We start from the raw sequence: 42,915 nt of genomic DNA, 5'->3' as shown, positions 1-42,915 counted from the left end.
ACCGGGCGACTAAACCCGATCACTGAATTGGCAGTGACGGACCGCAGACTAGCCATCGATTCCAGCAGGCACAAGGCGGCAGGGATTGTCTAGGAAACGTCCTGCAATTTAAAGGGACACGCCTTGCTGGCCCTTTAAAAACCATGACCAAATGCCACCAACCCCTCATTTGAAATGCAGACAAATGTGGGAGGGGGCTTGCTCCCGATGGCGGTGTGTCAGTCACAGATGTGTTCACTGACACTCCCTCATCGGGAGCAAGCCCCCTCCCACAGGGTTCTCCAGTGTTGGTAAGTATGGGCTTACCGCCGACCCGCCCGCGTACTCACATCCACCCACACTGCCAGCACCAGAATGCTGCCTTTCACAATCATCTGCCAATAGCTGTCCACGTCTAGCATCGACATGCCGTTATCCAGGCTGGTAATCACCAAGGCCCCGAGCAACGCGCCGTATACCGTGCCCGAGCCGCCGCGCATCGAGGTGCCGCCAATAAAGCAGGCGGCGATGGCGTCGAGTTCGCCCATGTTGCCCGCCGACGGTGACCCGGCAGCGAGGCGGGCGGTGTTGACCAGGCCGGCGAGGGCGCACATCACGCCCATGATGCCGAAGATCCACAGTTTCACCGCCTGCACATTGATGCCCGACAGCCGTGTGGCTTCCATATTGCTGCCCACCGCGTACACCCGTCGACCAAAAACGGTCTGGCTGGTGACGTAGCTGAACACGCCGAGCAGCACCAGCAACAGCAGCACCGGCACCGGGATGCCGTCGTAGCTGTTGAGGGTGGTGACAAACCCGGCGAGCACCGCGCCGATCAGCACCACACGCAGCCCGTCACGCACCAGCGAGTGCGCGGCCAGGCCATGCAGCGCGCGGTTACGCCGTTGTTTCCAGGTCAGAAAAAGCGTCAGCGCGAACAGCACTACACCCAGCCCTGCGCCCACCGTGTGAGGCAAGTAGCCCTGGCCCACATACACCAGCGATGGCGACACCGGCGCGATGGTGGTGCCGCCGGTAATCCCCAGCAGAATCCCGCGAAATGCCAGCATGCCGCCCAGGCCGACGATAAACGAGGGGATGCGCAGGTAAGCGGTCATATAGCCGTTGGCCAGGCCGATCATCAGGCCGCACAGCGCCACCAGGCTGAGGTTGGCCAGCAGCGGCACGTGATAGACCACGTCGAGGATCGCCGCCAGCCCGCCCAGCAGCCCGAGCAACGAGCCCACCGACAAATCGATCTCGCCGCTGATGATCACCAGCACCATGCCGCACGCCAATATTCCGGTGATCGACATCTGCCGCAGCAGGTTGGACAGGTTGCGCGGGGTGAGGAAGCCGCCCTCGGTCTGCCAGCTGAAAAACAGCCAGATAAACGCCACGGCGATCACCAGCGCGAGCATTTTGTAGCGGGTGAAAAGGTGTTTGACCTGATTCATCTACAGGGTCTTCCGAAGGTTATTAGGTTGGCTGAGCGCCGCGGCGAGCACCTGTTCCTGGGTCAGGCCGGCATTGACGAAATCGCCCCGCAGCTGGCCGTCGCCCATCACCAGCACGCGGTTGGATACCCCCAGTACCTCGGCCAGTTCCGAGGAGACCATGATGATCGACACGCCTTCGGCCGCCAGCGCGCCCATCAGCTTGTAGATCTCGTACTTGGCGCCCACATCCACACCCCGCGTGGGTTCATCGAGGATCAGCACCTTGGGCTTGGCCATCAGCATTTTCGCCAGCACGGCCTTCTGCTGGTTGCCGCCGGAGAGGCTGGTGATAGGCAGGAACGGGCTGGCGGTCTTGAGGTGCATACGCGCGATTTGCTGGTCGATGCTGCCCAGTTCGGCCTCGGCGTCGATGCGGGTCAGGTGCGCATAGGTATCAAGTACCGCCAGGGTGATGTTATGGCCCACACCCAGGTCGGGGATGATGCCCTGGCGCTTGCGGTCCTCGGGCACCATGCACAGCCCGGCGCGGATCGACTTGAGCGGCGTGCGCGTGTCGATCAGCTGCCCGTCCAGCCACACCTCGGCGCTGTAGCGGCCGGGGTAGGCGCCGAAGAGTGCCGACACCAGCTCGGTGCGCCCGGCACCTACCAGCCCCGCAATGCCGAGGATTTCGCCGCGTTTGAGCACGAAGGAAATATCGTCGACACGCTTGCGCTTGGGGTTGTCGACGTCGTAGCAGGTGACATGGCGCGCTTCGAAAATCACCTCGCCCACTGCATGGGGTTCGGTGGGGTAGAGGTTGCTCATCTCGCGGCCGACCATCTGCGTGATGATCCGGGGGATGTCCATGTCAGCCATGGCTGTGGTCGCGATATGCTTGCCGTCGCGAATCACCGCGATGGTGTCGCACACCGCTGCCACTTCATCGAGCTTGTGGGAGATGTACACGCAGGCCACGCCCTTGGCCTTGAGGTCTCGGATAATGTCCAGCAGCACCTCGATTTCCGAACGGGTCAATGCCGAAGAAGGCTCATCAAGAATCAACAGGCGCGCCTGCTTGTTGAGGGCCTTGGCGATTTCCACCAGTTGCTGATAGCCGCCGCCGTACTGCGACACCGGCAGCGCCACATTCATGTCCGGCACCTTCAGCTCGCGCATCAAGGCTTCGGCACGGTGCAGCATCGCCGGGTAGTTCATGCGCCCGCCGGGCAGGGTCAGCTCGTGGCCCATGAAGATGTTTTCGGCCACCGACAGGTCCGGCACCAGGGTCAGTTCCTGGTGGATGATAACGATGCCGGCCGCCTCGGTTTCGCTGATGGACTGGGCTTTGAGCGGCTGCCCATCCCAAAGGATTTCACCCTCCCAGGTGCCATGGGGGTAGACCGCCGACAGCACCTTCATCAAGGTGGACTTACCGGCACCGTTCTCGCCGCACAGGCCGACGCATTCCCCGGGACGTACCTTGATGTCGATGCCATTCAACGCGTTGACACCGCCAAAGCTTTTGACGATGCCGTTCATTTGCAGCAGGTAGTGCGACATGGCGATGGCTCACACAAAAGGCCGATAAAACACGCTCACTGTAGGAGCGAGCTTGCTCGCGAAAATCGCGCAGGCGACGCGGGCCTGCCTGGCAGCGCTGCGTTATCGTTGGCGCTTTTCGCAGGCAAGCCAGCTCCTACAGGCCGATCTGCTCTTTGGTATAGAACCCGTCCTTTTCCAACAGGTCGATGTTGGCCTTGGTCAATGGCGTCGGGGTGAGCAGGATGGTGTCGACCTTCTTGCTGCCATTGTCGTATTGCGAGCTGTAGGTGGGTTTTTCGTTGCGCGCCAGCTGCACCGAGAGCTTGGCGGCTTCGGTGGCGATCAACTTGAGCGGCTTGTAGACGGTCATGGTCTGGGTGCCGTCGATCACGCGCTTGACCGCCGCGAGGTCGGCGTCCTGGCCGGAGATCGGCACCTTGCCCGCCAGCTTCTGCGCAGCCAGGGCCTGGATTGCGCCGCCGGCGGTGGCGTCGTTGGACGCGACGATGGCGTCGATCTTGTTGTCATTACGGGTCAGGGCGTTTTCGACAATGCTCAAGGCTTCGGTAGGGTTCCACTCCTTGACCCACTGCTGGCCGACAACCTTGATATCGCCCTTGTCGATGGCCGGTTGCAGGACCTTCATCTGGCCTTCGCGCAGCACCTTGGCGTTGTTGTCGGTGGGTGCGCCACCGAGCAGGAAGTAGTTGCCCTTGGGCGCCGCCTGCAGCACACCGTTGGCCTGCATCTCGCCGACTTTTTCGTTATCGAAGGAAATATACGCGTCGATATCCGCGTTGAGGATCAGGCGGTCATAAGACACCACCTTGATCCCGGCCTTCTTGGCTTCGGCCACGGCATTGGTCAACACGGTGGCATTGAAGGGCACAATGACGATCACATCGACGCCCCGGGAGATCAGGTTTTCGATCTGGGAAATCTGCTTCTGCTCGTTGGCATCGGCGGACTGCACGAACACCTTGGCGTCGAGTTTTTCCGCCGCCGCAACAAAGTAATCGCGGTCGCGGGACCAGCGCTCCAGGCGCAGGTCATCGATGGAGAAACCGATCTTCGGATGAGCAGAATCGGCCATCACCGGCAAGGCAAGCAGGGCCAGGGCGCTGGCGAGCAGGGTGCGTTTGAATGATTTCATGGTGGTGCGTCCCTTTATTGTTGTTGGAAAGACACAAGGTGATGCGGGTAGAACTGTAGAGCGTCCCTTGACGCTCTGTGCATAGATTTGTCGTGCAAATGTCACCGATAGATAAACCGATTCACAACCCCCTCCAGCATCTCCTGCCGACCACTCACCGCCTGCGGGTTCAGCTCCTGGGCAAACGCGTGCTCAGCCAGGGACTGCAGGCTGAACTCACCCGCCAGCACCGCCTGGCCCAACGGCTGCTGCCAACCGGCATAACGCTGGTCCTTGAACTGCTGCAAGCGGTCGTCCTGCACCATCGCCGCCGCACGCTCCAGGGCCAGGGCCAGCACATCCATGGCCGCCACATGCCCGTGGAACAGGTCCACCTCGTCCAGGCTCTGGCGCCGGACCTTGGAGTCGAAGTTGTAGCCGCCGTTCTTGAAGCCCCCGGCCTTGAGGATTTCATAGGTGGCCAGGGTCATTTCCTCGACGCTGTTGGGGAACTGGTCGGTGTCCCAGCCGTTCTGCGGGTCACCGCGGTTGGCGTCGATGCTGCCGAAGATCCCCAATGACACGGCGGTGGCGATCTCATGATGAAAACTGTGCCCGGCCAATGTCGCGTGGTTGGCCTCGATGTTCACTTTGATTTCTTTCTCCAGGCCGTACTCATGCAGGAAGCCGAACACCGTGGCGCTGTCGTAATCGTACTGGTGCTTGGTGGGCTCCTGGGGCTTGGGTTCAATCAACAGGTCGCCGGTAAAGCCGATCTTGTGCTTGTGCTCCACCACCATGCGCATAAAGCGCCCAAGCTGCTCGCGCTCGCGCTTGAGGTCGGTGTTGAGCAGGGTTTCATACCCTTCACGACCACCCCACAGCACATAGTTGGCACCCTTGAGCCGCAGCGTGGCGTTCATCGCACTGAACACCTGGGCGGCAGCGAAGGCGAACACTTCCGGGTCCGGATTACTCGCGGCCCCGGCGGCAAAACGCGGGTTGCTGAAGCAGTTGGCGGTGCCCCACAGCAGCTTGATGCCGGTCTGTTCCTGATGACGCTCCAGGTGATCGACCATCTGCGCAAAGTGGTTGCGGTACTCCTTGAGCGAGCTGCCCTCCGGCGCCACGTCGGTGTCGTGGAAACTGTAGTAGTCGATACCCAGCTTGGAAAAAAACTCAAAGGCCGCCTCCGCCTTGCCGATCGCCAGCTCCATCGGATCGCCACTGCGCTGCCATGGGCGTTTGAACGTGCCCATGCCAAACATATCCGCCCCTGGCCACACAAAGGTGTGCCAGTAACAGGCGGCCATGCGCAGGTGTTCGCGCATGGTTTTGCCGAGGATGAGTTTGTTGGCGTCGTAATGGCGAAAGGCGAGGGGGGATTCGCTGGCAGGGCCTTCGAAGCGAACCTTGTCGACACCGGGAAAGTACGGCATGGCGGTTTCCTTATTGTTCTTGGCGGTGCCTGGATACTAGCAACGGCACCTGGGGTGCTGATTATGAAAATCACCAAGGTGTAGTGCGATTTTGAGTAGGGCGTTCAGAACGGCTCAGGGAGTACGTGATTTAGGGAAACGTCTGACTTTACGGTGGGGATATGCCTCTTCAAAGTTTAGGGGTGTCAGCTAAGACCACCAATAAGGAAAACATCATGAACGCATCGCACTTTTCGCTATATACCAATGAAGTGACGCCTGACTTACTCAATCAATTAAATAAATCACCCTTTACGGAGCAGCAGTTATCCAACTTCAATGAGCGCGCTTTGCAGCTCGTTAAGGATCAGCAGGCTTATTGCAACGCTCACCCGCCTATTGCTATTTACCGAATTGCCGCCGAAGGCAGTCAGACCCGTAACGGTGGTGTCATCAAGAAAACCGCTTCGGGGCTTGAGTTTAGATTGGCCGACGGCTCGCAAGTACGTGCGGCACACAAGGGTGATTACGTGGAATATGCCGACGGCACTCAAGCGCCTATCGTGACAGGATCGGGCGAAGATAATGGCCATCTCGCGCTGGTAGGCAGTTATCTCAGCAATGGCGACCAGATTATTAATACGCCTCAAGACTCGTCAATTTTGATTGAACGTCAGGGCGTTCCATTGGCAAAAGATTTTCTACCGTCTATGAAATAGCAGGGGCGCAATGTCCTGTTGGAAATATGCCGGGACGTCCGGAACAGATTAAGGAAAAAACAATGAGCGTAGGTTATTTCATTGGCCTGGGTGATAAAACCACCTGCGGCGGGGAAGTGCTGGACGGAGATAACAGAATCAACATACATGGCCTTCTTCATGCGTGCGAAGGTGACCGAGTTACCTGTGGCAAGGATGGGCAAACCTATAGGATCGTCGGTGGCATTTCATTCATGAACAGCCATGGCCGGCTTATGGCCGGTACGTTGGATAGCTACAGTGACTGTCCCTGTAAAGCCGAGCTGGTGCCTTCGGTGTTTTCAGCCAAGTATCACAGCAGAGGTGGCTCGGTGGTGAGTGCCAACAGGCAAGCCGCGGAGCCGGTCCGGCCAACGACTCACTGGGCAGCGCCGTCTCAAAACGCTTACACCCCGACAAGCCATTCGGCGCCGCCCGCATTTAACAACCTCTCGAGCCAGGAACCAGGTTTTTATATCGTGCCCAAAAGCATGACTCGCGAAGCGTTGGAGGCCACGCTGTTTCCAATTCGTGATCCGGCGGTGATGCGCAAGTTTCAATCACTGAACCCCAATACAAGTCACGTCAAAGCCGGCTCGATGATCGTGCTCAGCGATCCGAACAACACCTCCTGCACCTATCAGGAAGCGCAACTGATGCAGGCCGCTCGGCAGGTCGATGCCTCCCTGGATGCCTTGACGCCAGACGAGGCCGACTTCCTGTTTCGCCACGGCGCCGAAATCGCAGGTTTCATCGGCCATACCTCAACCTGGCTCGGCGTGAGTGCGGTGGTGATGGAGAAGCACCTGAGTAATCTGCGCGACACACTCCAGGCGATGGAGCGCCTGCATCAGGAAAGCTATCGGCAGCACGGCCACCTTAAATCGCCGCAGTTCTTTGCTGATCGTCAGCGGCTGATGAACCAGCTGGACGCCCATTTGCTCAACTCCACGCGCCTGCGCGGCCAGACAACTTTGGGCGATCACCCGAAGTTGAAAACGGCCCTGGGTATTTCCAGCCGCAGCCTGGTGCATCACTGGGACAAGGCGGGCGGGCCGGGTCAGATTCCGGGGTATGCCGCTCATGTGGATGCGGTTAGTCGTGCCACGAAGTATATGAAGGCAGGTGGTTATATCGGTATTGGTCTTGGGGGCGTGTCTTCGCTGTTGGCTATACAGCAGGTGTGTAATGCGAATTCTGGAGCTGCATGTGAGAGGGTCAAGTTCACTGAAGGGGGGAAGTTCGCAGGCGCTACATTTTTTGGTGTAGGAGCAGGAGCGTTAGCCGGTGCGACAGGCGGCTCAGTCTGCTTGGCACTGGGTGTTACGACGGGAATAGGGGGAGTGGTCTGCGTCGCGGCTTTAGTAGGAGCCGGCGCATGGGCAGGTACGACCTATGGTGGTCAAGGTGGTGAATACGTGGGTGAAAAGATCTACGAGGCTATACAACCATGACTAACATGGATACTTGGCCTCCTTGGGTTGCGATTATCTTTGCCGGAGGCCCTATTCTGCTTGCAGCTGCTGGCCTTGCTTTTAGCCTTTACCTTACTCATTGTCATCTGGAAGCCATGAAGGAGGCTCTAAAAAATAGTCGTTATATGTACATATGGGGGACAAGTTTGGGGAGGCGCGGTTTGATTTGGTCTCTCTTGGAAATGTCGAAAATCGCCGGAATGGTGGTTTGGCCAAGGGCCTCTATCATTATGGGAGAGGTTGATCCAGTCGACATCGAGAAGTTTCCTCCCTACCTGAAGCGACTTTTAGTTATCGATTTGGCAATGATGATAGTTGCCTGTATTTGGATGGGTGTCGTGGTTGTACTGCTTAGATTTAGGTGACCTCAAAGCGGGCCTCATATGAGGCCCGCTGTCCTGATCAGGCAAACCTGCGCGTACTCGTTACTGGCAATCCAGCAGGTGTGTAAAGGAGCCTCTGGGGAGGATTGCAGGAGGATCAAGTTTACGGAAGCGGGGAAGTTCGCTGGGGCCACGTTCTTCGGTGGTTTGGGTGGATGGGCGGCGCTGTTATCTGTATCGCAGCCATTGTAGAAGCTGGCGCATGGGCAGGTACCACCTACGGTGGTCAAGGTGGTGATTACGTGGTTGAAAAGATCTACGAGGCTATACCATGACTAACATCGATACTTGGCCACCTTGGGTTGCAATTATCTTTGCCGGGGGGCCTTTTGTGCTCGAACTCGTGAGTATTGCGTACAGCTTGTTCCTGAGTCATCGACATTTGGATGCGATAAAAGAGGCGTTGAAGAACAGTCGCTATATTTATCTTTGGGGGCCGAGCCTGGGGAGGCGCGGCTATATTTGGTCGTTGTTGGAGATGGCAAAAATCACCGGGATGATAGCGATGCCAAGGACATATATCCGCATTGGCGACTTGAGCCCTATCGATTATGAAAACTTTCCCCCTTACCTAAAACGCCTACTGAACCTACATTTAGCAATGATAGTTGGCACGGGTGTTTGGCTGATAACTGTATTCATAGTTTTAAAGTTTAGGTAGATAGGACGGGCCTCCCTGAGGCCCGATGTGCCCAGACAGCTTCCGGGATACGACATCGATTTGAATGTAGCTAGGCGTCCGTAGTACATAGACCTAATCTGCACCCACCGGCCCCAGGACAAAAACAATGAAAACCCTACCGCCCGTGCACCGCATCGCCTTGCTCTTCAACGGCAGCAAAATCTACGACCGCGGCATCATCACCGGTATCGGCAATTACCTGAGCAGTACCCGCGCGTCCTGGGACCTATTCCTGGAGGAGGATTTTCTTTGCCGTCTGCGCGGTATCGAGCGTTGGCAGGGGGACGGCATCATTGCCGACTTCGATGACCCGCTGATCGGCGAGGCGCTGGCTGGGAGTCGGATACCGGTGGTGGCGGTGGGTGGTTCTTATGAGGACGTCAGCGCGTACCCCAAGGGCATTCCCTATGTCGCCACCGATAACCACGCCTTGATGAAGCTGGCCTACGAGCATTTGATCGAGGCCGGGCTGACGCGGTTTGCCTGTTTCAGCCTGCCCGAGGCCCAGGCCAATCGTTGGGCGCAGGAGCGTGAGAAAGCCTTCCGCCGCTTGATGCAACGCGATGGTTTGCAGGTGGAGATCTATCGCGGCCTGGGCACCAGCGCGCCGTTGTGGGACAGCGCGGTGGAGCAGCAGATTGCCTGGCTGCACAGCTTGCCCAAGCCTATCGGCATTATCGCCGTGACCGATGCCCGCGCCCGGCAATTGCTGCAAGCCTGCCTGACCGCCGGGATTGCCGTGCCGGAGCAAGTGGCGTTGATCGGTATCGACAACGACCCACTGACCCGCACCCTTACGCGGGTGCCGCTGAGTTCGGTGATCCAGGGCACCGAGACCATGGGCCGTACCGCTGCGGCCTTGCTGCACCAGATGCTGCATGGCAAGCCCTGCACCGGCACGCAGGTGCTGGTGCCGCCGGATGCGATCAACGTGCAGGCCTCCAGCCTGCATCAGCCCCTGGGTAACCCTTATGTGATGCAGGCGTTGCTGTTTATCCGGCAGTACGCTTGCCAGGGCATCAAGACCGACCAGGTTGCCGCTTATGTCGGCGTCTCACGCTCTTCCCTGGAAGCGCACTTTCGCAAGGTGCGCGGCTGCAGCGTGCATGACGAAATCCTCGGTTTCAAACTCGCCGCTGCCGCCAAGGGCCTGGAGAACCAGGACCTGGCCATTGCCGACATCGCCGCCAGTTGCGGTTTCACCTCTGCGCAATACTTGCATACGGTGTTTCGTCGTGAGTTTGGCTGTACGCCACGTCAGTATCAGCAGGGCAGGCCAGTTGCAGCGCCTGCTGCATGCTTGCCAGCTTGATCTGGGTTTCTTCGTATTCGTTGGCCGGCAGCGAGCCCTCGACAATGCCGCAGCCGGCAAAGGCATGGCAGTGTCTCGGCGTGATCAAGGCCGAGCGCAGTGCCACCAGGAAGTCACCGTTGCCATTGGCGTCCAGCCAGCCCACCGGCGCGGCGTACCAGCCCCGGTCGAAGCCTTCGTGTTCACGGATAAAGCCCAGCGCCGTTGCCCTGGGCAAGCCGCCGACGGCGGGGGTGGGGTGCAGCGCCTGGACGCCGTCGAGCAGGCGCTTGCCGACATTCAGTTGCGCGGTGATGGGCGTGCTCAGATGCTGCACGGTGGCCAGTTTCAACAGGCCAGGGCGCGGCGCGGCGTGCAGGTCGGTGACCTTGTCGTGCAGGGCCTGGGTGATGGTCTGCACCACCAGCTGATGTTCATGCTGTTCCTTGGGGTCGGCCAACAGCCGCTCACCCAGGGCTTGATCTTCATCCGGCCAGAGCCCGCGACGGGTGCTGCCCGCCAGGGCGTGGGTGGTGAGGCGGCCCGCGTCGCAACTGAGCAATCGCTCTGGCGTGGCGCCCATGAAACAGTGCTCGCCACGGTGGATGGCGAACAGGTGCGAGGCGTTGCGGCGCTCGTGCAGGCGGCCCATCACCGTGCCGGTATCGAGGGTGGCGTCCAGATGGTGGTCGATATGCCGCGCCAGCACCACCTTGTTCAACTCACCCCCGGCGATGGTGTGCAGCGCGGTGTCGACCTTGGCCTGCCATTGATGCCGGGGCAGTGCGCGGCGCTCCAGCACATCGGGTGTAGAGGTTACATGGGGGGCGGGGTTGAGCAACTGTTCGTAGACGGCCAGGCTTTCGTGCACCAATGCAGCAGGATCGCTGCCCGGCTCGACCACACGCTGGCAACGCAGCCAGCGGCCTGTGGTGTCCTCGCTGAGCAACCAGTGGGCGAGGTGGAAACTGGCGTCGGCATACGGTGCCCAGTGGGGCGCACAGGGTTGCTGTTCATCGAAGCGCATGCCACCCAGTAGCAACGGCGGGTAGGGCCCCTGCACCAATGCATCGGCGCACAATGCAAACCATTGGCGATCCACTTCGGCCATGCGCCGGGGCCCGATGGCTTCGATCTGCCAGGCGCAGCCCAGGCCGAACAGGCTCAGGTCTGGCGAGTGTGCGCACCAGAAGAAGCCCTGTCGATGGGCTGCATACAGCGCCAAAGGCGCCAGCGTCGGCGCGGGGTAGGCGCTGACGGCAATCACTGGGCGCTGGTACGCCACCGCCCGTTGGTGCGCGGCCTGGAACACCTTGAGCAAGTCGGTAGCGTTCATACCGCCTTGCTCTTTTTGTGCAGCCAGAACGCGGTTTGCTCGGCGATGTACCAGTGGATGATCTGGTTGAACAGGCTTTCGATAAATTCGCCATCCAGCCCGGCGTCCTGCGCCCATTGCCGGCGTTGGGGCAACATCGCTGCGACGCGCTCCGGGGCGGCGATACTGGCCTGGTCCGGCTTGAACGCTGAGGCGGCCTTGACGTACTGCATGCGCAGGCCGAGGGCGTCGATGATCTGCTGGTCGAGGCTGTCGATGGCGTGGCGGATGTCGTGAAGGCCAGTGCAGTGTTCCGGGGTTTTCATTGTGAGTCTTCCTGAAGGTAGGCGCTGCGCTGCAACAGGTGGTGGATCACCGGTCGCGGCTGATGCTTTAGGTAAAAGTGATCGCCGTCGAACCAGCGGATATCCGGGCTGTGGCGGCTCAGGTCGGCCCAGGCGCGGGCCTGTTCCAGGCTGACCTCGGCGTCGTCGTGCGCCAACAGCACATCGAGCGGTGCGGCCAAGGGCAGCAGGTGGGCGGGGCGCCAGGTCTCGATGGCCTGGTAGTCGCTGCGCAACACCGGCAGGAACAGCGCACGCAACTGCGGGTTGGCCCACAGGTCGGCGGCCTGGGCGTCCTGGCGCAGGATGTCGGCGATCAGCGTGGTGTCGTCCTGGCGGTGCAGGTCGCTGGGCGGTTGCCGGTGCGGTGGTGCGTGGGCCGAGACAAATACGTGGGCGGCCCCCATGCCGGCGGCTTCAAGCTGTATGCCCACGGCATAGGCAAGCGCCGCGCCCATGCTGTGGCCGAACAGCCACAGGGGCCGCGCAGGCAAGGCCAGCAACGCCTGGCTGATGTGTTCGGCGAGGCTCGCCAGGCACGGGATATGCGCCTCGTTGAAGCGCTCTTCCCGACCGGGATACTGCACCGCCAGCAGGTCGATATCCCCCGGCAGGTGCGCCAGCCACGGGCGGAAAAAACTCGCGCTGCCACCGGCATGGGGCAGGCACACCAGGCGTGCGCGGGGCTGTTCGCTTTCACGCAATGCGCGCAGCCACGGGCTCATGAGGCCAATACCTGTTCAGCCAGGGCCTTGCGGTTGACCTTGCCCAGGCGCGTCAGCGGGAACTCGCGCAGCACCTGCAAGCGGTCCGGCAACTTGTAGGCCGCCAGCCCACGCTCGCGCAGCCAGGCGTTGATCGAGGCCAGGTCCAAGGGTTCACCGTGGGCCAGTACGCAGGCGCAACTGCGTTCGCCCAGCAACTCGTCGGCCAGGGCCACCAGCGCCACATCGCGGATCAGCGGATGGCCGAGCAGCAGGTTCTCGATTTCTTCCACCGGGATCTTCTCGCCGCCGCGGTTGATTACATCCTTGCTGCGCCCCTCGACAATCAAATGCCCCTCGGGCAGGCGCCGGACCAGGTCGCCGCTGCGATAAAACCCGTCGGCGGTAAACGCCCGCTGGTTGTGCTCGGCGGCGTTGTAATAGCCACGGATGGTGTAGGGCCCGCGCACCAGCAATTCCCCCACGGCGCCGGGCGCCACCTGTACATCGTCGGCATCGACGATACGGATCTCATCCGCCGTCGTAAGGGGAAGGCCCTGGGTGTCGAAGACTCGTTCCTCGGGGTCGTCCAGCGGCGTAAAACACAGCAAGCCTTCGGCCATGCCGTACACCTGTTGCAGGCCACAGCCCAGGGCCGGGCGGATGCGGGCGGCGATCTCGGCCTTGAGCCGCGCACCGCCGACTTGCAGCCATTGCAAGCTGCTGAGGTCGTGGTCGGACCATTGCGCGACTTCCAGCCACAGCAATACCAGCGGCGGGATCAAGGCGGTGTGGGTGATGCGTTCGCGTTCGATCAGTTCGAAGGCGGTGTCCGGGCTCGGCTCCGGCGCCAGCACCAGGGTGGCGCCGACACTGAACACCCCGAGCGCGCCAGGCGAGGCCAGCGGAAAGTTGTGCGCCACCGGCAGCGCTGCCAGGTAACGGGTGTGGCCGTCAAAACCGCAGGCCTGGGCCGCCAGCCGGGCATTGCATGCATAGTCGTCATGGGTGCGTGGGATCAGTTTGGGCAGGCCGGTAGTGCCGCCGGACAACAGCAGCACCGCGACGTCCCGGGCGTCCGGTGTGGGGAATTGGCGGGGCGCGGCGACGCAATCGGCCAGGCCCACGAACTCCTCGGGCGCGCCCACCACCCACACCTGTTGCAAGCTCGGCACCTTCTCACGCAGGGTGCGCGCCAGCGGGCGGTAATCGAAGCCCAGGTGCTGGTCGACAATCACATAGGCCACCGCCTGGCTCAGGTGCGCCAGGTGTTCCAGTTCATGTTCGCGATGGGCCGGCAGCGCAAACACCGGGATCACCCCCAGGCGCAGCAGGGCGAAGGTCAGGCTGAAAAACTCGGCGATATTGGGCAGTTGCACCAGCACCCGCTGGCCGGCGACCAGCCCGCGTTCGGCGAGGCCGGCGGCCAGTCGGTCGGCCTGTTGGTCCAGCTCGGCGTAGCTCCAGCGTCGATTGCCGTCCACCAAGGCTTCCTGCTGCGGTGTGCGCTGGGATTGTTCGCGCAGCAGTTGGCCCAGGGGCACGCCTTGCCAATAGCCTTGCTCGCGGTAGCGGCGGATAAAGTCTTCGGGCCAGTCAGTGCAGCCATCAAGCATGGAAATCTCCTTGGGCAGTCGGGCAACCCAGCAACTGGGCGCCGTGCAGGGTCAGCGGTTGCGTCAGGCCGGCGATTTGCACCGCCTGTACGCCGGTAAACTCAGCCGGATGCAGGTGCAACATCGGGTCGTCGCCCGCCAGCAGGTCGAGGGCGGTGCGGTCGGCAGGGCTGACCCCCAGGCGAATCGCCGCCAGCCCGGTGGCGCCGTTGGGGTGGATCAACCGCTCCGGATGTTGGGAAGGCGTGTAGGGCGTGACCAGGAACGGCAGGCGCGCATGGCGCGGGTAGACGAAACGAAAGCGCGTCTGGCTGCCGTCCGCACAGGTGCGCTGCCACTTCACCACCCGGCCCATGGCCACGCCGCAGGCCGCGAGACCCTTGAGGCGCGGCGCCAGCAGTTGCTCATCGCACAGCAAGGCCAGGTCGCAGAAGCCTTCGCCGTGGGCGGCCCAACGCAACATGCGCTGCCCGGCACCTCGGCCGGCCAGGCAGTCGATGGGCCACTTGAACAGCCAGGCGTGGCGAGGCGTAGTGAGCAACTCGATGATCGGCCCATGGCTGAACCAGATATGCGCGTGTTGGGCACGGGCCTCGGCAGTGGCGTAGGTGACCTCGAACCCGGCGGAGCGAAAGTTCGCCACGGCCTGGTGCAGGTCGCGCACCCACAGCAGCACATGGCTGCAGGACGAGCGGGATTGGGTAGTGTTCACAAGGGCAGGGCTCCCAACAGTTGCGCGCCAGGGTCAGCGCGAGGGGGTTGCACAGCGTCGGCGCAGCGGTGCAGCTCGGCCAGCGGCAATGCCCGGGGAATCGGCGGTTCAATTAATTCGGGCATCCCGATCAGGCTGTTCATCTCGCGCCAGGCCATCGACACCTCGGTGGCCCACAGGCCGCTGCGCAGGCGCCGCGCCGGCTCGTCGATGTCGTCGCACAGTGCGTCGAGGGCGAGGCTGACCGCGTCGGGCCAGAGGTCGCTGAACACCTGGTGATAGCTGGCGGGTATCTGCGGGTCGAGCACCACCATGCTCGGCCCGGCCAGCCGCTCGCTGCCTTCACCTGCCATGATCAGGCGGTCGGTGTCGTCCCGTGGCGCATGCAGGCGCGGGTTCCATAACACCGGGCCGTGGGTATCGCACAGGCTCAGCACGCCGCCTTCACAGCCGACTTCAAGGCGATGCAGCAGGAACGAGTGGTTGTCGGGGTCCTGGGGATGCACCTGGTTTTGCACGCGCAGGCTGATCGGCACGCCATTGAAGCTGGCGTTCAATCGTGTGAAGGGCTGCGCACCGACGCTGGCCGCCGGCGCCGCAAATGCCCAGGGCCGTAAACCACCGGCCAGGCGCCCGAGAATATCCAGCAAGGGGTAGGCCACCTGGCTGTTACAGGCCGCGTCGATATAGGCCAGCCCTTGTTGCTCGCGCAGGTACGCGGCCACCGCCAGAAAGCGGCGGATCGCAAGGATATTCGGGTACAGCGTATTCACCGCGTAGGCTGCCTGGCCCTGGCGTGCTGCCTGCATGCACGCGGCGATTTCGCGGTGGTGCACCGGGTGTTCCTGCAACACGTGGATGCCACGGCGCAACAACTGCTGGGCCAGTTCGCTGCCGGCGCCTCCGGTGGCGCCGGAACGCACCACCACGCAGGCGATATCTACCGTATTGGGCACCTGCTCGACCGCCTCATACAGCGGTACGCCGTAGTAGTCGGCGCAGGCTTGGGAGTAGGCATTGCCCCGCGACAGGATGCCCACCAATTCATAGCGCTCATGGGCACGGGCCAGGGCTTGCAGGTAGATGCGGCCGAACGCGGTGCCGGCGACGATCACGCGTTTACGTGCGCCACTCATGACCAGGTCACCGGCAGGCAATGGGCGCCGCGAAAGAACGTCGCGGTTTTCCACTGCACCTCACCGCAGCGTTGCAGGTTGGGCAGGCGTTCCACCAACGCCTGCAAGGCCTCCTGCAATTCCACCCGCGCCAGGGCAGAGCCGATGCAGTGATGCAGGCCATGGCCGAAGCCGAAATGGCCGCTGGCATCGCGTTGCAGGTCGAGGGTCTGTGGATCGGCAAAGCGCGCCGGGTCATGGTTGGCTGCGCCAATCGAGGCGAATACTGCCTCGCCCTGGCGTACCAAAGTCTCACCCACCTGAATGTCTTCAAGGGCGTAATGCACAAACATTGCCGCCGATGCCAACGGGATATAGCGCAGCAGCTCTTCCACCGCCTGGGGGATCTGTTCGGGATGGGCCTTGAGCTGTTGCCACTGTGCGGGATTGTCCAGCAGCACCTGGATGAAATTGGGGATCTGCGAGGCGCTGCCTTCGTAGCCGGCGACAAGGATGGCGATGCACAACAGCAGCAGTTGCTCTTCGCTCAGGCGCTCGCCGTTGTCATCGGCCTGGGCCAGGGCAGTCATGAAATCGTCCTGTGGCTGGCGGCGGCGCTCGGCCACCAAGCCCTTGATGTAGGCCGCGAGTTCGCCCAGGTGTTGCTGGGTCAGAGCGGCGTCTTCGGGGCGGGTTGACAGCAGCGAGTCGTTCCACAGCTTGAAGCGTTCGCGGTCTTGCAGCGGCACGCCGAGCAGTTCGCAGATCAACCCCAGGGGCAGCGGCAAGGCATAGTCATTGACCAGGTCCGCTGGCGGGCCGGCGGCGAGCATGCGGTCGATCAATTCATGGGCGTAGGCCCGGGCATGGGGGCGCAAGGCTTCGACGCGGCGCCGGGTAAACGCCTGGGCGGCGCGGGAGCGGATACGTGTGAGTTGCGGCGGGTCCATCATCACAATGCCTCCGGCAATCCGCGGGAACGCCCGTGGAGCGTCGTCGCGGCGGAACGCTTCGCTGCGGCTGAAACGCCGGTCGCCCAGCACCAGGCGTACATCGTCATAACGAGTGGCGAGCCAGGCGGGCGCGCCGATGGGCATCTGGATGCGCAACAGGCCTGGCGCCTGCTGGGCGTGGCGGTAAGGTTCAGCCAGCTCCAGGTCGGTGAAGGCGTTGAAGGGGTAGGCCAGCGGGGTCATGGCAAGTCCTTGACGTTAGGCAGGTCGGGCAAATGGTCGAGCAGTTCAAGCTGCAGGTCGGGGTGTTCCAGGTGGGCGGCCAAGGCGGCACGGCTCAGGCGCTGGCTCGGCACCTGGGCGACGAACACTCGATGGCCCAGGCATGCCAACGGGTGATCGGCAGCGGGCAGGCTGCGATTGCCCTGGAAGCCGGCGCGGGCCAGGGCGGTCTGCCACTGCTCGAGGTTGAGGAAGGTGCTGCGGCCCAGCGCACGCTCATCGCTGGCCTGGTTGAGCATGAACGCCTGGGACGCCATGACCCAGAATTCTTCCTGGGTCGGCTCGCTGAATACCAGCCAGCCGCCCGGCTTGAGCAAGGCCAGCAGGGTGGACAGCGAACGCTGGGTGTCGCGGGCGGCGTTGAGCACGCCACCGGCGACGATCAGGTCCCAGCTCTGGGTGGGATACCCCTGGGCCACGGCGGGGCGGTCGATATCGAACACACCGTGGCGCACCCATGGCCAGGCGCGCAGACGCTCGGCGGCCTGTTCACTGAAGTAGCGCGACACGTCGGTGCACAGGTAGTCCACCGTTAGATTCGCCAGGACCGGCAACACGGCCTGGGTGGTGGAGCCGGTACCAGCCCCCACCTCCAGCACGCGCAAAGGTTCAGTTGATTGGCGTGCCGCCCAGGCGCCGATCCAGTGGGCCACGGCGCGGTGCTGGTACTGCGCCGCCAGGCTTTCGCGGTACAACGCCGCTGCACGTTCGGTACGGCCTTCGGGGAACAGCAGGTGCACCGCCGCGCAATCACCGCGCATCAGCGCCGGCAACTGGCGAGCATTATCCCGCGCATAGTCGAGGGTGGCGCAGCCGCCGGTGTTGTGTTCCCAGTCCAGGCTCAGTTGTGCCCAGATAGCGTCCAGGCTGGCGTCGCTCCAGGCGTTGGGGTCGAGGCTGGGATGCAGATGGTCGCCTTGGCGGCGCAGCAAATCCTCGGCCTGCAACACGTCCAGCCAGCGTGCGATCAAGGGCCGGTGGCCAGGGGCGATGCCGGCGTTGGCGAGGCTTTGCGCCACGTCGTTAAGGGGCGCCGGCAGCAGGCCGCATTGCTCAAGGCCGTTGAGCATCGACAGCAACGCGGCGTGGCTCAAGCGTTGGTTCAACTGCACGGCGTCGTGCAGTTGCGTGGCGCTGAACTGCTGATCGACGGCGGCCCCGGTCGCGTCCAGATGATCGTCCACCGCTGCCGGTGCGCAAGGCTGGGGCACGGCGAACAGAGTCTGGCCATGCAGCGCGACGGCGCTGACCTCAGGATGCCCCAAGGCGCGCTCACACCAGCGCTGGTGCTCACGCTTGACACTGGTCAACTCGCGCCCGTCATCGGTAAAACCCTGTACGTGGCAATTGAGTTGCGCCGCGGCGCGTTCTGCCAGTTGCCAGTCGCTTGGGCGCGGGCTGACGAACAGCACCTGTTCCAGGTGGCTCAGGTCACTCAAGGCCAGGCCGGGAAAATCCAGCAGGCGTTCCAGTTGTTCGGCGCCCATCACCACCACCGCCGGGCGCTGGCGTTCGAGCACCGCCAGCAACCGGGCCGGGGCCTGTTGATGCACGCCCAGGTCGGTAAAGGCCGGTAGATGCCAAGGAAAGGCAGCGGGTAGGTCGATCAGCAAGGTGTCGACATTCATGTTGAAACTCCTCTGGCATGGAACAAGCGTTGCCCCGCGACGGCGAGCGGTTCCGCCGCGGCGGGCCATACCTCGAGCATCTCAAAGCCGGCCGCCTGCAAGGCCAGGTGCCAGGCGTCGGGTGCCATGAAGGCTTCATCGCTGGCGCGCAACGGTGCATCGGCGGGGGGCGACAACAACAGGTGCATGAAGGTCAGCATCGCCGGGTTGTCGGCGATGGATTCACTGAACAGCAAGGTGCCGCCATCGACCAGGCTGCTGCGGATCTGCCCCAGGCAATCGTGTAGGTCGTGGGCGTTGTGCAGCACATTGCCGGCGATCACCAGGTCCTGGCTGTGGGGCGCAATACCCTGGACGCTGAAACTGCGATCGAGGTCGAGCAGGCCGAATTGCATCCCCGGTTCGAGGCGAAACTGACGCTGCGCCGCGCCGGTAAACAGCGAGCTGATATCAGTGAAGCGATAGTCCTTTTCACGCGCTTGCAGCGCCGCCAACACCGCGTCGGTGGTGCAGCCGGCGCCGCCGCCCAGTTCCAGTACCCGCAACGTTCCACCAGCGGCGCTGACTTGCTGCGCCCGTTTGGCCAGGGCGTGATTGATCGCCGCAGTGAAAGGGTTGTGCTGGTAGGCGCCGAGCGCCTTCACCGGGTCGCTGCCGAGCATCAGCAAGTGGGTGAGGGTGAATTGATCGCGCAGCAGCTCGGGCAGGCACTCGATGACTTGGGTGTGCAGACGCGCCATAGTGGCCGGGAAGCCCAACTCGGCATACAGGCGCGGCAGTTCACCTACCCGCGGATCGAGGGGTGTTGCTTGCCAACCCAGCTGTTCACCGTCTTCGCGCAGCATGCCCGCACGGGTCAATGCCGCCAGCCAACGCCGCACCACCCAGGCATGTCGTGCAGCCGTGCCCAGCGCTGCGTTGATCTGTTCGGCGCTGTGCCAGGCTTGCAACGGCAAAGCCTGGGTGTGCAGCAGCACCTGGGCCATCACGCCCAGGCTGACATGTTCCAACTCGTTCAGGGCGGTGTTCATAGGCAACCTTCTTCGGCGGCATGCAGTTGATCGAGCGGGCTGTGCAGCAGGTTCAGGGCGCGGATCGCCGAGGTGCGCAGCAGGCGTTCAAGGCTGGCGGCGGGGGGCAGGGCCTCGGCGGCTGCATGGCAGCCGGACCGGATCTCGCCCTCCACCACGCTGATCACCGTGGCGGCGGCCATGGCACCGGTCAGCGCCGCATTGCCGGCGCCGCTGAGCACCAGGCTGCGGGTCAGGGCCTGCTCGTGGTACACGCCATCGAGTTGCAGCAGCAGCGTGACAAAAGGCGCTTGCCCGCTCAGATCCAGGCGACTGGCCTGGCACAAGCGCTGCACGGCGTCGGCCCGTGGCAGGCCGTGGGCCTGGTCGAGGGCCTTGAGCACGTAGCCATCGGTGATCACGTTGAACCACTGGCCGACCTCCAGGTTCAGGTCCATGGCCAGGCGTTCGCCCTCGAGGTTCAGGTAGGGCAACAGGTGGACCTGGCCGGGGAAGCACGGCACCGACACCTGACGCTGACGCCGCAGTGCACGGCTGCAGCGGCCGTTGTGCCAGGCCGCCAGCGGTTCGCTGCTGCCGTCCACCGCGCCTTGCAAAAAGTCGTCGGCAGCCACGGCGGTGAAGTGATCGCGCAAGCCGAAATAGCTGGTCAGGCTGCGCACCTGGGTGAATGCCTGCTCGGCCAGCCAGCGCGGCAGCAGGCCAGTGAGCCCGGGTTGCAGGCCGGCACCCAGCACCGCGCAGCGGCCACGCCATTGGGCCGGGTCGAGGTGCATGTGGCCGGCGGCATCGACGTAATGGGCATCGGCCTGCAACGCGGCGTGTGCGGCACGCGCCTCTACGCGCCAGGACGGGCCGGCGCAGTTGAGCAGCACATCGCAACCACGGGCGAACGCGGCCAAGGCCCTGGCGTCGGTGAAGTCCGCCGCGACCCATTGCAAGAGCGCCTGTGGCCATTGTTGCTGGAGCACTTGCACACAGTGCGCACCCTTGACGGCATCGCGCCCGCCCAGGCGCAGCTCATTGACTCCCAGCGTCAACAACGCCTGGGCGCTGGCCAGCCCCACGTCGCCGCTGGCGCCCAACACCCCGATCAGCATGGCTGGGCCTCGGCGTTCAGGCGCCAACCACCGGCGCGCTGGCGGTCATGCCAGAACCCGGCGTAGCGACCGTTGCGGGCCAGCAACTGCGCATGGGTGCCCGATTCCACCAGGCAACCCTCATCCAGCACCAGGATCTGGTCGGCGGCCATGATGGTCGGCAGGCGATGGGCAATCACCAGCACCGTGGAGCTTTGCATCAGGGTGCGGATCGCTGCCTGTACGAAGGCTTCGTTGTGCGGGTCCAGCGCCGCCGTGGCTTCATCCAGCAATACGATGGGCGCCCGCTTGAGCAGGGCCCGGGCCAGGGATACGCGCTGGCGTTCGCCCCCGGACAGCGCCGCGCCGCCTTCGCCCACTGGCGTGTTCCAGCCCTGGGGCAGGCGTGCGACGATTTCATCCACGCCAGCCAGCCGTGCGGCTTCGGCGACTTGTTCGGCACTGGCGTCCGAGCTGCCGACGCGAATGTTGGCCTCAAGGCTGTCGTCGAACAGGTACACGTCCTGCATCACCAGGGACAATTGCGCCATCAGCGCGGCATTGGACAGCTCGCGCACGTCCACGCCGCCGACCTTGACGCTGCCCTCGCTGGCATCGAAAAAACGCATCAGCAGGCGCGTGACGGTGGTCTTGCCCGAGCCCGAGGCGCCGACAATCGCGGTCATGGAATGGGCCGGGGCGTTGAACGTCAGGCGGTGCAGCACCTTGGGCCCGCTGGGGTAAGCGAAGCTGACCTGGTCAAAGGCCAGGCTGCCGGGCGCCGTCAGCGGTTGGCTCACCGCCGGCTCCGGCAACGAGGGCTCGCGCAGGATGCTCACCAGTTGGTCGAGGTCATTACCGGCCATGCGTAACAGGCCGCTGCGCGCCGCCGCTTCGGCCAGTGGCCCGACAAAGCGCGCTGCCAGAGCCAGCAGGGCGACCAACTGGATGGCGTCGATGTCGCCGTGGGCGGCCAGGGCAATGCCTACGCCCACCAGCAGCGCGAACGCCAACTGCACGGTCAAACCACCGGCCAGCAACTTCGGAAAGGTCTGGGACAGCATCGAGCCGCCCGCGTGTTTCTGCGCCAGGTTGGCGGCCTGCAATGGCGCGTAACCGTCCTGGGTGCGACCAAAGGCGCGCAGCACTTGCTGGTAGCGGGCGAATTCCACCACGCGGTTACCGGCCAGGGTCGCGGCGGCTTCTACCCGCGCGTCGTTGCTGCCGATGGCCGCCGCCGACCAGTGATGGGTGAAGTAGATCAGCGGCGCACACAGCACGGCCGTCAGGCCCAGGCGCCAGTCGAACACGAACAGGCTCAGCGCCACCGTGGCCGGCACCACCACGCCGGACACCACCGGCCCCAGGTAATGGGCAAACAAGCCGGTGACCATCAGGGTGCCGCTGGTGGCACTGCGCGATAGGCGTCCGACCTTCTCCGAATTGAACCAACCCAAAGGCAAGGTCACCAGGTGCTGGCCGAGGCGATCATGCAGGGTGGTCAACACCACCAGGGCCAGGGCAAACCCCTTCATGGCCTGCTGGTAGTGGGCAATGCAGGTCAGCACCGCCATCGCCGCCAGGCCCGCCAGCCAATGGAAGGCGCTGTGCAGGTCGCCGGCAAACAGCGCGTGCAGGATCGGCACCAAAAACGCCACGGCAACGCCTTGCAGTACGGCACTGGTCACCAGCCAGGCGAGGTAGCGGTACAGGCGTGCGGCATGGGCCGGGCCCAATAAAGTCACGAGGCTGCGGATCACAAGGACATCTCCAGGTCGGGGGCGGTGGTTTCGGCGCCGGCGCGCCACAGCCGGGCATAGGCGCCGTTGGCCTGCAGCAGTTGGTCATGGCGGCCGCTTTCGAGGACGCGGCCCTGGTCGAGCACGACGATCTGGTCGACGCCGCAGATACTCGCCAGGCGGTGCGCAATCACCAGCACCGTGCGACCGCGGGCCAGGGCAGACAGCGCGTCCTGGATCAAGGCTTCGGACTCGGGGTCGGCGTGGGAGGTGGCTTCATCGAGGATCAGCACCGGCGTATCGGCCAACAGCGTGCGGGCGATGGACAGGCGCTGGGCTTCACCGCCGGAGAAAATCGCGTCTTCGCCAACCACCGATTGATAGCCCCGGGGCAGGGCCTGGATGCGTTGGTGAATCTGCGCCGAACGGGCGGCGGCCTCGACCTCGGCATCGCTGGCCTCGGGGCGGCCCAGGCGCAGATTGTCGGCCACCGTGCCGTGCACCAGTTGCGCGTCCTGCAACACAAAGCCCACGTGCTGATACAGCTGGCGCGGATCAATCTCGCGCACATCCACACCGCCCACGCAGACCCGCCCGGCGCTGACGTCGTGAAAGCGCGGCACCAGCTTGGCCAGGGTCGACTTACCCGCGCCGGACGCGCCCACCAGCGCGGTGACGCTGCCGGCCGGGCAGTGCAGGTCAACGCCATTGAGGATCATATGCGCGGGGTCATAACCGAACTGCACCTGTTCAAAGCGGATGTCGCTGCCCTGGGGCGGTACGCAGACCTTGGGCGTCGGCAGCTCCTCGACGCCCAGCAGCGCTTCGATGCGCTCGGCTGCAGCGAGAGCGGTGCGTTGCGCAGTAAGGCTCTGGTTGATCACCAGCAGCGACTGCGGGATCACCACCGCCACCAGGGTTTCGGCGAACAACTGCAATGGCGTGATCCAGCCCTGGGCCAGTAACAGGCTGCCCACGCTCAGGCTGACCAGCAGGATCACCGGCACACTCAAGGCCATCGACGAGAAGGCTTCCAGGCGCAGCAGTGGCTTGACCCAGCCGGCGTACTGGGTGCTGAACTGGTTGACCGCCTGCTGATAACTGCGATGGGCCTGTCCGACCTGCCCGAATGCCTTGACCACGGCAATGCCGTGGACAAACTCGACAATCGCCGCGCTGACCCGGGTCATGCTCTTGTCGAGCAACTGCATCTTGGTGCCGAAGCCGCGCATCATCAGGCTGTAGGCTAGCGCATAGATCGGCAGGGTCAGCACCGCCAGCAGTGCCAGACGCCAGTTCAACGTCGCCAGCCAGATCAATCCCGCCAACGGGGTGACAATCGCCGCCGTCACTTCGACGGCGTGATGAGCAACCAGATGGTGCAGGTCTTCGAGATCATCCTGCACCACCTTGCGCACGGCGCCGGAAGTGGTGTCGGTGTACCAGCCCAAGGGCACGCGCCCGAGCTTGCGCACCATGGCCTCACGCAGGCTCGATTGCAGGCGATGGTCGGCCAGGTGGGTCAGCCACAGCGCGGCGCCGCTGGCCATCCAGCCCAGGCTCAGGGCGACCACCACCAGCGCTGCCCACTGCCACAGGGTGGCGCTGTCGGCGTTGCCGGCGAGCAACAAGCGGCCAAGTTCAGTGAGGCCGATAAAGGGCACCAGGTTGACCAGCGCGCCGACTGCGGCAAACACCACGCCGAGGCGGATAAAGCGGTTGACCGGGCGTTTTAGGGTATTCAGGGCGGTGGTCATGAGTTTTTCCGAAGGGCCTCAAGCAGGTGCGCGGTGACGGTGTGCACGTGGGGTGGTTCGATCACGCTGAAGTGGTTGCCGGGCACGTCGATCAAGTTGAACTGGCCCAGGCAGGCGTCCTCCCAGAACGGCGCCGCCAGGTGGCCGACACCGCCGGTAATGCCGAACGATTGCTGCTCCAGACAGCGCAGGTAGGTCATGTTGCCGAGGAACGGTGGTGGGTCGAACCGCGCCGCCCGCATGCTGTGGCGACAAACGCGGAACAGCGTCGGCACCAGCTCGGGGCCGATCGGCACCCCGGCCTGACCAGACGCCAGGCGGGCGTACTCGGCCAGGCGTTCTTCCTGGCTGCGCGCCGATTGTTGCCGGACCGCCAGCGCCAATGCTTCCAGGCCCGGGTCACCGCCCAGGGCAGCCATGGCCCCGGCGGGCACGCGCCGGTTGTCGCGGGCCATCAGCAGGTCGATGGCGCGGTACACGTCGTAGTCTTCGATATGGGCGCCGAACACGGTCTTGACTGGGTCGAGGTTGAGGTTGGGCACGAAGATCGCCTCATAGGCCAGCTCTTCGTCGGTGTCGATAAACATCGGGATGCTGTCGATCAGGCTCAGGTCCACCACCTCCATGCCGCGCTCCAGCAGGCGCCGTGCGACTTCAGTGGCGAGCAGGCCGCCAAGGCAGTAGCCGATCAGCTGGAAGCGCTGATGGCCGTCGGCGATCAAGCGGTCGGCGTAGTCCTGGGCCACGCTTTCGATCAGGCGCTTGGGTTCCAAAGCCAGGTACTGCGCGGTGTCGGCCACCGCAAAGCCAATCACCGGCCCTGCCTGCTGGGCGGCGAGCGCACGGCCCAGGTGCTGGAAATAATCCAGGGTGCCCAGGGCGGCATGGAACATCACCCGTACCGGGCCGACCTCGCCACCGCCGAACGGCACCACCAGGGCGTTGCTGTGGGCGGCGCGCTGCGACTGGTCAGGCGCCGCTGCGGTGGGGGTGCTTTCATCGTGGTTGAGCAGGCGCGCCAGGGCGCTGACAGTCGGCTCGTTGAGCATCTGCCGCAGCAGGGTGTCGTAGCTCAGGCTGTGCGCCTGGGGCAGTTGTTCACGCAGTTGGCCGGCAACGCGGGCAAGGATCAGCGAATCGGCGCCTTTCTCGTAGAAATTGTCGTCGGCGCCGATCTGCGCCAGGCCCAGGGCTTCGGCCCACACCCTGCACAGCTCGGCGGTGAGCGGGTCACTGGGCACCGCTTCGTTGCCGCCGGCCTGTGCATCGATGGCGGGGCGCCAGTTGGCCAGTGTCTTGCGGTCGACCTTGCCGTTGGCGGTCAGGGGCAGGCGGTCGAGCACTTGCAGGTGCGCCGGCAGCATGTAGTCCGGCAGGCGTTGCGCCAGGGCGCGGCGCAGGCTGTCGACGCTCAAGCGTTGCAGCCCGGCCTTGAAGCGTGCGGCGAATACCCGCATGCCGAGGGCGGCCAGCGGGTGGTCGGCGTGGGGCAGCGCCGGCAGGCATTCGCCGCCGAATGCCTGGACCCGTGCCTGCCAGATATCGGCAGCGCGCAAACCGCTGCGGCCCAAGTCGTGGTCGTCGCCCGCCGGGGTCATCATAAAACCTTGGGTCAGCAGGATCGGCGGCCATTCGCCGGTCGGTTCGCTGAACACCAGCCAGCCACCGGGGCTGAGCAATTCGGTGATCTGGCCGAGGGCGTTGTCGATGTCCTTGACGCTGTTGAGCATGCCCGCGCACAGCACGATATCCACGCTGTTGCTGGCCAGGCCCTGGGGGCGAATATCCTGGTCAATGTCCAGCACGCCGTAGCGCACCCAGGCGTGATCGGCAAAGCGCTGCTTGGCCGCCGGCAGGAAAAACGCGGTCATGTCAGTGAACAGGTAATCCACGTTCAGGCCGTCGAGCAGGCTGATCACCGGCGTGCTGGTGGCCCCGGTGCCCGCACCGATTTCAAGGATGCGTAGCGGGCCATCGCCGTCATGGTGGGTGGCAAGCCGGTTGATCAGCGCGGCGATGCTGTGGTTGTTGTAGCGGGCCACCGCATCCCCGCCATACAGCTGCAACGCCAGGTCTTGCTGGCCCTGGGGGAACAACAGATCGAACGGGTTGACCTCGCCGCGCAGCAGTTGCGGCAGTTGCGCTACATGGTTGAGCTGGTAGTCAAGCAGCGCCTGGCTGCACAGCCCGCACGCCACCGCCTGTTCCACCCGGCCCCAGGCCAGCGCCGGGGTTGGCTCGCCATGCAGCAGGCGATAGCGGGATTGTTCGCGCTGCAACAGGCCCGCGTCACACAAGGCCAGCAACCAACGCCGCACCAACCAGTGATGGCGCGGTTGCACCTGCAAGGCACTGAGGATGGCAGCTGCATCCGGCTCGGCCAGCGCGCCGCTGAACAACTGGGCCTTGAGCATGACATCCAGCATCGAACTCAAGGCGGCGGCGTTGAGGTCAGCCTGATAGTCGCGTACCTGCTGCGCGTCAAAGTTGCCGACCTGGCTGTCGGCATAACGTTGCACTGCCGTCAGCAGTGGTGTGCCCGGCAGCGGCTCGGGTTCGACGCGCGCCGCCGTGACGAAGGCCAGCAGCTCGCCGCTGAGCAGGCTGACGGCGCTGTCCACGCCTGGGGTGGCGAGCAGTGCGGCGTCGATTTCCCCCAGCTCCACGCGGTGTCCACGGATCTTGACCTGGCCGTCGTCACGGCCGAGGAACTCCAGTTCACCCCCCGGCAGGTAGCGCCCACGGTCACCGGTGCGATACAGGCGCTGGCCGTCGAGGGGGTGAGCGAAGAAGCGCGCTTCACTCAACGCCGGGTCGCCGAGGTAACCCTGGGCCAGGCCGACCCCGGTGATGTACAGGTCGCCCGGCACCCAGGTCGGCGCATCGCGCCATTGGCTGTCCAGCACGCGGAACCCCTGGTTGGCCAGCGGCAGGCCGTAGGGAATACTGCGCCATGCCGGGTCAATCGCGCCGATGGGGTGCAGGTTCGACCAGATCGAGGCTTCGGTGGCACCTCCCAGGGCTACCAGGGCCAGGCCCGGCACCAGCGTTTGCAGTTGTGGTGGCAGGTTCAGCGGTATCCAGTCACCCGACAACAGCGCCAGGCGCAAGCTGTCCAGGGGGCGCGGCTCGGCTTGCAGGTAGTGGGCCAGCATGTGCAGCTGCGCCGGCACCGAGTTCCACAGCGTAACCTGATGGCGCTGTATCAGCTCGGCCCAGTGCGACGGGTCGGCGCCCCGTGCCGGGTCGGGCAGCACCAGGGTGCCGCCCACGGCGAGCGGGCCGAACAGGTCATACACCGACAAGTCGAAACTCAATTGCGCCAGGCCCAGCACCCGGTCCGCAGCGTTGATCGCAAAGCGCCGGTTGATGTCCTGCACGGTATTGAGGGCGGCGCGGTGGCTGATCATCACGCCTTTGGGCTCGCCGGTGGAGCCGGAGGTGTAGATCACATAGGCGAGGTCGTCGGGGTTGGCGTCCTGTGCCGGCAAGTCCGGCGTAGCGGCTGCCAGTTGATCCACCGCATGCCAGTGCACACCCTCGGGCAATGGCGTGTCTGGCACGGCCTGGGAGTGACCGAGCACATGCCGCACCTTGGCACTGCGCAGTACGCGGTCGCGGCGGGCGGCGGGGGCGTTGCTGTCCAGCGGCAGGTAGGCGGCGCCCGCCAGCAGCACGCCGTAGGCCGCCACCACTTGGTCACGGCCCTTGGGCATCAGGATCGCCACCGGTTCCTGGGCGCGGCAACCGGCGGCGCCCAGGGCTGCGGCGACTGCCAGGGCGCGCTCCATCAGGGCGGCGTAGGTCAGGCTGCCGTGGGCGTCGACCACCGCCAGGGCCTGTGGCCGTTCCCAGGCCATGGCCAACAGGCCGTCATGCAGGCGCCCGGTGGGCAGCGGCGCGTCGGTGGCGTTGGCGGCCAGGCGTTCACGCTGTTGCCAGGCCGGTAGCGGCACTTGCATGGGCTGTTCCCAGGTGGCCGGGTCGAGGGCCAATGACTGCAATTGGGCAACGAATGCCTGCTGCATGTCCTCGACCAAACCTTCGGGGAACACGCCTTGGCGCACGTCCCAGTGGATGTGCAAGCCGTTCGCGTCGTCCATCACCTGGCAGTCAAGGGTCACCTGCGGGGTTTGGGTAATGCCGTGGCCGACCCGGCGCTGGCTGGCGGCCGGTGGTTCAATCGCCAGGCCAATGGCACTGGTGAACACCACCGGCATGGCGGCTGCCTCACGGCCGCGACGGCGGCCGATTTCGCGCATCACTTGAATGCCGGAAAACAGCCGGTGCTCCAGGTTGGCGAACAATTGGTTGCCCAGTTGCCGTGCCTGGGCAGTGAAATCCTGGCCCTGGGGATCATTGACCTGCAACAGGCTGACCGAGGTGAAATCCCCCACCAGCTGGTTGACTTGTGGGTGCAGCGGTAAACGGTTGAGCAGCGTGAGGTTGAGGCTGAAGGAAGGTTGCTGGCTCCAGCGTTGCAAGGTGCCGGCATAGGCGCTGAGCACCACGATGGAGGGAGTGAGGCCGAGGGCGCTGGCGGCTCTTTTCAGGGCGGCCCATGGCTGCGCATCGAGGTGCGCCGAGTGGCGTTGGAAGCGTGGCACTGTGGTGTCTTCGCCGCTCAGGGGCGCCGGCAGTTGCGGAGCCGGGGGCAGTTCATCGAGACGCGCCAGCCAGTAGTCACGGTCACGCTGATGGCGGCTGCCTTCGAGCAGGCCGCGTTCGGCCAGCAGGTAGTCGCGGAAGGTGATGTCCAGGTGCGGCAAGCTGGCCTGGGGATCGTGCAGCAACTGCTCCAGCTCATTGAACAGCAGTTGCGCGCTGGCCCAGTCGGCAATCAAGGAGTCCATGGAAAAGTGCAGGGTGTCGCCGCTGTCGCTGCGGCTCAGGCGCAATTCGAACAGCGGCCAGGTCTCGGTGGGGTAGAGCTTCTGCTCCATGGCCTGGCGAATCTGTTGTACGGCATGCTGGTGCTGCTCGCCAGTGGCGCCACGCAAGTCCGCGACAGCCAGCGGGTAATGGGCGACCTCGGCCAGCACGCGCTGGGAGCCTTCGCTGGCAATCACCGCACGCAACATGTCGTGGCGGGCGATCAGGCGGTTCCAGGCCTGTTCCACCTGCTGGGGGTCGAGGCTCGGCCAGCTCAGTTCGAGGTAACCGTGGCACGCCACATTGCCGTAGCCGAATGATGACTGGCGGCCGAGCAGGTAGGCATTCTGCACATCGGTGAGCGGGAAGGGCGCGTGACGTTGCAAGGGGTCGGCCACCACCTCGGGCCGCTCCTGGGTTTGCAGCAGGTGCAGGATCTGCTGCTTGTGCTCGCGCAATTGCGCCAGGCGTTCGGCGTCCAGCAGGCCTTGGGGGGCACGGAATTTGAGTTGGCCATCCTGGGGCCAGAGTTCGACGCCCAGGGACTTGAGTTCGCTTAACAGTTTGGCGGCGGGCATGGGGACAGCTCCTGGGATAAGGGGAGGTTGTGCGGGCATCAGATGACGCCCTCTTCAACGGGGTGCGGGGCGGGCTGGCGCTCGAGGGTTTGCGCCACTTCGAGCAGGCTGGCGGCGCCGAACAATTGGCCCATGGGCAGTTCCACGCCGATGCGGCTGCGCAGCATTTCGAGAAAACGCGTGGCCAGCAGGCTGTCGCCGCCGAGGCGGAAGAAGTTGTCGTGGCGCGACACGCAGGACACGTTGAGCAACTGCTGCCACAGCTCGGCGACCAGCTGTTCAGTGGTGCTCAACGGCGTTTCATCCAGCGTGGGGCGTGAATGGGCAGCGGCGGCCAGCGGCGCGAGCAAGGCGCGGCGATCGACCTTGCCGTTGCTGCTCAAGGGCAGGCGATCGAGCACCAGGATCTGTTCGGGGCGCATATACGTGGGCAGGCACTGCTCCAGGTGCAGGGCCAGCACTTCGGCGCAGGTGCTGGCAGCGACGGCGGCGAGCAAGCGCTGGTCTGCGACCAACGCCACGGCCTGGTTCACACAGGGATGACGCGCAAGGGCCGCTTCGACTTCGCCCAGCTCGATGCGATGGCCGCGCAGCTTCACCTGGGTGTCAGCGCGGCCGAGGAATTCCAGCAAGCCGTCGGGGCGGTAGCGGCCCAGGTCGCCGGTGCGGTACCAGCCGTTGACGAAGCGCTCGGCATTTAATTGCGGCGCATGGCGGTAGCCACGGGCGACGCCGTCACCGCCGATCCACAATTCCCCCGTGACCCAGTCCGGGCAGTCGCGGCCAAGGGCGTCCACCACGCGGTAAGCCTGGTTCGCCAGTGGCACGCCATAGGGGATCGAACGCCAGCCTGGCAGCGGCTGCTGAACCTCGAAATGGTTGGACCAGATCGCCGCTTCGGTCGCGCCACCGAGGGCGATAAAGCGGCAGTCCGGGGCCTGTTGTCGCAGGCGTTGCGGCAGGTCGAGGCCGATCCAGTCGCCTGACAGCAGCGCCACCTTCAGTGCCAGGGGTTGCTGCTCCACCGCGTTGGCTTCGAGCAGCATGTCGAGCAACGCCGGCACGCTGTTCCACAGGCTTACGCCGTGATGTTGCAGGGCCTTGAGCCAGGCGCGGGCGTCGCGGCGCTGATCTTCATCAATCAACACCAGGGCGCCGCCCACCGAGAGCAGGCCGAACAGGTCATATACCGACAGGTCGAAGTCCAGCGCCGACAGCGCCAGGCCACGGTCCGAGGCGTCGACGCCGTAGCTGCGGTTGATCTCGGCCACGGTGTTCATCGCGGCGCGATGGGTGATTTCCACGCCCTTGGGCTGGCCGGTGGAGCCCGAGGTATAGATCACATAGGCCAGTTGGTCGGTGCTCACGGGCAACGGCGCGTGCAGCGGTTCGACGCTTTGCGCCTGGGACGGCTTGAGGTGCTTGACCCCGGGCAGTTGCGGGTCGTGCTCGGCGAGGATAAGGCTGACGCCGGCCTGTTGCAGGATGCGCTGGCAACGCTGTAGTGGTTGGTCCACACCCACCGGCAGGTAGGCCGCGCCCGCTGCCAGCACCCCCAGTACACTGGCGATCTGTTGTGGTCCCTTGGCCAGGGACACTGCCACCAGATCCCCGGTTGTCACGCCCGCGTCCATCAGGCTGCGGGCGATGCGCAGCGCACGCTCGGCGAGTTCGCCATAACTCAGGCGGCCATGCTCACCCCACAACAACGCCGGGCGTTGCGGGGCTTGCTGAGCGTGTTGGAAGAAGCCCTGGTGCAAGGTCGGGTCACCCGGTACGCCGGGGCCGGGGGCATTCAAGCGGGCGCGCAGTCGGGCCTGGGCCACCGGCAGCAGATCCGGCGGGGCGCTGTCCCAGGGGTCTACGGCGAGCCAGTGGAGGCTGCCCAGGTAGGCATCGAACATCGCTTCGACGAGGCCGTCGGGGAACAGGCCGACCACCCGGTCCCAGTTCAGGGCGATGCCGCCGTCGGCTTCCACCACCTGATGGTCGAGCCACACTTGCGGGGTTTGGGTCAGGCCGAAGACCTGCCTGGCGAACGGGCCGTCCACCGGCGCGGCGGTGCCGTCCGGCACGCCCAGGGCGCTGGTGAATACCACCGGCATGCTCACCTGTTGTTCACCGCTGTCCCTCGCCAATTGGCGCAACAGGCTGACCGAACCAATGCAGCGGTGCTCCAGGGCCTCGCCCAGGTGCTGCTGGGTGCGCCGTGCTCGGTCGATCCAGCGTTCGCCTGCCACGGGCACATAACCGAGCAGGGTCAGGGAGGTGAAATCGCCCATGACCTGATCGATCTGCGGATGCACCGGGCGGCGATCGAACAGCGTGAGGTTGAGGCTCAGGTCCGGGCGCGCACTCCAGCGGCCCAGGGTTTCGGCAAACGCACAGAGCAGCACTGCCGAGGCGGTCAAACCATGCTGTTGGGCCTTGGCCAGGATCGCTTGCCACGCCCCCGCCTTGACCTGTCCTAGCAGGCGTTCGAAGCGTGGCCGGCCCAGGCTGGCAGGATCGGCCGCCAGGGGCAGTTGCGGGTGCGGCGGCAATTGGGGCAAACGTGCCTGCCAGAAGTGTTGCGCGGCGTGCAGTTCGGCAGGTTCCACGCCGGCCTGCAGCTGATAGTCGCGAAACGACAGTTCCAGCGGCGCCAGGGCCAGCATCGGCTCGCGATACAGCGCGTCGAGTTCGGCATAGAAGCGCAGGATGCTCAGGGCGTCGAGGATCAGGTTGTCCAGGCTGATCGCCAGTCGCGTATGCCGGCCCTGGGTCACTGCCTGCACATCGAACAGCGGCCAGTGGGCAGGATCGAACACGCGGTGGGCACAGTGTTCACGCAGGTCCTCGATGCAGGCGTAGCCTTGGCCGATCACGAAGGTCGGCACCAGGGGGAGGATGCGCGCCTGGCCCGCTTGATCGAACACGGCGCGCAGCATTTCGTGGCGTTCGATCAGGCGCCCGAGTGCGTGTTGCAGGCGTGGCAGGTCGAGGTCCTCGACGTCGTATTCGCGGTAGAAGTGGCAACTCACACCGCCCAGCACCAGGCTTGGGTCGCGGCCCAGCCAGTAGGCCTGCTGCACCTCGGTGATGGGGAAGGGCGCATGGCGCTGGGCGAGGTCCGGCACCAGGGTGCGTGGTGGTTGGATATGGGCCTGTTGATGCAGGCCTTCGCAAAACTGCGCCAGCACCGGCTGGGCAAACACCCGGGCGATGCGTGCGCCGCCCAGGCCTTGCTCGGTTAGCAGGCGCACCAGGCGCGTGGCGCTCAGCGAGTCGCCGCCCAGGGCAAAGAAGCTGTGCTCACGACAGACTTCACCACAGCCGAGCAACTGCTGCCAGGCGTGGGCAACCAGTTGTTCGATGGGGCCACAGGGCGGTGACAGCTGGCCCGGGGCGGCGCCGCTGTGTTCCGCCAGCCAGCCGTTGAGGACCTTGCGATCCACTTTGCCATTGGTCGTCAGGGGCCATTGCGCGCAGCCCAGGATCAGGCTGGGAATCATATAGGCCGGCAGATGCTCGGCCAGGCTCGGGAACGCCAGTGGGGTGGGCTGCGCTGGGCCATTCGCCAGGCGCACCACCGCCCCCAGGTGCTGGCCGGCGAGCAGCGCCACTGCCTGCTCGACGCCGGGGCAGGCCAGCAGCGCGTGTTCCACTTCACCGGCTTCGATACGGTAGCCGTGCAGCTTGAGTTGGAAGTCGGTCCGCCCAAGGAACTCCACCGTGCCGTCGGGGTGGTAGCGCGCACTGTCGCCGGTGCGGTACCAGCGCAGGCCCTGGTAGTGCACAAAGCGTTCGGCACTGCGCAGCGCATCGCCCCGGTAGCCCTCGGCCACCCCGGTACCGCCGATCCACAGTTCACCAGCCACCCAGTCCGGGCAGTCATGGCCGTGCGGGTCGACGATGCGCAGGCTGACGTTATCCAGTGGCTTGCCGTAGGGCAGGCAATGCCAGTGCAGCGCCTGGCCGGGCACGACTTCGAAAAGCGTCGAGTGAATCGCCGCTTCCGTTGCACCGCCCAGGGCCATGAAGCGGCAACCGGGGGCTTGGGCCCACAGGCGCGGCGCCAGCTGCGGCGCGACCTTGTCACCGCCGAGCAAGACGGCGCGCCAGGGCAGCGGCGCGTCGGCGCAGCCGAGCAGCATGTCGAGCAGCGCCGGCACGCAATTGAGCACGCTGGCGCGGTGCTGCACCGCCAGTTCGCGCCAGCGTGGCGCGTCGCGCTGGGCGTCGGGTTCGATCAGGATCACCGCCGCACCGCAGGCCAGCGGGGCAAACAGGTCGAACACCGACAGGTCGAATTCCAGCGCCGAGAGTGCCAGGACCCGATCATCGCGGTTGAGCTGCAAGCGTCGTTGCAGGTCCTCCAGGGTGTTGGCGGCGGCGAGATGGCTGATTTCCACGCCCTTGGGCTCACCGGTGGAGCCGGAGGTGTAAAGGATGTAGGCCAGGTCGCTGATTGCACCGCGGCGGGGTGCTTGCAATGGGCTAGCAGCGTCCGGCAACTGGGTGAGCAGCAAGCGCGCATCGGCGCCCTCGCAGATCTTGCGGCAACGTGCGGCAGGCTGGTCGACGCCGATGGGCAGGTAGGTGGCGCTGCACGCCAGGATGCCCAGCACAGCGATCACCTGCTCGGGGCCTTTGGGTAATTGCAGCGCCACCACGTCACCGCGCTTCACGCCTTGGCCTTCGAGATAGGCCGCGACGCCCAAGGCTCGCTCGGCCAACTCGCCATAGGTGATGGCCTGATTGCCGTACAGCAATGCCGGCAGGGTCGGGGCCAATTGCGCTTGGGTGAAGAAACCTTCGTGCAGGCGCTCGACCGGCAACGCGGCGGGCTGGCCCTGGGCGGCGCTGCGTACGCCAAGCTGACTGGCGGGAATCAGCGCCGGTACCGGCTGATCCCAGGCTGCGGTTTCATGGCACAGGCGCTGCAACAGGCCGGTGTAGGCGTCGAACAGCCCGTCCAGTACACCCTCGGCAAACAGCCCTTCACGGGCATCGAGGTTGACCAGGATGCCGCCGTCCAGTTCGGTGACCTGGGCGTCCAGCCACACCTGCGGGCCCTGGGAAATGATCCACGCCGGCTGGCCGAAACTCTCCTGCACACCCTCGGCGAACAACTCCCCCAGGCCCAGGGCGCTGGTGTACACCACCGGCGCCAGTACTTGCTCACCGCGATGGCGGGACAGTTCGCGCAACACCTCGAGCCCGGAAAACGCGCTGTGGGCCGCGTCACCATGGAAGCGACGTTGCAACGCCGTGGCTCGGGCGGCAAAGCTGCCGGCCACCCGGCCATCCCAGGCCAGCAGGATCGACGAGGTGAAGTCGCCGACCAGGCGCTCGACATCGGCATGCAACGGCGTGCGGTTGAACAACGGTAGGTTGAGCAGCACTTCGGGCGCCTCGCACCAGGCGCCAAGGGCCTCGCAAAACACCGCCGCCAGGGCCATGGCCGGGGTGAGGGCGTGCTCGCGGGCATGGCGTTCAAACGCCTGGCGCTGGGAAGGCGACAGCCAGTGGTGACGGCGGCGCACCTGGCCTTCATCACCCTGGGGCTTGATCGGCAGGCGTGGGGCACCCGGTAATGCGTCCAGGCGCTGCAACCAGTAATCGCGGGCTTGGCGATGGCGCTCACGGTGCTCAGGACTGGCCTGCTCCTCGCGCAGGTCGGCCAGGTAGCGCGGGAAGCTGTAGCCCAGCGCAGGCAGGGGCTGTTGGCGGTACAACTGCACCAGATCACCGAGCAGGGTGCGCAGGCTCAGGGCGTCGGCGGCGAGCATGTCGAGGTTCAGGTGCAGGCGTGTGCCCCGGGGCAACAGCGATAGCTGGATGTCCAGCACCTGACCGTGTTCCACCGCCAACTGGCGATGGGACAACTCGGCACGCAAGGCCTGCAGTTGCTGTTGCAGCTGTTCGGCATCGGCCTGGCGCAGGTCATGCACTTTCAGGCCCGGCCATGGGCTTTGGGGCAGGATCTGTTGGCGGCCATCGTCGAGAAACTGCGCCCGCAACATCGGATGGCGGGCCAGCAGGGCCTGCACCGCGGCTTCCAGGCGGCTTGGGTCAACGCCGTGGCCGTCGAATTCGTTATAGAAGTGTGCTGCCACACCGCCTAGGGCTTGGCCAGGGGCGCGCCCGATCCAGTAGGCGTGTTGCATGGGCGCCAGTTCGAAGGGCAGGCCGTCGTCCGCACTGTGGTTGGCGGGGGGCGCGGCGACGGGGGCGGTATCAAGCAGCGTCAGCCACGTGCACAGGCGTGGGTCGGCTACCAGCTCGGCGAAACGCGCGGCCAGACCCTGGCGCCGCCATTGGCCGGCGAGACGGATCAGGGTGACTGAATCCAGCCCCCATTCAATCAGGTTGGCCTCCAGGGGAATCTGTTCGGCGGGCTGCCCCAGGGCTTCGGACAGGGAACGGCGCAGCAGGGTTGCGGTTGAGGTGCTGGGAGTGGCCATGGCTCAACGTCTTCTCATCGCTAGGGCCCGGACCGGGGTTGGCCCAGGCGCTGGGGGCAGGTCATTGTGTGGAAGCAGATGCTAGTCATTCTCATTGTGGCGACTACCCCAATCGAATCGTTTTTGCCCCGTATCCGTTTGCCCGATGCGGATCAGGCTGCGGCGGTGGTGGGAGACAACGCCGGTCACCGAGCGGGATACGGTTGGAAAATGACTTGAATCGGGTAGAACCGCGTTGCCGGCCTTGACTACCGTCGCTCGCCGCCCTTTTGCAGGGCTCGTCCTTGATGGAGTTGTGGATGTCAGTCGATTCGGGTTTACAGGTGCGCGGCTTGTGCAAGCGCTACAACAATGGTGTCGAGGCGCTGCGCGGTGTGGACCTGAGCGTAGGGCCGGGCATGTATGGCTTGCTTGGCCCCAATGGCGCAGGCAAGAGCAGCCTGATGCGCACCCTGGCGACCTTGCAGCAACCGGACGCCGGCAGCATTCACCTGGATGGCGTGGATGTGTTGGCCGATGCCGAGCATCTGCGCCGTCGCCTGGGTTACCTGCCACAGCAACTGGGGGCGTACCCTGGGGTGAGTGCGCGGGATCTGCTTGATCGGTTTGCCTGGCTCAAGGGGCGTACCGACACCCGCCAGCGTCGTGAAGAAGTGGAGGGCCTGCTGGCCAAGGTCAACCTGCAAGACGCCGCGCATCGGGCGCTCGCCACGTATTCGGGGGGCATGTTGCGCCGCTTCGGCATCGCCATGGCCCTGATCGGCTCGCCGCGTTTGCTGATTGTCGATGAGCCCACCGCGGGCCTTGATCCGGCCGAGCGCAACCGCTTTCACCGGGTACTGGCGGATGTGGCGGCCGAGTCCATCGTGTTGCTGTCGACCCATATTGTCGAAGACGTCGAGAACCTGTGCAGCCGCCTGGCGGTGCTGGCCGGTGGGCGAATTATTGTCGAAGGCCGCCCGGCGGATTTGCTTGGCGCTGAGCAGGGTCGCCTGTGGGAGGCGTCGTTCGGCCGTGGCGAGCCACTGCCCGCCGCCTTGCACGTAGCCGCCAGCCCCGCCGGTAGCCGCGTGATCGTGCACGGCGAACGCCCGGCCGATCCGCGCTTCACCCCTCACGCGCCGCGCCTGGAAGACATCTATTACCTGGCGCTGGCCCAGGCCGGTGAGGCGCTCGAGGCATGAATACCTTTGCTCTGTTGATGCGCGAGGCCTGGGTGGAAGTCCGCGCCGGGCTGCGCAGCGGTATTCCGTTACTGGTGTTCCTGGGCCTGACCGGTTATTTGCTGATGTCCCTGGCGAATGCCGACTACGTGCAGAAAATGGGCGCCAGCGACATTGCGCGCAACGCGCCGAGCCTGATCTATCTGATGTCCTGCGGGTGCATGTTCTTTCTGTTTTTCGCCTGGGCCTGGGTGTTCGCGCAACCGGCCTTGCGCGATCGCAAGGCGCAGTTGGAAGAGGTGTTGCTGGCTTTACCGCTGTCGCTGCCCGCGCTGCTGTGGGGACGTTTTATCGGCGCGGCGCTGGTGGGCGGCTTGCTCGCCAGTTCGCTGATCGTCGGCTTCCTGGTCAGCCCGGTACTGGGCTGGCTCGGCTGGGTGCCGGCCGCCAGTATCGGTGCGCCGATGTGGTCGGCCCTGGGGTTTGCCTGGGTCGCCTTGCTGTTGCCAGTGAGCACCGGCATCGGTGCGTTGTATTACCTGCTGGCGCTGCGCAGCCGTGGCCTGGCGGCGCCGTTCGGGTTGGCGACGGTGTTGATGCTGTTGTGGATGTTTGCCGTAGTGGTGCTCAAGGGCGGGCATATCAACCCGCTGCTGGCCGCCAGCCTGGACCCGTCATTGTTCACCTTTGCGCAGGCCCAGGTGGAGACCTGGAGCGCCGCGCAAAAGTCCCAATCGCTGCTGGCCCTGACCCCGGGGTTCTGGCTTAACCGTGTGTTGTGGTGCGCAGTGCCGCTGCTGTTGCTGGCTGTCGTATTGGCCCGCACCACGCGCCAGGGTTTGATGGGCAGGCGTAGCGGGGCGGTGTTGGCCGAGCCGCCGATGCTGCTGGCGAGCGGCGTGACCTTGCCTGGCCCGCTGGTGCGCAGCCAGTGGCCGCGAGCCCTGTGGTGCGAGGCGCGTTGGCAGGTACGCCAGCTGTTTGCCCGGCGCATCTGGTGGGTGGCCCTCGGATTACTGTTGGTGATGGGCGTGCTCAGTGGTTTTGTCCACGGGGTGTGGCATGCCCGTGGGCCGATGGTGCCTCGGGCGGATCTGACCCTGCCATTGCTGTCGAGCGCGTTGTTCCTGGTGATCGCCTTTATCGTCGCGGCGCTGGTCGGGCTGGTGTGCCGGCGCGATGACGTCGAAGGCTTTGGCGCCATGTTGCAGGCGACCCCGGCCCCGGTGTGGCTGCGCCTGTTGGGGCGGGTGGCATGTGTGTTGATGGCGACACTGGCCCTGGCGTTGGTGCCTGGCCTGGCCAGCTTGCTGATCAGTGCTATTGCCGCGCCCGACAGCCTGGCGCCGGGTTTTGTGCTGGTCTATCAGGCGCTGGTATTCGCGCCGCCGCTGGTGGAACTGGCGATGCTCACGGTGCTGGTGCATGCGCTGGTTCGCCGCTCCGGGCTGGCTTACGCCACTTCGATGCTGCTGACGTTTTTCCTGGTGCTCAACCATGAGTTGGGGCTGGTGAGTTACCCGCCCTATGCCATGGCGATCCCTGCGCATGTGGGGGTGTCGTTGCTGACCGGCTGGGCGCCATGGCTGGGGTTTCTGGCCACCTTGGCCAGCTGGAAACTCGCCGGTTGCCTGGTGTTGCTCGCGCTGGCGGCACTGGCCTTGCCCCGTGGGCCGGAGCATCGTCGGTTGAGCGATGTGCGCCGCGGTTTGCTCGGTTTGCCCGGTGCGTTGCTGGCCTTGGGCATCGTCGGCTTGCTCGCCAGCGGCGTGCTCTTGCAGCGGCATCTGGTGGAGCAGGGCGATTACCAGTCCGTCGCCGAGCAACGTGCCGAACGTGCCGACTGGGAACAGCGCTGGCTGCCCGGGGCGAGCGCCTGGCAGGTGGCCGGTGGGCAGTTGCAGATGCAGGTTGATTCGGCGGCGCGGCAGGTCTTGGGCCAGTGGACGTTGGATGGGGTGGTCGCTGCCCACCTGGACGCTGAGTTACCGCCGGGCCTGCAGTTGACGGCAGTCAGCGTGATGGGGCGACCGGTCGCGTTTGAACAAGCCACCGCGCATCTGCGTGTGCCTTTGCAGGGTTGCGCGGCGAGTGGTTGCCAGGTGGTGTTGAACTGGACGCTGAGTGCTGACGGCTGGCCTGCCGAAGGCGAAGCGTTCTGGCTTGGGCCGCAGGGTGTGTGGCTGGAAGCGCGCCGCGTGGTGCCGCGCCTGGGGCTGGACAGCGAGCGACTGTTGCGTGCGCCGGCCCTGCGCAGCGAAGCTGGCTTGCCGGTCGCGGTGCCCCGGTTGCCAAGGGGGGCTGAGGTGGCGGTGGATGCGGTCGCACCGGCCGGACACTGGCAATGGCAGCTTGAGGTCGATGGTCAGGTCTTGACCAGCAGCAGCCTGGGCCCACTGGACTTCGCCTACGCCACGCCGCTTCGCAAGGATGCCAGCCGTGAGCACACCGCCCGTGAAGTGCAGGAAGACCTGGACCTGATGAGCGCCTGTGTGGCGCGACGTCTGGGCGGCCGCTCCAGCGTCGAACACCTGAGCCAATGGCCTGCAAGCATGGGCGCCAGCCGCTTGAGCCACGGCCATCTGCTGCTCAGCCAGTCGCCCAATTGGGACGTGGGGCCAACAGGCGTCGGACGCTGGACACGCCGCGCCCATATTGCCGAACTGCTCGCCCGCCGCATGTTGACCGACGCCAGCGACCTGCGCCAGGCCCCCGGTTACCTGTGGCTGAGCCAGGGTGTGGCGGGGGCGCTGGGCCTGCTGTGTGTGGAGGATGCCGATGGCGCTGACGCCCGGGCCACGCTGGTCAAGCTGATGGCCGACGACCTGACCCGCGCCCTGGCCAGCGACGGCGAGCCCGTCGGCACCCTGGCCGATGCCCGCGAACAAGGCTGGGCCGCCAGCTATGCCGCGCTGGTCAGCCTCGACTGGGTCGCCGCGCAAACCCCCGAACATCTCACGGCGATGACCGCCGATGTCCGTCACGGCCAGGGATGGCCAACCGCGATCCAGGGCCTGCTGGGCGCGCCCTCCGATCCGGCGATTGCCGCCGCGCTCAAGCGCTGGGGGCCTGCGCAATGAAGTTGAATCATCCCTGTCTTTTGGAGTTTTGCCATGTCATCTGAACTGTCTATCCAGCCGCTGCGTCGTCCTCTCGGTTGGCGGGCCAACGTATTGACCCAAGCCATGGCGCTGACCTTGTCCAGCCAGATGTGTACGGCCTATGCCGCTGACCATCAACCGGCCGCCAGCGCCGAGACCATCGAGCTGGCACCGGTGACGGTGAGTGCGCGGTTGAATCAGGAGAGTGCCAAGGACATTCCGTTCGGCCTTTCGGTGCTCGATGGGCAAACCCTGGAGACCCGCCGCCTGCGCACCCTGGAAGATGCCCTGCGCACCACGCCGGGGGTGGATGTGAACTCCTGGGGCGGCGCCAACGACGCCAACGTGCGTATCCGTGGGATCGGCTCGCTGAACCAGATGAGCATGGACGACGGCTCGGTGGTGCTGAACGTGGACGGGGTGCCGATGTCGGTGCGCAACGCGGCCATGGCCACCCTCGACGTGCAGCAAGTGGAAGTGCTCAAGGGCCCCCAAGGCACGCTGTTCGGGCGTAACAGCGAAGCGGGGGCGATCAATGTCACCACCCGTAAGCCTACCCGCGAGCTGGAAGGATATGTGCGCGGCGAAGCGGGCAACCAGGGCCAGTTCATGACCGAAGGCGCAGTGGGCGGGCCGCTGACCGAGTCCCTGGCCGGGCGTATTGCGGTGCGGCGCAGCGGCTTTGATAACTGGGTCGACGACCAACAGGACGGCGACCCCCTGACCAAGCCACGTGACCTGGCCCTGCGCGGCAGCCTGCTGTGGGACAACGACGAAGACACTACCGGCCTGCTGACCGTCGAGCGCCAGCGCGCCGACCACTACGCCGGCTCGGAGATCCTGCGGCCATTCGGCAATCGTCCCAGCCTCGACTACACCCCCGGCACCTTCGATAGCAACAAGAAGACCAACGAGCGTTATTCCTTCGAGCTCAACCACGACCTGGCCCAGGCCCGGATCACCTCGATCAGCGCCTACACCAGCACCGACTTCAAGGCGATCAAGGGCTATGATCGCAACATCACCCAGGCGTTGTACGGCCAACCCTTCGAGTACCTGGTCGAAGACGCGGCCCATGAGCGGGTCTGGAGCCAGGACCTGCGCCTGGGCTCGCTGGCGGATGCCGAGGTGTTCTGGGTGACCGGGGTGAACCTGTCCCGTTCCGAGCGCAGCTTCGATTCCACCAACTTCACCAACGGCGCCCGGCAAATGCGCGATTTCACCACCAACAGCTATGCCGCCTACGGCGAAGTAACCTTCCCGATTGCCGAGGACTGGAAACTCACCACCGGCCTGCGTCACACCTGGGATCGCAAGACCTACGGCGCCGACTACAGCAGTGGCGGCAACCTGGTCAGCGACAGCCGTCGCTTGCAGGACGACTACAACACCGGTCGCGTGGCCCTGAGCTATGCGTGGACGCCGCAGACCAACCTGTATGCGGTGTTGTCGCGGGGCTACAAATCGGCCGGGTTCAACGATTACGCCACCTCGGTCAAGGACAGCGAGCCCTACAAGGCGGCCAAGGTGAACTCCGCCGAAGTCGGCTTCAAGCATGAAAGCCAAGGCGGTGCGTTGAGCCTGGAAGGCGCCTTGTTTATCACTCGTGTGCAGGATGACCACCTGCTGGGGTATGACTTCAAGAGCATGGCCGTCAGCGCCGTGAACGCCGACACCCGCAGCAAAGGCGCCGAATTGTCGAGCACCTGGCACGTCACCGATGAGCTGACCCTGGGCAGCGCCATCAGCTACACCAACGCGGTGGTCACCTCCGATGCGCCAGGTGTTTCCGGTGGTGATGTGGCCAAGGGCAGCCGCGTGCCGGATGTGCCGTTGTGGAGTGGCAACTTCAGCGTGGCCTGGAACAAACCCCTGGGTGAACTGCTGGGCTTGCCTGCGCCGCGCTTGAACACCTTGCTCAACTACCGCGTGCAGAAAAACCGCCCGGCTGATCCGCAGAACCACTATGACCTCAAGGGTTACGCCAAGTTGGACTTGCACCTTGGGCTGGAGAGTGGGGGGTCGGAGGTTTATTTGTGGGGCGATAATTTGCTGGATGCGCGGTATGACCTGTATGGCGCGTACTCCACCGACACGGTGCTGACCGGGATGCCGGGGCGCGGGCGTTCGGCGGGGGTGGGGTATAGCTATCAGTTCTGAGGCGGTCACTGGGTGCAATGTGGGGGGAGCTTGCTCCGGCTGGCGACCTGACAACTGACTGATGCCCCACGATCTAAATGTGGGAGGGGGCTTGCTCCCGATGGCTACCTGACAGTTGACCAGGATGTTGGATCAGACCGAGTACATATCCATTATTTAGGTAATGGCCACTATTGGTTCCGCTTTTACAGCGGGTCACTTTGAAAAGCGCAAAGTAACCAAACGCTCTTGCC

At 64.8% G+C, this 42,915-nt stretch carries 26 protein-coding genes; 8 read left to right on the top strand and 18 right to left on the bottom strand.

The window, feature by feature from the left end; all coding sequences use genetic code 11:
• Nucleotides 1-302 precede the first annotated feature (302 nt).
• From ASD70_RS06990 to xylA, 4 genes are all read right to left on the bottom strand, one after another.
• On the bottom strand, nucleotides 303-1,439 hold the full coding sequence (locus ASD70_RS06990) for a sugar ABC transporter permease (RefSeq protein WP_056846024.1): 1,137 nt from the start codon (nucleotides 1,437-1,439) through the stop codon (nucleotides 303-305).
• Nucleotides 1,440-2,984 (bottom strand): D-xylose ABC transporter ATP-binding protein, encoded by a 1,545-nt coding sequence (gene xylG, locus ASD70_RS06985; RefSeq protein WP_056846023.1) that lies wholly within the window; start codon nucleotides 2,982-2,984, stop codon nucleotides 1,440-1,442. It lies immediately after the preceding gene.
• Nucleotides 2,985-3,120: 136 nt separating this feature from the next.
• On the bottom strand, nucleotides 3,121-4,119 hold the full coding sequence (gene xylF / locus ASD70_RS06980) for a D-xylose ABC transporter substrate-binding protein (protein ID WP_043050245.1): 999 nt from the start codon (nucleotides 4,117-4,119) through the stop codon (nucleotides 3,121-3,123).
• A 101-nt stretch (nucleotides 4,120-4,220) separates the two neighbouring features.
• Nucleotides 4,221-5,537 carry a xylose isomerase gene (gene xylA / locus ASD70_RS06975; protein WP_056846022.1) on the bottom strand — a complete coding sequence of 439 codons (1,317 nt, stop codon included), beginning with the start codon at nucleotides 5,535-5,537 and terminating at the stop codon, nucleotides 4,221-4,223.
• Nucleotides 5,538-5,752: 215 nt separating this feature from the next.
• Here xylA and ASD70_RS06970 point away from each other — a divergent pair, with 215 nt between their 5' ends.
• The 5 genes from ASD70_RS06970 (at nucleotide 5,753) to ASD70_RS06945 (ending at nucleotide 10,105) form a co-directional block, all read left to right on the top strand.
• A complete protein-coding gene (locus ASD70_RS06970; protein WP_056846021.1) occupies nucleotides 5,753-6,235 on the top strand; it encodes a hypothetical protein in 483 nt (160 codons plus the stop codon).
• 62 nt (nucleotides 6,236-6,297) lie between these two features.
• Nucleotides 6,298-7,707: a PAAR domain-containing protein gene (locus ASD70_RS06965; RefSeq protein WP_056846020.1), complete on the top strand. Its 1,410-nt coding sequence runs from the start codon at nucleotides 6,298-6,300 to the stop codon at nucleotides 7,705-7,707.
• Nucleotides 7,704-8,093: a hypothetical protein gene (locus ASD70_RS06960; RefSeq protein ID WP_056846019.1), complete on the top strand. Its 390-nt coding sequence runs from the start codon at nucleotides 7,704-7,706 to the stop codon at nucleotides 8,091-8,093. Before ASD70_RS06965 ends, ASD70_RS06960 begins: the two co-directional genes overlap by 4 nt.
• A 289-nt stretch (nucleotides 8,094-8,382) precedes the next feature.
• Nucleotides 8,383-8,772, top strand: a complete 390-nt coding sequence (locus ASD70_RS06950; protein ID WP_056846017.1) for a hypothetical protein — start codon at nucleotides 8,383-8,385, stop codon at nucleotides 8,770-8,772.
• A gap of 127 nt (nucleotides 8,773-8,899) precedes the next feature.
• The gene (locus ASD70_RS06945; RefSeq protein ID WP_056846016.1) at nucleotides 8,900-10,105 is read left to right on the top strand and encodes a XylR family transcriptional regulator; all 1,206 of its coding nucleotides are present in this window, start codon (nucleotides 8,900-8,902) and stop codon (nucleotides 10,103-10,105) included.
• Here ASD70_RS06945 and ASD70_RS06940 read toward each other — a convergent pair.
• The 14 genes from ASD70_RS06940 to ASD70_RS06875 are packed head-to-tail and all read right to left on the bottom strand — an operon-like array spanning nucleotide 9,993 to nucleotide 36,258.
• Nucleotides 9,993-11,420, bottom strand: a complete 1,428-nt coding sequence (locus ASD70_RS06940; protein WP_056846015.1) for an isochorismate synthase — start codon at nucleotides 11,418-11,420, stop codon at nucleotides 9,993-9,995. The two genes, ASD70_RS06945 and ASD70_RS06940, sit on opposite strands and share 113 nt — an antisense overlap.
• Complete coding sequence (locus ASD70_RS06935) at nucleotides 11,417-11,725, bottom strand: isochorismate lyase (protein WP_046072133.1); 309 nt, start codon at nucleotides 11,723-11,725, stop codon at nucleotides 11,417-11,419. The genes ASD70_RS06940 and ASD70_RS06935 overlap by 4 nt, the downstream gene beginning before the upstream one ends.
• The gene (locus tag ASD70_RS06930) at nucleotides 11,722-12,468 is read right to left on the bottom strand and encodes a thioesterase II family protein (protein WP_046072134.1); all 747 of its coding nucleotides are present in this window, start codon (nucleotides 12,466-12,468) and stop codon (nucleotides 11,722-11,724) included. Before ASD70_RS06930 ends, ASD70_RS06935 begins: the two co-directional genes overlap by 4 nt.
• Nucleotides 12,465-14,063, bottom strand: coding sequence for a (2,3-dihydroxybenzoyl)adenylate synthase (locus ASD70_RS06925; protein ID WP_046072135.1), 1,599 nt, complete (start codon nucleotides 14,061-14,063; stop codon nucleotides 12,465-12,467). The genes ASD70_RS06930 and ASD70_RS06925 overlap by 4 nt, the downstream gene beginning before the upstream one ends.
• Nucleotides 14,056-14,775: a VOC family protein gene (locus tag ASD70_RS06920; protein ID WP_046072136.1), complete on the bottom strand. Its 720-nt coding sequence runs from the start codon at nucleotides 14,773-14,775 to the stop codon at nucleotides 14,056-14,058. Before ASD70_RS06920 ends, ASD70_RS06925 begins: the two co-directional genes overlap by 8 nt.
• Nucleotides 14,772-15,911, bottom strand: a complete 1,140-nt coding sequence (locus ASD70_RS06915; RefSeq protein ID WP_056846014.1) for a Gfo/Idh/MocA family oxidoreductase — start codon at nucleotides 15,909-15,911, stop codon at nucleotides 14,772-14,774. The genes ASD70_RS06920 and ASD70_RS06915 overlap by 4 nt, the downstream gene beginning before the upstream one ends.
• Entirely contained in the window at nucleotides 15,908-17,086 is a 1,179-nt protein-coding gene (locus tag ASD70_RS06910) for a cytochrome P450 (RefSeq protein WP_046072137.1), read from the bottom strand. Before ASD70_RS06910 ends, ASD70_RS06915 begins: the two co-directional genes overlap by 4 nt.
• Nucleotides 17,083-18,753, bottom strand: coding sequence for a class I SAM-dependent methyltransferase (locus tag ASD70_RS06905; protein WP_056846013.1), 1,671 nt, complete (start codon nucleotides 18,751-18,753; stop codon nucleotides 17,083-17,085). The genes ASD70_RS06910 and ASD70_RS06905 overlap by 4 nt, the downstream gene beginning before the upstream one ends.
• A complete protein-coding gene (locus ASD70_RS06900) occupies nucleotides 18,750-19,784 on the bottom strand; it encodes a class I SAM-dependent methyltransferase (protein WP_056846012.1) in 1,035 nt (344 codons plus the stop codon). Before ASD70_RS06900 ends, ASD70_RS06905 begins: the two co-directional genes overlap by 4 nt.
• On the bottom strand, nucleotides 19,781-20,884 hold the full coding sequence (locus tag ASD70_RS06895) for a saccharopine dehydrogenase NADP-binding domain-containing protein (protein WP_056846011.1): 1,104 nt from the start codon (nucleotides 20,882-20,884) through the stop codon (nucleotides 19,781-19,783). Before ASD70_RS06895 ends, ASD70_RS06900 begins: the two co-directional genes overlap by 4 nt.
• Complete coding sequence (locus ASD70_RS06890) at nucleotides 20,878-22,623, bottom strand: ABC transporter ATP-binding protein (RefSeq protein WP_056846010.1); 1,746 nt, start codon at nucleotides 22,621-22,623, stop codon at nucleotides 20,878-20,880. Before ASD70_RS06890 ends, ASD70_RS06895 begins: the two co-directional genes overlap by 7 nt.
• Complete coding sequence (locus ASD70_RS06885) at nucleotides 22,620-24,359, bottom strand: ABC transporter ATP-binding protein (protein WP_056846009.1); 1,740 nt, start codon at nucleotides 24,357-24,359, stop codon at nucleotides 22,620-22,622. Before ASD70_RS06885 ends, ASD70_RS06890 begins: the two co-directional genes overlap by 4 nt.
• Nucleotides 24,356-29,809: a non-ribosomal peptide synthetase gene (locus tag ASD70_RS06880; RefSeq protein WP_056846008.1), complete on the bottom strand. Its 5,454-nt coding sequence runs from the start codon at nucleotides 29,807-29,809 to the stop codon at nucleotides 24,356-24,358. The genes ASD70_RS06885 and ASD70_RS06880 overlap by 4 nt, the downstream gene beginning before the upstream one ends.
• A gap of 38 nt (nucleotides 29,810-29,847) precedes the next feature.
• On the bottom strand, nucleotides 29,848-36,258 hold the full coding sequence (locus ASD70_RS06875; protein WP_056846007.1) for a non-ribosomal peptide synthetase: 6,411 nt from the start codon (nucleotides 36,256-36,258) through the stop codon (nucleotides 29,848-29,850).
• A gap of 299 nt (nucleotides 36,259-36,557) precedes the next feature.
• On the opposite strand from ASD70_RS06875, the gene ASD70_RS06870 reads away from it, so the two are divergent.
• From ASD70_RS06870 to ASD70_RS06860, 3 genes are read left to right on the top strand one after another with little or no spacing between them, the layout of a single operon-like run.
• Entirely contained in the window at nucleotides 36,558-37,442 is an 885-nt protein-coding gene (locus ASD70_RS06870; RefSeq protein WP_046072145.1) for an ABC transporter ATP-binding protein, read from the top strand.
• Entirely contained in the window at nucleotides 37,439-40,501 is a 3,063-nt protein-coding gene (locus ASD70_RS06865; protein WP_056846006.1) for an ABC transporter permease, read from the top strand. Before ASD70_RS06870 ends, ASD70_RS06865 begins: the two co-directional genes overlap by 4 nt.
• Before the next feature lie 33 nt (nucleotides 40,502-40,534).
• Nucleotides 40,535-42,682: a TonB-dependent receptor gene (locus ASD70_RS06860; RefSeq protein WP_056846005.1), complete on the top strand. Its 2,148-nt coding sequence runs from the start codon at nucleotides 40,535-40,537 to the stop codon at nucleotides 42,680-42,682.
• The last annotated feature ends 233 nt before the right edge of the window (nucleotides 42,683-42,915 follow it).

The organism is Pseudomonas sp. Root569 (genome assembly GCF_001427465.1).
Taxonomy (GTDB): domain Bacteria; phylum Pseudomonadota; class Gammaproteobacteria; order Pseudomonadales; family Pseudomonadaceae; genus Aquipseudomonas; species Aquipseudomonas synxantha.
The sequence above is the reverse complement of the archived record's forward strand: the minus strand, read 5'-3'. Positions and strand labels throughout refer to the sequence as shown.

Excerpts from the sequence above, each read along its gene's own strand:
- ASD70_RS06990 (WP_056846024.1), bottom strand. The coding sequence starts at position 1,439 with ATGAATCAGGTCAAACACCTTTTCACCCGCTACAAAATGCTCGCGCTG.
- xylG (WP_056846023.1), bottom strand. The coding sequence starts at position 2,984 with ATGTCGCACTACCTGCTGCAAATGAACGGCATCGTCAAAAGCTTTGGC.
- xylF (WP_043050245.1), bottom strand. The coding sequence starts at position 4,119 with ATGAAATCATTCAAACGCACCCTGCTCGCCAGCGCCCTGGCCCTGCTT.
- xylA (WP_056846022.1), bottom strand. The coding sequence starts at position 5,537 with ATGCCGTACTTTCCCGGTGTCGACAAGGTTCGCTTCGAAGGCCCTGCC.
- ASD70_RS06970 (WP_056846021.1), top strand. The coding sequence starts at position 5,753 with ATGAACGCATCGCACTTTTCGCTATATACCAATGAAGTGACGCCTGAC.
- ASD70_RS06965 (WP_056846020.1), top strand. The coding sequence starts at position 6,298 with ATGAGCGTAGGTTATTTCATTGGCCTGGGTGATAAAACCACCTGCGGC.
- ASD70_RS06960 (WP_056846019.1), top strand. The coding sequence starts at position 7,704 with ATGACTAACATGGATACTTGGCCTCCTTGGGTTGCGATTATCTTTGCC.
- ASD70_RS06950 (WP_056846017.1), top strand. The coding sequence starts at position 8,383 with ATGACTAACATCGATACTTGGCCACCTTGGGTTGCAATTATCTTTGCC.
- ASD70_RS06945 (WP_056846016.1), top strand. The coding sequence starts at position 8,900 with ATGAAAACCCTACCGCCCGTGCACCGCATCGCCTTGCTCTTCAACGGC.
- ASD70_RS06940 (WP_056846015.1), bottom strand. The coding sequence starts at position 11,420 with ATGAACGCTACCGACTTGCTCAAGGTGTTCCAGGCCGCGCACCAACGG.
- ASD70_RS06935 (WP_046072133.1), bottom strand. The coding sequence starts at position 11,725 with ATGAAAACCCCGGAACACTGCACTGGCCTTCACGACATCCGCCACGCC.
- ASD70_RS06930 (WP_046072134.1), bottom strand. The coding sequence starts at position 12,468 with ATGAGCCCGTGGCTGCGCGCATTGCGTGAAAGCGAACAGCCCCGCGCA.
- ASD70_RS06925 (WP_046072135.1), bottom strand. The coding sequence starts at position 14,063 with ATGCTTGATGGCTGCACTGACTGGCCCGAAGACTTTATCCGCCGCTAC.
- ASD70_RS06915 (WP_056846014.1), bottom strand. The coding sequence starts at position 15,911 with ATGAGTGGCGCACGTAAACGCGTGATCGTCGCCGGCACCGCGTTCGGC.
- ASD70_RS06910 (WP_046072137.1), bottom strand. The coding sequence starts at position 17,086 with ATGACCCCGCTGGCCTACCCCTTCAACGCCTTCACCGACCTGGAGCTG.
- ASD70_RS06905 (WP_056846013.1), bottom strand. The coding sequence starts at position 18,753 with ATGAATGTCGACACCTTGCTGATCGACCTACCCGCTGCCTTTCCTTGG.
- ASD70_RS06900 (WP_056846012.1), bottom strand. The coding sequence starts at position 19,784 with ATGAACACCGCCCTGAACGAGTTGGAACATGTCAGCCTGGGCGTGATG.
- ASD70_RS06895 (WP_056846011.1), bottom strand. The coding sequence starts at position 20,884 with ATGCTGATCGGGGTGTTGGGCGCCAGCGGCGACGTGGGGCTGGCCAGC.
- ASD70_RS06885 (WP_056846009.1), bottom strand. The coding sequence starts at position 24,359 with ATGACCACCGCCCTGAATACCCTAAAACGCCCGGTCAACCGCTTTATC.
- ASD70_RS06880 (WP_056846008.1), bottom strand. The coding sequence starts at position 29,809 with ATGCCCGCCGCCAAACTGTTAAGCGAACTCAAGTCCCTGGGCGTCGAA.
- ASD70_RS06875 (WP_056846007.1), bottom strand. The coding sequence starts at position 36,258 with ATGGCCACTCCCAGCACCTCAACCGCAACCCTGCTGCGCCGTTCCCTG.
- ASD70_RS06870 (WP_046072145.1), top strand. The coding sequence starts at position 36,558 with ATGTCAGTCGATTCGGGTTTACAGGTGCGCGGCTTGTGCAAGCGCTAC.
- ASD70_RS06865 (WP_056846006.1), top strand. The coding sequence starts at position 37,439 with ATGAATACCTTTGCTCTGTTGATGCGCGAGGCCTGGGTGGAAGTCCGC.
- ASD70_RS06860 (WP_056846005.1), top strand. The coding sequence starts at position 40,535 with ATGTCATCTGAACTGTCTATCCAGCCGCTGCGTCGTCCTCTCGGTTGG.